The organism is Duganella sp. Dugasp78, assembly GCF_059491455.1.
The window spans coordinates 513,288-570,958 of sequence record NZ_CP168506.1 but is presented as its reverse complement, the minus strand read 5'-3'; the positions used below and the strand labels follow the sequence as shown (position 1 = coordinate 570,958).

The 57,671-nt window shown below is 63.5% G+C and carries 33 protein-coding genes (2 of these 33 cut by a window edge); 23 read left to right on the top strand and 10 right to left on the bottom strand.

Annotated features, from left to right (window positions below):
* The 3 genes from ACEN9O_RS02425 to ACEN9O_RS02415 all read right to left on the bottom strand — a co-directional run.
* On the bottom strand, positions 1–1,334 hold the start of the coding sequence (locus ACEN9O_RS02425) for a TonB-dependent receptor (protein ID WP_495616068.1). The gene continues 1,432 nt to the left of window position 1, outside the view; 1,334 of the gene's 2,766 nt are visible here — the first part of the coding sequence; the start codon lies at positions 1,332–1,334; its stop codon lies beyond the left edge, outside the window.
* Between the two features lie 340 nt (positions 1,335–1,674).
* Positions 1,675–3,315 (bottom strand): NAD(P)/FAD-dependent oxidoreductase, encoded by a 1,641-nt coding sequence (locus tag ACEN9O_RS02420; protein ID WP_495616067.1) that lies wholly within the window; start codon positions 3,313–3,315, stop codon positions 1,675–1,677.
* A 502-nt stretch (positions 3,316–3,817) separates the two neighbouring features.
* A complete protein-coding gene (locus tag ACEN9O_RS02415) occupies positions 3,818–4,129 on the bottom strand; it encodes a hypothetical protein (RefSeq protein WP_495616066.1) in 312 nt (103 codons plus the stop codon).
* A 443-nt stretch (positions 4,130–4,572) separates the two neighbouring features.
* On the opposite strand from ACEN9O_RS02415, the gene ACEN9O_RS02410 reads away from it, so the two are divergent.
* Positions 4,573–7,500: a TonB-dependent receptor domain-containing protein gene (locus tag ACEN9O_RS02410; RefSeq protein ID WP_495616065.1), complete on the top strand. Its 2,928-nt coding sequence runs from the start codon at positions 4,573–4,575 to the stop codon at positions 7,498–7,500.
* Between the two features lie 79 nt (positions 7,501–7,579).
* Here ACEN9O_RS02410 and ACEN9O_RS02405 read toward each other — a convergent pair whose 3' ends face one another.
* From ACEN9O_RS02405 to ACEN9O_RS02395, 3 genes are all read right to left on the bottom strand, one after another.
* Positions 7,580–8,701: an aspartyl/asparaginyl beta-hydroxylase domain-containing protein gene (locus ACEN9O_RS02405; protein ID WP_495616064.1), complete on the bottom strand. Its 1,122-nt coding sequence runs from the start codon at positions 8,699–8,701 to the stop codon at positions 7,580–7,582.
* Between the two features lie 3 nt (positions 8,702–8,704).
* Positions 8,705–10,012, bottom strand: coding sequence for an aspartyl/asparaginyl beta-hydroxylase domain-containing protein (locus tag ACEN9O_RS02400; protein WP_495616063.1), 1,308 nt, complete (start codon positions 10,010–10,012; stop codon positions 8,705–8,707).
* Between the two features lie 139 nt (positions 10,013–10,151).
* On the bottom strand, positions 10,152–10,877 hold the full coding sequence (locus ACEN9O_RS02395) for a 16S rRNA (uracil(1498)-N(3))-methyltransferase (protein ID WP_495616062.1): 726 nt from the start codon (positions 10,875–10,877) through the stop codon (positions 10,152–10,154).
* A 181-nt stretch (positions 10,878–11,058) separates the two neighbouring features.
* Here ACEN9O_RS02395 and tkt point away from each other — a divergent pair, with 181 nt between their 5' ends.
* On the top strand, positions 11,059–13,026 hold the full coding sequence (gene tkt / locus ACEN9O_RS02390; RefSeq protein ID WP_495616061.1) for a transketolase: 1,968 nt from the start codon (positions 11,059–11,061) through the stop codon (positions 13,024–13,026).
* A 48-nt stretch (positions 13,027–13,074) separates the two neighbouring features.
* Positions 13,075–14,085, top strand: a complete 1,011-nt coding sequence (gene gap / locus ACEN9O_RS02385) for a type I glyceraldehyde-3-phosphate dehydrogenase (RefSeq protein WP_116993371.1) — start codon at positions 13,075–13,077, stop codon at positions 14,083–14,085.
* A gap of 72 nt (positions 14,086–14,157) precedes the next feature.
* Here the strand turns inward: gap and ACEN9O_RS02380 are convergent, their stop codons facing one another.
* The 3 genes from ACEN9O_RS02380 to glnE form a co-directional block, all read right to left on the bottom strand.
* Positions 14,158–17,001 carry a TonB-dependent receptor domain-containing protein gene (locus tag ACEN9O_RS02380; RefSeq protein ID WP_495618417.1) on the bottom strand — a complete coding sequence of 948 codons (2,844 nt, stop codon included), beginning with the start codon at positions 16,999–17,001 and terminating at the stop codon, positions 14,158–14,160.
* A 267-nt stretch (positions 17,002–17,268) separates the two neighbouring features.
* Entirely contained in the window at positions 17,269–17,730 is a 462-nt protein-coding gene (locus ACEN9O_RS02375; protein WP_495616060.1) for a cache domain-containing protein, read from the bottom strand.
* Between the two features lie 120 nt (positions 17,731–17,850).
* On the bottom strand, positions 17,851–20,598 hold the full coding sequence (gene glnE / locus ACEN9O_RS02370) for a bifunctional [glutamate--ammonia ligase]-adenylyl-L-tyrosine phosphorylase/[glutamate--ammonia-ligase] adenylyltransferase (protein WP_495616059.1): 2,748 nt from the start codon (positions 20,596–20,598) through the stop codon (positions 17,851–17,853).
* A 208-nt stretch (positions 20,599–20,806) separates the two neighbouring features.
* Between glnE and ACEN9O_RS02365 the strand changes: the two genes are divergently transcribed.
* The 5 genes from ACEN9O_RS02365 (at position 20,807) to ACEN9O_RS02345 (ending at position 31,960) form a co-directional block, all read left to right on the top strand.
* Positions 20,807–24,997, top strand: a complete 4,191-nt coding sequence (locus tag ACEN9O_RS02365) for a YhdP family protein (protein WP_495616058.1) — start codon at positions 20,807–20,809, stop codon at positions 24,995–24,997.
* 11 nt (positions 24,998–25,008) lie between these two features.
* On the top strand, positions 25,009–25,806 hold the full coding sequence (locus ACEN9O_RS02360; RefSeq protein WP_495616057.1) for a carbon-nitrogen hydrolase family protein: 798 nt from the start codon (positions 25,009–25,011) through the stop codon (positions 25,804–25,806).
* Between the two features lie 53 nt (positions 25,807–25,859).
* A complete protein-coding gene (gene tldD / locus ACEN9O_RS02355) occupies positions 25,860–27,320 on the top strand; it encodes a metalloprotease TldD (protein WP_495616056.1) in 1,461 nt (486 codons plus the stop codon).
* A 359-nt stretch (positions 27,321–27,679) separates the two neighbouring features.
* On the top strand, positions 27,680–28,759 hold the full coding sequence (gene aroG / locus ACEN9O_RS02350) for a 3-deoxy-7-phosphoheptulonate synthase AroG (protein WP_495616055.1): 1,080 nt from the start codon (positions 27,680–27,682) through the stop codon (positions 28,757–28,759).
* Between the two features lie 282 nt (positions 28,760–29,041).
* Positions 29,042–31,960 (top strand): TonB-dependent receptor domain-containing protein, encoded by a 2,919-nt coding sequence (locus ACEN9O_RS02345; protein WP_495616054.1) that lies wholly within the window; start codon positions 29,042–29,044, stop codon positions 31,958–31,960.
* A gap of 81 nt (positions 31,961–32,041) precedes the next feature.
* On the opposite strand, the gene ACEN9O_RS02340 is transcribed toward ACEN9O_RS02345, so the two are convergent.
* Complete coding sequence (locus tag ACEN9O_RS02340) at positions 32,042–34,711, bottom strand: TonB-dependent receptor (RefSeq protein WP_495616053.1); 2,670 nt, start codon at positions 34,709–34,711, stop codon at positions 32,042–32,044.
* A 595-nt stretch (positions 34,712–35,306) separates the two neighbouring features.
* Between ACEN9O_RS02340 and ACEN9O_RS02335 the strand changes: the two genes are divergently transcribed.
* The 15 genes from ACEN9O_RS02335 to ACEN9O_RS02265 form a co-directional block, all read left to right on the top strand.
* Positions 35,307–36,245 (top strand): ABC transporter permease, encoded by a 939-nt coding sequence (locus ACEN9O_RS02335; RefSeq protein ID WP_495616052.1) that lies wholly within the window; start codon positions 35,307–35,309, stop codon positions 36,243–36,245.
* Positions 36,242–37,282 carry an ABC transporter permease gene (locus ACEN9O_RS02330; protein WP_495616051.1) on the top strand — a complete coding sequence of 347 codons (1,041 nt, stop codon included), beginning with the start codon at positions 36,242–36,244 and terminating at the stop codon, positions 37,280–37,282. The genes ACEN9O_RS02335 and ACEN9O_RS02330 overlap by 4 nt, the downstream gene beginning before the upstream one ends.
* On the top strand, positions 37,279–39,018 hold the full coding sequence (locus ACEN9O_RS02325) for an ABC transporter ATP-binding protein (protein ID WP_495616050.1): 1,740 nt from the start codon (positions 37,279–37,281) through the stop codon (positions 39,016–39,018). The genes ACEN9O_RS02330 and ACEN9O_RS02325 overlap by 4 nt, the downstream gene beginning before the upstream one ends.
* A 25-nt stretch (positions 39,019–39,043) precedes the next feature.
* Entirely contained in the window at positions 39,044–39,997 is a 954-nt protein-coding gene (locus ACEN9O_RS02320; protein ID WP_495616049.1) for a VTT domain-containing protein, read from the top strand.
* A gap of 220 nt (positions 39,998–40,217) precedes the next feature.
* Entirely contained in the window at positions 40,218–41,243 is a 1,026-nt protein-coding gene (locus ACEN9O_RS02315) for a glucokinase (RefSeq protein ID WP_495616048.1), read from the top strand.
* A 321-nt stretch (positions 41,244–41,564) separates the two neighbouring features.
* The gene (scpB, locus tag ACEN9O_RS02310; RefSeq protein WP_495616047.1) at positions 41,565–42,344 is read left to right on the top strand and encodes an SMC-Scp complex subunit ScpB; all 780 of its coding nucleotides are present in this window, start codon (positions 41,565–41,567) and stop codon (positions 42,342–42,344) included.
* Complete coding sequence (locus ACEN9O_RS02305) at positions 42,331–44,529, top strand: pseudouridine synthase (RefSeq protein ID WP_495616046.1); 2,199 nt, start codon at positions 42,331–42,333, stop codon at positions 44,527–44,529. The genes scpB and ACEN9O_RS02305 overlap by 14 nt, the downstream gene beginning before the upstream one ends.
* A 353-nt stretch (positions 44,530–44,882) precedes the next feature.
* The gene (gene rimP, locus ACEN9O_RS02300; protein ID WP_495618416.1) at positions 44,883–45,371 is read left to right on the top strand and encodes a ribosome maturation factor RimP; all 489 of its coding nucleotides are present in this window, start codon (positions 44,883–44,885) and stop codon (positions 45,369–45,371) included.
* The gene (gene nusA, locus ACEN9O_RS02295) at positions 45,368–46,933 is read left to right on the top strand and encodes a transcription termination factor NusA (protein WP_116993389.1); all 1,566 of its coding nucleotides are present in this window, start codon (positions 45,368–45,370) and stop codon (positions 46,931–46,933) included. The genes rimP and nusA overlap by 4 nt, the downstream gene beginning before the upstream one ends.
* Before the next feature lie 46 nt (positions 46,934–46,979).
* Complete coding sequence (gene infB / locus ACEN9O_RS02290; protein WP_495616045.1) at positions 46,980–49,853, top strand: translation initiation factor IF-2; 2,874 nt, start codon at positions 46,980–46,982, stop codon at positions 49,851–49,853.
* A 90-nt stretch (positions 49,854–49,943) separates the two neighbouring features.
* Complete coding sequence (gene rbfA / locus ACEN9O_RS02285; RefSeq protein ID WP_495616044.1) at positions 49,944–50,360, top strand: 30S ribosome-binding factor RbfA; 417 nt, start codon at positions 49,944–49,946, stop codon at positions 50,358–50,360.
* Positions 50,361–50,450: 90 nt separating this feature from the next.
* On the top strand, positions 50,451–51,374 hold the full coding sequence (truB, locus tag ACEN9O_RS02280; RefSeq protein ID WP_495616043.1) for a tRNA pseudouridine(55) synthase TruB: 924 nt from the start codon (positions 50,451–50,453) through the stop codon (positions 51,372–51,374).
* A 141-nt stretch (positions 51,375–51,515) separates the two neighbouring features.
* Positions 51,516–53,348 carry a translational GTPase TypA gene (typA, locus tag ACEN9O_RS02275; RefSeq protein WP_495616042.1) on the top strand — a complete coding sequence of 611 codons (1,833 nt, stop codon included), beginning with the start codon at positions 51,516–51,518 and terminating at the stop codon, positions 53,346–53,348.
* A 562-nt stretch (positions 53,349–53,910) separates the two neighbouring features.
* Positions 53,911–57,075 (top strand): TonB-dependent receptor, encoded by a 3,165-nt coding sequence (locus tag ACEN9O_RS02270; protein WP_495616041.1) that lies wholly within the window; start codon positions 53,911–53,913, stop codon positions 57,073–57,075.
* A 132-nt stretch (positions 57,076–57,207) separates the two neighbouring features.
* Positions 57,208–57,671 carry the start of a DUF3141 domain-containing protein gene (locus ACEN9O_RS02265; RefSeq protein ID WP_495616040.1) on the top strand. Its footprint extends 1,774 nt past the window's final position, so the window shows 464 of its 2,238 coding nt (coding positions 1–464); its start codon is at positions 57,208–57,210; its stop codon lies beyond the right edge, outside the window.

Sequence of the window (57,671 nt, the reverse complement as noted above, 5' to 3'; positions counted from 1 at the left end):
GCCACTTCGTAGTCGACCTTGCCGACGGTGCCCTTGGCGCCAACGACCACGCGGGCCTGCTTGGCGGTGTCGACGTTCTGGCGTGGGCCGAAGTCGAACACGCGCGAGGTGATCGACAGAGGCTTGCCGATCAGCGAATCGAAGCCCTGGCTGTGCAGGTAAGGCGCCGCGATCGACTGGTACACCGGATTGCTCGGGTACAGCAGCAGTGCCGCGTCCACGCCCTGCTTGGCGAACTCGCCGTCGGTTTCAAAGAAGCTGGCGCGCGCCGGCGAAGCCTGGTAGGTCTGGGTGACTTTGCTCTGCGAGTACAGCACGTCGCCAAACAGCTGGTGGTCGGCGTTCAGCTGGTAGCTCAGGTTGCTGGTGAAGTTGAACAGTTCGCGATCTGGCGTCAGGCCGACGTCCGGGCCGCTGTCGTAGTAGCAGTAAGGCGCGCCCTTGGCGCCGTTTTGCAGCGTGCCCATCTTGATGGTGCCGCACTTGTCGCCGATGGCCAGCGGATTGCCGTAGCCCGAACCGCCCGAGCTGAAGCCTGCATCCGTGCCGACGCCTGGCGTGAACGAACCCTGGATGTTGCCCAGGCCGGTCGCGGTGCCATTGTAGTAAGGCAGCTTGGTCGAGGTGGCCGCGTAGTCGCGGTCACGGCCGAACAGGGCTTTTTCTTTTTCGTAGGAGCCCGACACAACCAGGTTCAGCTTGTCGGTGTTGAAGCCGCCGGTGATCGTGGCCTTGCTGTTCTGGCCGCCGCCGCTTTGCGATGGGGAGCCGTAGCCGCCGGTGATTTCCACGCCGTCGGTCTGCTTGGAGAGGATGAAGTTGACCACGCCGGCCACCGCATCGCTGCCGTACACGCCCGATGCGCCATCCTTCAGCACTTCGACGCGCTCGATGGCGGCCAGCGGGATCACGTTGACGTTGACGGAGGCGCCGTCGCTGCCGGCGAACGCCGCCAGGCGGCGGCCGTTGACCAGCACCAGGGTGCGGGTCGAGCCCAGGCCGCGCAGCGAGATCGACGACAGGCCGCCGGTCGAGGTGCCGGCGCCGGTGGCGTTGCTGGTGCCGCCGGCCGAGGAGAAGGCCGAGATCGACTGCAGCAGTTCTTCGGTGCTGGTGGCGCCGGTGCGGGCGATGTCCGCCTTGGTTACGATTTGTACCGGCAGCGAGGTTTCAGCGTCGACACGCTTAACCGACGAACCGGTGATTTCCACGCGTTGTACGACAGGGGTGTCCTGTGCGAATACTGGCTGGGCCAGCAGGCCTGCACCGATCAGTGCAGCGCTGCCCGAAAACATCAGGCGCAGTGAACGCGAAATTACAGTTTCCATCATCATTGCTTTGAACTCCTAGCGAGGTTGCAGCTTATTACTTTGCTATTAAAAATTTCATAATGAATAATCCATCTATAAACTATTCAGGCAGTCATCAGACCACTTGAGTCCGCCAAGGTCAATTCCCGCTCTGTAACAACAGTGAAATAAACAACACTTTTCACGGCAATTTCAAAAAATAACGACTTTTTTACACAAAAATACAAAGTATTTGGTTGTTTATGGCTGTTTGGTGCTAGGAACTCGTCAAACATGCAACCATGTTCATGAGTGCAGCGATGTGATGTGTGACGACTGATGCGCCGGCCGCCACGAGGGGGGCGGCCGGGCCGGGGGAGGGGATTTAGCGCTGCTGGTCCGCGGCCATGGACAAGGCCACGGCCTCGGCCACCTTGATGCCGTCGACGCCGGCCGACAGGATGCCGCCCGCGTAGCCGGCGCCTTCGCCGGCCGGGAACAGGCCGCGGGTGTTCAGGCTTTGCAGGGTGTCGTCGCGGCGCTTGATGCGGATCGGCGACGAGGTGCGCGTCTCCAGTCCGGTCAGCACGGCGTCGTGCTTGAAGTAGCCCTTGACCTGCTTGTCGAAGGCCGGGAAGGCTTCGCGCAGCGCGGTCACGGCGAACTCCGGCAGGATGGTGGCCAGGTCGGTCAGGTGCACGCCCGGCTTGTACGACGGCACCACGCTGCCGAATTCGGTCGAGGCGCGGCCGGCCACAAAGTCCCCCATCAACTGGCCGGGCGCATTGTAGGTGCGGCCGCCCAGTTCGAAGGCCTTCTCTTCCAGGCGGCGCTGGAACTCGATGCCGGCCAGCGGATGGCCGGGGTAGTCGACTTCCGGCGAGATGCTGACCACGATGGCGCTGTTGGCATTGCGTTCGTTGCGCGAATACTGGCTCATGCCGTTGGTGACCACGCGGCCCGGTTCGGACGCGGCCGCCACCACCGTGCCGCCCGGGCACATGCAGAAGCTGTACACGGCGCGGCCGTTGGAGGCGTGGTGCACCAGCTTGTAGTCGGCGGCGCCGAGGATGGGGTGGCCGGCGTTGGGGCCGAAGCGGCAGGCGTCGATCAGCGACTGCGGGTGCTCGACGCGGAAGCCGATCGAGAACGGCTTGGCCTCGATGTAGACGCCGCGCTGGTGCAGCATCTCAAAGGTGTCGCGCGCGCTGTGGCCGACCGCCAGCACCACGTGGTTGGTGACGATCTTCTCGCCGCTCTCGAGCGTCAGGCCGCGCACCTGGCCGCCGTCCGGGCCTTGCTCGATCTCGATGTCGACCACCTTGTTTTCAAAGCGGTACTCGCCGCCCATCTGCTCGATGTTGGCGCGCATCTGCTCGACCATCTTCACCAGGCGGAAGGTGCCGATGTGCGGCTTGCTGACGTAGATGATTTCCTCCGGCGCGCCGGCCTTGACGAACTCGGTCAGCACCTTGCGGCCGTAGTGCTTGGGGTCCTTGATCTGGCTGTACAGCTTGCCGTCCGAGAAGGTGCCGGCGCCGCCTTCGCCGAACTGCACGTTCGATTCGGGATTGAGCTCGCGCTTGCGCCAGAAGCCGAAGGTGTCGACCGTGCGCTCGCGCACCTGCTTGCCGCGTTCGAGGATGATGGGACGCAGGCCCATCTGCGCCAGGATCAGCGCCGCGAACAGGCCGCAGGGGCCGGTGCCGATCACCACCGGGCGCGGATTCTGGTCGTGGCCGGCCAGCTGTTCGCCGTGGGCGACGAACTTATAGGAGGTGTCCGGCGACGGCATCAGGTGGGCGTCGTGGTGCAGGCGCTTGAGCAGCGCGGCTTCGTCCTTGACCTCGACGTCGAGCGAGTAGATCAGCACGATCGCGGTTTTCTTGCGGGCGTCGTAGCTGCGCTTGAATACCGTGTAGCCGAGCAGGGCGTCGGCGGCGATATCCAGGCGCGCCAGGATGGCGGCCGGCAGATCGGCCTCGGTGTGGTTGAGCGGGAGTTTGACTTCGTTTAATCGCAACATGGGTGGCTTCCTGAGAGGGCGCTGTCTAGGCGCCATGATAGTCGGGCCGGCGCGGCGGCGTTGTGCTCCGCTTGGGCCCGTAAAACCCCGTATTTTACCCGCAATGGCGGCCAATTGCAGCCACGCCGCGCGCGTCCGCCCCCTGAAATGCGGATAAAACGCGATACGGTAAATATAAAATGCCAGGACCGCGTTTGTGGAATATTAAGTTCAGCGGGGCGCCGACAATATTGCCTCTTTTAGTACGTTGCGTACGCACCGGCATAGGCCTGCGATGCATAGTTATATGCAAGTCCCGGAATCATCTAATAGCGTTGCTTATTCTCCCGCGCGGGTTTATCCATTAGATATTTAATATTGGAGTGGGAAGGGATATTTATAAATAATATAGAACTGGTTCGGTGTCGTCCTGGCCTGATTATTATTGCGCGCGGGGATATATAAGTCGACAATTGTTGCGGTAATGAAATTATTCACAAGTGAACAATTGGCAGGTTTGTTGTTAAAAGACGACTGCCACAAAAATGAGCAGATCTCGGTTTCTATCCACCTTCTGGTGCGTTTTTGTATCCACACTGGAACTTTGTTGCGCGCCGCAGACGGTTAAAAACGTAGCGGCGTTGGCATATTGGATGTTCTTTGTTTTGGAAAGTCGCGGTTTTGCATTGATTTTCGCCGGTTGCGGCTTGACGGCTGAAAATTTTGGTGTACACGCTCCCAGGACGTTACGGTAGGACAGGAAATGGCGAACTTCCGCTCGGTTGTTGTTTTTTTGCGTTGATTTCGTTATTTGATGGGAAATTAAAAGTGTCATTTAAGGAATACTTTAAGCTAATTCTGCGCCAGACTGAAAGCAATGTTGTACGGACGAGACAATTTTTTACGTTAATAAAAAAACATCCATCCGCAGCTTTATCCCGAGGCTTTGCCGCATCGCACCATGCCGGTGCACGGAAACTGTTGCCTTCCGCACGCTACTCCCGGCTATGTAAGGTTCATTGACAATAGCCGAGTTGCTATGTTTTTATGGACAGCGGTAAAGTTTGGCTTTATTTCATCGATGATGATGCAAGCGCCGATCTTTACCTGGGCAGAGGAAGTACAGTTGCCGGCTATTGAATGGTTTTATCCAGACTATTCATCGGTCGGTAGAGGTTAAACAAAGAAATGGGTCGTTTTAGTTGCTATCCAAAAGATGCCGTTAAACGTTCTAATAAACACACCAAGGAATTCAATATAATGATCAAGGAAACAGTATTGTCTCGCTCGATCCGCGTGGCATTCGTCAGCGGGATCGCGCTGGGTATGCATGCCGCCTCCGCGCAGCAGGCACCGGACCAGCCTTTGCAAAAAGTTGAGGTGACCGGTTCGCGCATCCCAACGCTGAACACTGAAGGCACCAGCCCGATTACCGTGCTGGGTTCGAAAGACATCAAGCTCGACGGCGTGCGCAACGTCGAAAGCCTGCTGAACAACCTGCCACAGGTGTTCGCATCGCAGTCCGGTTCCGTCTCCAACGGCGCGACCGGTACCGCTCAGGTCGACCTGCGCGGCCTGGGCGCGAACCGTACCCTGGTGCTGGTCAACGGCCACCGCCTGCCAGCCGGTACCCCAGGTTCGCCGGCTGCCGACTTGAACCAGATTCCTGCTCCCCTGATCAAACGTATCGAAGTCCTGTCCGGCGGCGCCGGCGCCGTGTACGGTGCGGACGCGGTCGCTGGTGTGGTCAACTTCATCATGAACGACCGCTTCGAAGGCGTTCAGGTCGAAGTCAACGGCAGCGGCTACAACCACAAGCAGCAGGACACCGCCGGCGTGGGCAGTCTGGTTGCCGCGCGCGCCGCAGGCAACCCTGGCCAGTACTCGGTGCCTGGCAACGTCGGCCTGGACGGCCGTTCGCGCGACGCCTCGTTGCTGATCGGTAGCAACTTCGCCGACAACAAAGGTAACGCCACCCTGTTCTTCAGCTACAAGCGCGACGACGCGCTGCTGCAAGCCGCGCGCGATTTCACCGCTTGCTCGCTGAGCGTATCGGCTGCGGGCTTCGCTTGTGGCGGTTCCAGCACCAACGCCACCGGCCGCTTCACCAACGGCGCTGACAAAGGCCCGCTGTTCCCTAACGCTGGTAAAATCTTCACCACCACCGCCGCAGGTACGCCACGTTCCTACGTGGATGCGACCGATGCCTACAATTTCGGCCCGACCAACTACCTGACCCGTCCTGACGAACGTTATGGCGTCGCTGCAAACATCCACTACGACGTCAACGAGAAGGCTCGCGTCTACGCCGATTTCTCCTTCCACGATGACCGCAGCGATGCGCAAGTGGCACCTGGCGGCATGTTCGGCGCGGTCTATACCGTCAAGAACGACAACCCATTCCTGACCCCTGAGATGAAGGCCGCGCTGGATGTATCCACTCCAGGCAGCAGTAATTCGGTAATTGTGCAGCGCCGTAACGTCGAAGGTGGCGGCCGTGATTCGGTCTTTACTAACACCTCGTATCGCATGTTGTTCGGAGTCAAAGGCGAAGTCGGCCCATGGCAGTACGACATCTTCGCGCAGACTTCCAAAGTGCGCTTCGCCGGCAGCTCGGATAATTACTTCTCCAAAGCCAAGGCAGCCAAGGCGATGGACGTGGTCAACGTGGGCGGTGTCGCTCAGTGCGCCTCGTTCGCTAATGCAACTGATCCGAAGTGCGTACCTTACAATGTCTGGAAAGTGGGCGGCGTGACTAAGGAAATGCTGGATTACATCCAGATTCCAGGTGAGCAGTTCGGTCAGACCGAACAGCAGATCCAGGGCGCCAATATTGCCGCTGATCTGGGCGAATACGGCATCAAGATCCCTGGTAACTCGCAAGGCGTTGGCGTGTCCGTTGGTCTGGAGCGTCGCGTCGAAGCCTTGGAGCTGCGTCCTGACGGTCCTTCGCGAGACTTCGATTTGGACGGCTCCGGCGGTCCTGTGAGCCCTGTCCATGGCCGTTATGTAGTCAAGGACGTGTTCGGCGAACTGCGTCTGCCTCTGCTGGAAAACAAGCCGTTTGCTGAAAACCTGGCAACCAACCTGTCGTTCCGCCACACCAAGATCGACACCGGCGTCAGTGCCAACACCTACGGCATCGGCCTGGAATGGCAGCCAGTATCGATGGTCAAGGTCCGCGGTTCGCACCAGAAGGCAGTTCGCGCGCCGAACATCAACGAACTGTTCACCCCTAGCGGTAACAACCTGTTCGACATGGACAATGATCCATGCGCAGGCGACATGACTATCAAAGGTTCTCCAACCCCGGCGCAGTGCGCAAACACCGGTGTCAGTGCTGCACGGTACGGTAACGTTCAGGCAAGCCCGTCTGGTCAATACAACTACCTGTCTGGTGGTAACACCCAGCTGAAGCCAGAGCGTTCAAAGTCGAACACCCTGGGTCTGGTGATCACTCCGATGAAAAACCTGACTCTGACCGTCGACTACTTCGACATCAAGGTGCAGGACACCATCAGCATCGTCAACCCACAAACCACGCTGACCAAGTGCCTGGACTCCGGCGATCCAGTGTTCTGCTCGCAGATTCATCGCGACTCGCAGGGTACCCTGTGGCTGCTGCCCGAGGCGAACATCGTTGGCACCAATACCAATATTGGTTCCATCAAGACTTCGGGTGTCGACCTGGGCTTCAGCTACGGCCAGCGCGTCGGCAATCTGGGCACCATGGGCCTGACCATGAACGGCACCAAGCTGAAGTCGTATGAAACCGAAGAACTGCCAGGCGAAGGCTCCTACGATTGCGCAGGCCTGTACAACGGCGCCGGCAAGTGCGGCCAGCCGCGTCCGAAATGGCGTCACAAGCTGCGTGGCAACTGGAACACTCCTTGGAGCTTCGACGTGGCTCTGACTTGGCGTTACTTCCAGGGCGTGGACATCGAAACCACCAGCGACAACACGCAGTTGCACGGCAAGCCTCAGCCTGCGGAAAGCCACTTCGCTTCGGCCAACTACTTCGACCTGGCAGGCACCTACTACTTCAACAAGAAGATCAGCCTGACCGCCGGCATGAACAATATGTTCGACCGCGATCCACCGCTGACGTCGAAGTATGGTACGGGCCAGGGTAACGGCAACACCTTCCCATCGATGTACGATGCACTGGGTCGTAAGCTGTTCATGAACGTGACCGCCAAGTTCTAATCGGCGTCATGGAGTAAAAAGCGGCGGGTCTCACGACCCGCCGCTTTTTTTTGGGGGTGCGCTGCTTGAAGTGTTGGGCTCAGGTTTCCCAGTCGCTGCCGGCGTCGATGGCACCCAGCATGGTGCTCACCAGCGTGCGTTCCTTCTCCGTCAGTTCCGGCCGCCAGGCCTCGAACAGCAGGATCACGCGCGTCTGGTCGCTGGTGTTCCAGGCCTCGTGTTCGATGCTGTCGTCGAACACCCAGGCCTTGCCTTCCTGCCAGCTGCGCGTCTCGTTGCCGACCCGCAGCGAGCAGCCGGGCGGCACGATCAGCGGCAGGTGGCAGATCAGGCGGGTGTTGAGGATGCCGGTATGCGGCGGGATGTGTGCGCCCGGCCGCATCATGGAAAACAGGATGGTGGGCGCGCGCCCCGGCACCTGCGTCATCGGCACCCCGGCCAGCGCGGCCAGCGTCTTCGGGCAGCGCGCGGCGTTCTCGGCCACCGGCTCGCCGTTGCGCCACAAATAGAAGGCGCTCCAGTCGCGGTTGTTGTGCATGCCGCCGCGGTTGAGTACCGGCAGCCGGGGATCGGGCTTGAGATAGGGTTCGAAGGCGGCGTCGTCCTGCAGCACCTGCAGCAGCTCGGCGCGGATGTCGCCGGTGGCGGCCTCGACCTGGTCCAGCCAGGGGAAGGCGGCGCGGTCGAAGAACTGGGTTTGCGGCAGGCCGGGGAAGTAGTACAGGCGCGGCTGCTGCAGGAAGATCTGCTTGCGTCCCAGCAGCAGGTCGAGCGACTGGTTGAAGCGGGCGCTGTCGGCGTCGTCGTCCAGGCCGGCCTGGCGCAGCCGCTGCATCAATTGCCCTTCGAACTGGCCCACCTGCTGCTCGCAGGCGGCGCGGGCGCGTGCCAGGTGCGCGCGCAGCGCCGGCGGCAGCTCGGCGTCGGGCGGCGAAGCCCGCAGCGCGGTGCGGTAGAAGGCCACGGCGGAGATGGTGTTGCCGTCGGCCGCCAGCAAGTCGCCCTTGATCAGCAGCAGTTGCAGGTTGTCCGGCGCGGCGTCCAGCGCATGCTCCAGGGCGGCCAGCGCCGCCTTGATGTCGCCCAGTGCCTGGCAGGCTTGCGCCAATCCGAACCAGGCTTGCGGCCCGCCCTGGCCGCTGCGGGTGAGTTGCTCAAAGTGGGTGCGTGCCGCCGCCGCGTTCGGATTGTGTGCTGTCATTGCCTAGAGGTCGAAACCGCCATCGGCGCTCTTGAAGGCGTGGATGGCGCGGGTCATTTCCGTGATCATGGCGCGTTCCGCCAGCGTCAGCTGCGGATGCCAGATGTCGAAAATCAGCACCACGCGCAGCTTGTCGCTGTCATTCCACGCCTCATGCTCGATGGTATCATCGAATACCCAGGCCTGGCCCGGTTGCCAGCTGCGCGTTTCGTTGCCGACCCGGAAGCCGCAGTCCGGCGGCACGATCAGCGGCAGGTGCGTCACCAGGCGTGCGTTGCTGACGCCGACGTGGGCCGGTATCCGCGTCTTCGGCTTGAGCAGCGAGAACATGGCGGTCGGCGTGCGGCCGGGCTGGTGCGGCTGCGGCGCGCCGCCCAGCAGCGCCATCGTTTGCGGGCACTTGGCGGCGTTCTCCGGCACCGGCTGGCCATCCTTGAGCAGGTGGAAGGCGCTCCAGCGCGGCGAGTTGTTCAGTTCGGCGAACTGGTTGTGCGGCACGTCGTCCGGATAGGTCAGGTAGGGCGCGAAACCATCCTCCGTTTGCAGCACTTGCAGGAATTCATCGCGGATGGTGTCGGTGCCGGCCTCGATCGCGTCCAGCCACGGGAACTCGCCGCGCGGCAGGAAGGCTTGCGGCAGCAGGCCGGGATAGTGGTAGCGCATCGACTTCGATTCGTAGCGGCGCTTGCGGCCCACCAGCAGGTCGATCGATTCGCGGAAGCGGCTCAGGTCTTCACCCGCGTGCTGCTGGTATTGCTGTTCGAGGAAGTGGTCGAGGAAGCGGCCATAGTCGGCCTGGTAGCGCTCGACATATTGCCTTGCGTGCTCGACCGCGTTGCGCATGCCGGGGTCCAGCCGTTCGACCGGCGGCGCCACCGAGGCCACCGCGCCGTACACCGACGCCGACTGGTGGGTCTTGCCCTGGCGTTCCAGCAGGTTGGCGCGCAGGATCAGGGCCACCATGTCGGACGGGTCGGCCACCAGGGCGTTGTGGATGGCGGTCTCTTCGGCCGTCTCGTCCTTCTGCCCCTGGCAGGCCAGCGCCAGGCTGACCCAGTTTTGCGGATCGTCGGGATAGGCGCGCACCAGGCGCTCGAAGGCGCGGCGCGCGGTGGCGTGGTCGCCGTAGCGGAAGGCGCGCTTGCCCAGCGAGGTCAGCGCCAGCGGATGGGCCGGCTGCAGTTCCAGGATGCGCGACCACATGCGGCCGGCTTCTTCTTCCTGGCCGGCCTGGGTGGCCTTGATCGCTGCCGCCTCCAGGATGGCGACTTCAGGCTGCGCCGGAGGCGGATTGGGCTTGGAGGTAATCATTTCTAGTCATCGACGGGTTTGCAGGGAAGCTTTGTTGCCTGCAAAGAAATTATAGACCGCCGATAACACGTCCAGCCGCAAAGGACGCATGAAACCAGATCAACTGTTGGGGGCGCGCATCACTTTGCGCCGCATGTTGCTACATGCCGCCCCACATCCCGCTCAGGATGGCGGCGGCCGACAGGCCGGCGGTCTCCGTGCGCAGGATGCGCGGGCCCATGGCCAGGGGCAGGGCGCCGTGCTGGATCGCAAGGCTTTCCTCTGCGTCGCTGAGGCCGCCCTCGGGGCCGATCACCAGCGTCACCGCCTGCGGGCTCTGGTGGCGCGCCCAGTCGCTCAGCGACAGGTCGGCGCGCGGCGTCAGGATGATGCGGCGGTGCATGTCCTGCTGGGTGATCCATTGCTTGTAGTCCTGCAGCGGCGCCAGCTGGGCCAGGCGGTTGCGGCCGCTCTGCTCGGAGGCCGACTCGATGATGCCCTGCCAGTGCGCCATCTTCTTCTCGGCCCGTTCGGCCGACAGCCGCACCACGCAGCGTTGCGCCGCCAGCGGTTGCACGCCGGACACGCCCAGCTCGATGGCCTTTTCGATGATCCAGTCCATCTTGCTGGCCTCGGGCAGGGCCTGGGCCAGCGTGATGCAGAACGGCAGCTCGATCTCGCGCGGCTGGTGCGCCTTGACCTCGACGCTGACCTGGCGCTTGCCGATCTCGCTCAGCGTGGCGCTGTATTCGCCGCCGTCGCCGTTGAACAGCGTGACCAGCTCGCCCGGCGCCAGCCGCAGCACCTGGATGTGGTGGGCGACCGCCTCGGGCAGGCTGACGAGCTGGCCGATGGCCAAGGGCTGGGGGATGTAAAAGCGGGGCATGCGCGGATCCGGTCGGTTTGAGTTCCGCAATTTTAAATGGTGGACGCCTCGGTCTGGTAAAATAATGGGTTCAGCAAGAGAGCAGCACTAGACAGCAGCAACGACAGCAGCATCCCATTGCCACCAGTTTCCATACTTTCGTGATAGACCAACGATGACTTCTACGCTCCCCACCACCCCAATGGCTAACGCGATTCGCGCGCTGGCAATGGACGCCGTCCAGAAGGCCAATTCCGGCCACCCAGGCATGCCGATGGGCATGGCCGAGATCGCTGTTGCGCTGTGGAGTGGCCATTACAGCCACAACCCGGCCAACCCGAAATGGGTGAACCGCGACCGCTTCCTGCTGTCCAACGGCCACGGCTCGATGCTGCACTACGCGCTGCTGCACCTGTCCGGCTACGCGGTGAGCATGGACGACATCAAGTCCTTCCGCCAGATGCATTCGAAAACCCCGGGCCACCCGGAAGTCGACGTCACCCCGGGCGTGGAAACCACCACCGGTCCGCTGGGCCAGGGCATCGCCAACGCGGTCGGCATGGCGCTGTCCGAGTACCTGCTGGCCGCCGAGTTCAACAAGCCTGGCTTTGACATCGTCAACCACTACACCTACGCCTTTGTCGGCGACGGCTGCCTGATGGAAGGCATCTCGCACGAGGTGTGCGCGCTGGCCGGCACCCTGGGCCTGAACAAGCTGATCGCGCTGTACGACGACAACGGCATCTCGATCGACGGCAAGGTCGAAGGCTGGTTCACCGACGACACCCCGGCCCGCTTCGAAGCCTACGGCTGGAACGTGATCCGCGCCGTCGACGGCCACGATGTCGCCGCCGTCTCGGCCGCCATCGCCGCCGCCAAGACTTCCAGCAAGCCGACCCTGATCTGCTGCAAGACCATCATCGGCAAGGGCTCGCCCAACCTGCAAGGCGGCGACAAGGTGCACGGCGCCGCGCTGGGCGACAAGGAAATCGCGGCAGTGCGCGAATACATCGGCTGGAGCGCCGCGCCGTTCGAGATCCCTGCCGACGTCTACGCCGCGTGGGACGCCAAGGCCGCCGGCGCCAAGCTGGAAGCCGACTGGGCCGCGAACTTCGCCGCCTACGCCAAGCAATTCCCGGCCGAAGCCGCTGAACTGAGCCGCCGCATGGCCGGCGACCTGCCAGCCGCGTTCGACGCCACCCTGGCCGCCGGCATCGCCGCCTGCGTCGAGAAGAAGGAAAACATCGCCACCCGCAAGGCCAGCCAGAACGCCATCCAGGCACTGGCGCCGGTGCTGCCGGAATTCCTGGGCGGCTCGGCCGACCTGACCGGCTCCAACCTGACCAACTGGAAAGAGTGCGTGGCGCTGCGTTCCGGCAAACCAGGCAACCACATCAACTACGGCGTGCGCGAGTTCGGCATGTCGGCCATCATGAACGGCATCACGCTGCACGGCGGCTACATCCCGTTCGGCGCCACCTTCCTGACCTTCTCGGACTACAGCCGCAACGCGCTGCGCATGGCCGCGCTGATGAAGCTGCGCTCGATCTTCGTGTTCACCCACGACTCGATCGGCCTGGGCGAAGACGGCCCGACCCACCAGTCGGTCGAGCACATCTCGTCGATGCGCCTGATCCCCAACCTGGACAACTGGCGTCCGTGCGACACCGTCGAATCGATCGTGGCATGGGGCGAGGCGGTCAAGCGCAAGAGCGGTCCGTCGACCCTGATCTTCTCGCGCCAGAACCTGCCGTACCAGGAGCGTTCGGCCCAGCAGATCGCCGACGTCGCCCGCGGCGGCTACGTGCTGAGCGAAGTGGCCGGCGCCAAGGTCACCTTGATCGCCACCGGTTCCGAAGTCGAGCTGGCCGTGGCCGCCGCTGCCGCGCTGGCCTCGGAAGGCATCGCGGCACGCGTGGTGTCGATGCCGTCGACCGATGTATTTGACCGTCAGGACGCCGCCTACAAGGCCAGCGTGTTGACCAAAGGCTTGCCACGTGTGGCAATCGAAGCCGGCGTGACCGATTTCTGGTACAAATACGTCGGTCTGGAAGGCGCGGTGGTCGGCATCGATACCTTCGGTGAATCGGCCCCGGCAGGCGTGCTGTTCAAGCACTTCGGCTTCACGGTGGAAAACGTCGTGGCGAAAGTCACATCTGTCATTGCATAATCTATAATTGCTTGTTGCATTACCTATTTTTCTAATCAGGAGCATAGTATGACGATCAAAGTTGCAATCAATGGCTACGGCCGCATCGGCCGCAATGTGCTGCGCGCTTTCTACGAAGGCGGCAAGAAACAAGACATCCAGATCGTTGCGATCAACGACCTGGGCGATGCCAAGTCGAACGCCCACCTGACCCGCTACGACACCGCCCACGGCAAGTTCCCGGGCACCGTGACGGTGGACGGCGACAACATGATCGTGAACGGCGATGTGATCCGCGTGTTCGCGCAGCGCAACCCTGCGGAAATCCCATGGGGCGAGCTGGGCGTGGACGTGGTGCTGGAGTGCACCGGCTTCTTCACCACCAAAGAGAAGGCTTCGGCCCACCTGAAGGGCGGCGCCAAGAAAGTCATCATCTCGGCACCGGGCGGCAAGGACGTCGACGCCACCATCGTGTACGGCGTCAACCAGCACGTGCTGAAAGCCACCGACACCGTGATCTCGAACGCGTCGTGCACCACCAACTGCCTGGCCCCGCTGGTCAAGCCACTGAACGACGCCATCGGCGTGGAAACCGGCCTGATGACCACCGTGCACGCCTACACCAACGACCAGGTGCTGAGCGACGTGATGCACGAAGACCTGCGCCGCGCCCGTTCCGCCACCATGAGCATGATCCCGACCAAGACCGGCGCCGCCGCCGCGGTCGGCCTGGTGCTGCCTGAGCTGAACGGCAAGCTGGACGGTTTCGCGATCCGCGTGCCGACCATCAACGTGTCGCTGGTCGACCTGTCCTTCATCGCCAAGCGCGACACCACCGTGGACGAAGTCAACGCGTTGATGAAGGCCGCGGCCGAAGGCGCGCTGAAAGAAGTGCTGACCTACCAGACCGAACCGCTGGTATCGATCGACTTCAACCACAATCCTGCCTCGTCGAACTTCGACTCGACCCTGACCAAAGTGTCGGGCCGCCTGGTCAAGGTATCGTCGTGGTACGACAATGAGTGGGGCTTCTCGAACCGCATGCTGGACACCACCGTGGCACTGATGACCGCCAAGTAATCCGGTCCGCCGATAAAAAAGCCTCCCGATGCATGTGTCGGGAGGCTTTTTTTTTCGCCCGATTCTGTCGCGCTACAAGGTGATGCGCAAGCCCAGGTAATAGCGCCGGCCGATCGCGTCGTAGGTCGAGGTGTCGGTCTCGGTGCCGGTCTGGTTGCCGGGCAGGCCGGTGATGATGGGCGGCGCCTTGGCGTTGAAGGCGTTGTCGATGCCCAGGTACAGCTGCAGGTATTTCTTCACGTCATACGTGAACTGGAAGTCGTTGTAGGTGCGCGAACCCACACCCACCGTGCCCGGCGGAATGCTCAGGCTTTTCAGGAACTGGTCGTCCAGCGACACCGGGCCGGTGTAGGTGGCGGTCCAGTTGACGCCGGCTGGGCCCCATTTGTAGGCGAGGTTGAGGCCGGCCCGGTTGCGTGGCGCATTGGTGTTGGTCGCCGTGACTTCGCCGACGTCGCTGTTCTTCTCCGCCTCCGGCGTGGCCTTTTGCCACAGCTGGCGCAGCCAGGTCCAGGCCAGGCGCGCGCTCAGGTTGCCTGGCCCGACCTTGTCCGACCACGAGGCCGTGACGTCGACGCCCTCGGTGCCGAAGCCGCCGCTGTTGGTGGAGGCGATGTTGCTGTACTGGATGGAGCCGGAGCTGAGGTTGCCCACTGCGGCCGGCCGCCGCGTGATGAAGTTGCAAAACATCTGGTTGTTCTGGTTATAGCATTGATCCAGCGCATATTGGCGGTCGGTGTTGACGATGGCGTCGGCGATCTTGATGGTGAAGTAATCCAGCGTGAAGGTGAAGCGGCGCAACATGGGCACCGAGCGCGGCGTCACCACCAGGCCGATCGTGGTGGAGCGGCCTTTTTCCGCCTTGAGATTGGGATTGCCGCTGTCATAACCGCTGATGCCCTGCTGGTCGGCCTGATTTAACGTGAACACGCCGCCATGTGCCGCCATATTGGCGGCAACTCCCGGCGCGTTGCGGCAATTGACAGCCAGGGCGCTGGTTCCGGAGGACGCCACGCCTTCGCAGGGATCGACCAGTCCGGTGGGGAAATCCTGGCTGGGCGCCTGGAACAGCTCGTTGATATTGGGCGCCCGTGTCGATTGCGCGCGCGTGCCGCGCAGCTTGAAGTCGGAGGTCACGCCCCATTCCAGGCCGGCGTTCCAGCTGTTGGTGCTGCCGACGGTGGAATAGTCGCCGTGGCGGACCGTGCCGAGGAAGCTGAGCTCGCGGGCAAACGGCCGCTCCTTGAGCAAGGGTACCCTGGTCTCGACAAACACCTCGCGCACCAGAAAATTGCCGAAGGTGGGGGGCAGGGCGTTGCCGGCGTTCAGGCCGGACTGGGTCAGCGGGTCGGGAATCGCGCTGGAATCCTCGCTGCGCCATTCGAAGCCGGCGGCGATGCCGATGCGGCCGGCGGCCAGGCCGGGCACCTCGCCGGTGACCGAGCCGCCCGCCAGCTTCTGCGTGATCGCGGTTTCCAGCGAGCCGGGCGCGGTCACGTATTTGAGCGCGGCCGGGGTAATGCTGTTGTAGCCGAAGATGTTGATCGGTACACAACCCTCGGCCGTCGCGTGCACGTCGCTGCACACCGGCGCGCCGTCGGGGCCGGGAATTGCCTCCAGTGCATTGCGCAAGCTCATCACATTGACCTGGCCGGTGGAGTTTTGCGCCTCCTTGGTCTTTCCGTAGGCCAGGTAGGCTTCATAACTCCAGTCCCGTATCGTGCCCTTCAGGCCGGTCGCCAGGCGGAAAGTGTCGCGGTCCACGGTCGAATGGCGCGGGCCGAACTCGGACAGGCGGCGCGTGAAGAAGTAATCCGGCACGCCATCGCCATCGGTGTCGCTGATGCGGTCGTATAAATACTGCGGCACCAGCGGATTCTTGACCAGCACGCCGTTGACGAGGGAGGCGGCCGGCACCTGGCCGCTGGGTTTGTATACCTGGTCCGAACCCAGGGCGAAGGGTTCGATGTTGGTATCGACCTTGGTCGAGGCATAGGTGCCCTCGAAAAATGCGCTGTGGCTGTCGTTGAAGGCCCAGTTGCCGTTGGTGGCGAACAGGTAGCGCTCGGTCGGCACGGCGATCAGGCGGTAGGCCGAACGGTTGAAACCGGTGGCGCCGGCACCGCTGCCGGGCGCGCCATTTTGATTCCACGGGATAATATTGTTATTTGTATCATAGGTGAAATCCTCGCTGTCGCCGAAGAAATGGCCTTGCGGCGCGTAGCCGGAAAAGTTGGGCCGCTTGGCCTTGAAGGCCAGTTCCGGGTGGCCCTGGGTGATGGCCGAAGTCTGATCGACGGCCGAGGCCGGACGGTCGCGCGAGTAGACCGTGCCCTGTTTCGAGTAGCCGAAATGGCCCATGATATTGCTGGCGCCGTCGGCGCTGGTGGTGCCGAAAGTCAGCGCCAGTTTCTTTTTAAAGTCGTCGCCCTCGTTGCTGCGGCCGGTTTGCGCGTCCAGCAGCACCCCGTTAAAGTTTTTCTTCAAGATAATATTCACCACGCCGGCCACAGCGTCGGATCCATAAGTGGCGGAGGCGCCGCCGGTTAATAATTCCACGCGGTCGATAAAATCCGTGGGAATAGTGTTGAGGTCGACCGCAGTATCTCCAGGCACGCCGGAAACAAAACGACGGCCGTTAATTAATACCAGGGTGCGGGAATCGCCAAGGTTTCTTAAATTAACCGTGGAGACACCGCCGCTTGACGTCAGGAAATTGGAATTGGCCCGGCTGAGGGTCGGCGTACCCATCGTCGGGTTTTTCTGCAATAAGTCCTGGAGATTGGTGGCACCGGACGCGGCAATATCCACCGAGTTTAATATCTGCAATGGCGATGGCGATTCCGCCACCGGCGAAGCAATACGGGAGCCGGTTATCAACACCTTCTGAACTGGCTCGGCAGTTTCCTGGCTCATGGCGGTTTGCGTGCCGAATGCCAGACCGCCGATGCATAGCAGGCGTATTGAGCGGGCGATTGTGGTTTCGTTATTCATTATCCGACTCCTAGGGTGTGCCGCGGTTATTTTGGATGTCACCGCTTATAGACTGACTAGGCTGCCGAAGAGTTCCCCCAACCGTAAGCTCATTTCTGGCGTTTACATGCCAATATTTGGCATGTCTCAAGAATGAGGGCGAAAAAAAACCGGGACATCGTCCCGGTTGTTGCGTGGCGCGCTGGTTTTTTATTTGTAGATGCCGGAGCCGACCAGCATGTCGTCGACTTTTTCAATGTAGCCGGATTTGGCTTCCACCGCTTTTGTGACCGGATTCGGCCATTTGAAATCCACCCAGCCCTTACCCTTGGATTTGGCGGTGTCGACCATTTCTTTAATCATTGGCTTTCCTTCGTTATCCTTGAGGGTAATCAAAGGTTTGCCAACCATTTTAGGATTATTACCGTGGGCTAATGCCACGCCATTTAAATCGTACACATAAATATACAGGTCGCGGTCATGGAAAGTCGTATTGGCCGGATCGGAGATTGCGGCGAAAGCTTTTTCCTTGCCATCGGATTTAATCAGGGCAACCGCTTTCTTTACCATGGCAACCGCTTCGTCGGGCGTTCCCTTGTCGGCGGCCAAGGCGGTCGATGACATTGCAAACATGCTCAAGCTTAATGCCGCGGCACCGAATAATGCTCTCATATCATTTCTCCTTTGAATAAAACTGCGATGGCGCTGGGCGCTCTGGTGTGATGGATTTCAATATTACTGTAGTTGACGAGTTTAAATCACAACGACAGGAATTTCACAAAGTTTTCGTTGTTATATGGCAACGTTTCCTTCAAAGATGGTACGCCATAATTCCTGAACCTGCGCCGCGTGGCCGGCCACCAATTGCGGATCGACGCGCGCCAGGTCCTGACCTTGCAGGCGTAATTGGTGTTGTAATTTGCGCAACTGTCGATAGGCGTCGCCGACCCGCGCCGCCAGGCCGGCATCGATCAAACCCAGTTCGCCGCACATTTTCAAAAGCGCAATATTGCCGTAATTGGCGGTCAGTTGCGGGTAGGTCGCCGCGTGCTGCAGGACCAGGAACTGGACGATGAATTCGATGTCGATCATGCCGCCCGGATCCTGTTTCAGGTCGAACAGCTCGCTGTGGTTCGGCTTGGCGTCAACCATGCGTTTCCGCATTGCAATAACTTCCTGCTTCAGCGGGCCGTCGGCCGGACGCTCCTTGCGCAGCACCGCCTCGCGGATTTCCTCGAAGCGCGCGCCGATCGCCGCGTCGCCGGCGCAAAAGCGGGCGCGGGTCAGCGCCTGGTGCTCCCACACCCAGGCCGAGCCGCTCTGGTATTTCTCGAACGCCGACACGCTCGACACCAGCATGCCGCTGGCGCCGTCCGGGCGCAGCGCGGTATCGATGTCGAACAGGATGCCGGCCGAGGTGTGCGATGTCATCCAGGTAATAAATCGTTGCGCCAGCTTGGCGTACTGGGCCGGCGCTTCCTGGTCGGCGTCGTCGTACAGGAAAATCACGTCCAGGTCGGACACATAGCCCAGCTCCTTGCCGCCCAGCTTGCCGTAGGCGATCACCGCGAACTGCGGCACCTCGCGGTGGCGCGTGGCCACCGTCTTCCAGATCGTCTTGATGGCGGCGGCGACGATGGTGTCAGCCAGCGCCGACAGGTGGTCGGCCAGCTTTTCCACCGTCAGGTCGCCGGCCAGGTCCTGCGCCAGCAGGTGGAACAGCTGGGCGTGGTGGATTTCGCGCAGGATGTCCATCTGCCGCTCGGTGTCGCCCGGCGCCGAGGCCAGCTGGGTTTCCAGGTCGGCCGCCAGCGCCACCGGATCGAACACGGCGTTGCGGACCCGGTCGTCCAGCAGCTCGTCGAGCAGGATGGGGTGCTGGCTGAGGAATTGCGCGGCCCAGCCGCTGGCGTGCACCATGCGGATCACCCGCGCCAGCGTGTGCGGATACTCGGTCAGCAGCGACAGGTAGGCCGAACGGCGGGCGATCGCCTCCAGGAAATCCAGCAGCCGGCCCAGCGTGGCCTGCTGGTTGCCGCCGCTGGATTCCTGCGAGCAGAGGACGATCAGCGGCAGCGCCGCGTTGACCAGTCCCAGCAGGCGGTTGCGGCTGGCTTCCGGCAGCGATTGCAAACGCGGCGCCTGCCAGGTCGAGATCAGGCGCTTGGCCGCGCCCTCGGGATCGTCGAAACCCAGCGCCGTGAAGCGCGACACCATGGCCTCGCGGTTGTCGGGATCGGCGCACTCGTTGCTGGATTGCGGATTGATGTCGTTGTCGCTGCCGCTGGTCTTGTCCGAGAACATTTCATCGAACTGGCCGGCGACGAACTGGCGGTGCGCCTCCAGCTGGGTCAGCAGGGTGGCGGTGTCGGCCAGGCCCATCATCTGCGCCACCAGCAGGCGGTCGGCGTCGTTGGCCGGCAGGGTGTGGGTCTGGGCGTCGTCCAGGTATTGCAGGCGATGCTCCAGATTGCGCAGGAAGGTGTAGGAAGCCAGCAGTTGATAGACGATGGCGTGGCTTAGCAGGCCCTTCTCGGCGATGATGCGCAGCGTGGTGCGGGTCGAACGGTCGCGCAGGGCGGCGTCGCGGCCGCCCCGTATCAGCTGGAACACCTGCGCCAGGAACTCGATCTCGCGGATGCCGCCGCGGCCCAGCTTGACATTGTTGCTGCGGTCCGGGTGCAGCCGCTCCTGGCGGTTCACCTCGGCGCGGATCTGCGCATGCATATTGCGGATGGCGTCGATCACGCCGAAGTCCAGGTAGCGGCGGAACACAAAGGGCCGCACGATGGCGTCCAGCGCGGCGATGTCCTCGGCGCGGCCGGTCACGGCGCGCGCCTTGACCCAGGCGTAGCGCTCCCACTCGCGCCCCTGGACGATCAGGTATTGCTCCACCATGCTCAGGCTGGCGGCCAGCGGGCCGGAGCCGCCATTCGGCCGCAAAGCCATATCGACCCGGAACGTGTAGCCATCTTCCGTTATCTCCGCCAGCGCGGCGATCAGCTTCTTGCCCAGCCGGATGAAGAACTCGTGGTTGGACAGGCTGCGCTGACCCGGCCCGGCGACGCTGTCGCCGTCTTCCGGGTAGACGAAGATCAGGTCGATGTCGGACGAAACGTTCAGCTCGCCGCCGCCTTGCTTGCCCATGCCCAGCACGATCAGCTCCTGCGGCTGGCCGGAATCGCGGCCGATCGGCGTACCGTGCGCCGCCACCATTTCCGCGTAAATCTCGCGCATGTGCTGCTGGATGGCGAAATCGGCGAAGCGCGTCATGGCTTCCACCACCTCGGCCAGGTTGGCCTTGCCCTCGAGGTCGCGGCGAATCAGCCCGCACACCAGCAGGTTGCGCAGGCGGCGCATGGCACGCGGCAGCGGCAGCGGCGGGGCGCCTTCCGGCACGTTGGCGGATTCTTTTGCTAAATAATCAGCAAGATTGATCTGGGCAAGCGATAATTGCGCTAAATCATCAGCCTTGGCGGCGCGGTCGGGAGCGGCGGCCAGCCAGCGCTGGTAAAAACGTGACGCGGTTGGTGCAATCATTGGCAACGTGTTTCCTGAGACAGTGGTAACGGCGGTTAATCGTAACAGCTTGGTGTAACAGCTTGTAAAGCACGTAAAACCGGTGCGGGCCCGCCCTGAGTGGCGCTGGCTTGCACAGGCGATGCGGTAGAATTGCTGCGCAGGCATAAAAGCTTGAAACCGAGTTTAGCGATTTATTTGACGCATGGCCTGATTTATTAGCTTATTGATGCAAAAACCAGAAGAGGAGACTGTGACAGGCGAGGGGCCTTTGGCTGCGCGCTGGCACCGGCTGCGTGCCGCCTATCGCATCTGCAATCTGGCCAGCCACCACGTGCTGGGCTTCACGCTGAAGCTGTTCCTGCTGCTGTACTTCGCCTTCGCCCTGCTGTTCCTGACGTTGCGCTACATCGTGCTGCCGAATATCGACCATTACAAGGGCGATATCGAGCGCCTGGCCAGCGGCGCCGTCGGCAATCCCGTCACCATCTCGCGCGTCTACGCCTCCTGGACCGGCCTGCGTCCCAACCTGTTCCTGGGCGACGTGGTGCTGCACGACCAGCAGGGCAAGCCGGCGCTGGCGCTGCCAAGCGTGTCGGCCACGCTGTCGTGGTGGAGTGTGCTGGCCGGCGCCGTGCGCTTCGAATCGCTGGAACTGGTGCGTCCCGCGCTCGACGTGCGGCGCGAAGCCGACGGCCGCCTGGTGGTGGCCGGCATCTACATCGACCCGCACAAGCCGAACGACGGCAAGGGCGCCGACTGGCTGCTGTCGCAGCGCGAGATCGTCATCCGCGAAGGCCGCCTGCAATGGACCGACCTGCAGCGCAGCGCGCCGCCGCTGGCGCTGGACGGCGTCAACATCCTGCTGCGCAACCAGTGGCTGCATCACCAGCTGGCGCTGAAGGCGACGCCGCCGGCCACGCTGGCCGCGCCGCTCGACCTGCGCGCCGACTTCAGCCATCCGGCCTTCGGCGCGCGCGTGTCCAACCTGTCGATGTGGAAGGGCGAGCTCTACTTCGACGTGCGCGGCACCGACCTGCTGGCCTGGAAGCCCTGGCTGGACTTCCCGTTCCAGCTCAACAGCGGCGGCGGCTCGCTGCGTGCCTGGCTGGGCATCGACCAGTCGCGCGTGACCGGCCTGACCGCCGACGTCGGCCTGCGCGATGTTTCCGCCGTGCTGGGCAAGGACTTGCCGCTGCTGGACCTGCGCGAGCTGAGCGGCCGCATCGCCGCCCGCGAGGAAATCCCGGCCAACGCGCCGCTGGTCAGAAAGGGCGCGACCCGGCCGCGCTTCGGCGCGCTGGGCCACAACATTGAGCTGACCAACCTGACGCTGACCACCAGCGACGGCCTGGTGATGGCGCCGACCTCGCTGTCCGAACACTACACGGTCGCCGGCGGCGCCAAGCCGGAGCGCTATGAAATCCGCGCCCGCCAGCTGGACCTGCAAACCATGGCCGGCCTGGCCGAGCGCCTGCCGCTGACCGAGCGCCAGCGCAAGCTGCTGGCGGACTTCGCACCGCGCGGCCTGCTGCAGAATTTTTCCGCCGAATGGCAGGGCACGTTTCCGGCGCTGCAATCGTACCGCGTCAAGGGCGACCTGGTCGGCCTGGGCCTGAAGCCGCAGCCGCCGCGCCCGGCGCAACCGAAAACCGCCAGGTCGCCGGCCACCGCCGCCATGCCCGCCATCCCCGGCTTCGACAACCTGACCGGCGCCATCGACGCCACCGAAAAGGGCGGCAGCTTCAGCCTGGCCTCGACCCAGCTGGTGCTGCAAATGCCGGACTACTTCAGCGACCCGGCCATGCCGTTCGACCACCTGAACCTGAAGGCGCGCTGGTCGTTCGAACCCGATAAACAGCTGCTGGTCCAGCTCGACAGCATGGACTTCCTGCAGCAGGGCCTGAGCGGCACGCTGCAGGGCACGCACAAGATGCCGCTGGCCGGCAAGGGCGCCGGCAATATCGACCTGACCGGCACCTTGAACGGCTTCCAGATCAACCGCATCGACAACTACCTGCCGCTGCAGACCCCGCACGACCTGCGCGCCTGGCTGACCGGCGCGCTGGAAGGCGGCCTCGCCAGCGACGTCACGCTGCGCCTGCGCGGCGACCTGGCCCACTTCCCGTTCCAGAGCGACGCCGGCAAGGCGCGCGGCGAGTTCCGCGTGGCCGGCAAGCTGACCGAGGGCAAGCTCAATTATTCCCCCGACCACTTCCTGCGCGACGGCAGGGAGCCGGGCAAGGACGGCAAGCCGCTGCCGCTGTGGCCGCAAGCCGAACACATCAAGGGCAGCTTCGTGTTCGACCGCGCCCGCATGGAGATCCGCGGCGATACGGCCACCACCGCCGGCGTCGCCCTGTCCGGCGTGAAGGCGGTGATCCCGGACCTGACCATCCACGATTCGATGCTGGAGATCGACGGCAACGCCGCCGGGCCGATGCAGGAGTTCCTCCGCTACGTGACCATCAGCCCGGTGCTGGAATGGATCTCGCACTTCACCGATGAAACCCAGGCCAGCGGCAACGCCAAGCTGGCGCTGAGCCTGCGCCTGCCGCTGTCGCACCTGATCGACGCCCGCGTGCAGGGCGCGCTGCAACTGGCCAACAACGACATCACGCTGATGAACGACCTGCCGCCGGTGCTGGGATCGCAGGGCAAGATCGAGTTCAACGAGCATGGCGTCAACCTCAACCAGCTGTCGGGCAACTTCCTCGGCGGACCGGTCGGCATCACCGGCGGCAGCCAGAAGGACAACGCCATCGTCGTCAAGCTGGCCGGCGCGATGACGGCCGAAGGCTTCCGCAAGACCTATCCGATGCCGGCCATGCAGCGCCTGGCCAGCCACTTCTCGGGCGGCACGCGCTACACCGGCACGGTCACGGCGCGCGATCGCCAGGTGGTGGTGGCGGTGGACTCTACCCTGAACGGGCTGGGGATCGAACTGCCGGCGCCGGTCAGGAAGGCCGCGCCGGACGCGTTGCCGGTGCACTTCGTGCTCAGCAGCGCGCTGACGCCGGACGCCGCCGGCGCCGTGCATGACGACATGCGCATCGCCCTGGGCGGCAATATCAGCGCGCGCTACCAGCGCCAGAGGCTCGGCAAGGCGCCGTGGAAGCTGGTGCGCGGCGGCATCGGCGTCAATCAGCCGGCGCCTGAGCCCGACAGCGGCATGGCCTTCAACATCAGCCTGCGCGCGCTGAACGTGGATTCCTGGCTGGACTTCGGCACGGAGATCGCCGGCAAGGCCGAGCCGTCCACCGGCGGGCCCGACGCCGCCGATGTGGCCCAGTACGTGATGCCGGACACCATCGCCGCGCGCGCCAGCGAGCTGGTGATCGGCGACCGCAAGCTGGAGAACGTGGTGGTCGGCGTCAGCCGCCAGAAAACGGTATGGCAGGCCAGCGTTGATTCCAGCCAGGCCAACGGCTATGTGACCTGGAGCGAACCGTCCACCGGCCAGGGCCTGGGCAAGGTGACGGCGCGCCTGTCGTCGCTGGTGATCCAGGACTCGGCCTCGAAGGATGTGCAGGATCTGCTGGACGGCAAGAGCGCTGCCGCCACCATCCCGGCGCTGGACGTGATCGTCGACCGCTTCGAACTGTTCAACAAGCAGCTGGGCCGGCTCGAACTGCAGGCGAGCAATGCGCAGCTGCCGAACGCGCGCGAATGGCGGGTCGGCAAGCTGTCGCTGGCCAACCCGGACGGCGAGCTCAAGGGCACCGGCAAGTGGGTCACCAAGGATGGCGTCCACAACACCAGCCTGAACTTCAATCTCGACATCGCCGACGCCGGCAAGCTGCTGGACCGCTTCGGCTTTGTCGGCACGCTGCGCAACGGCAAGGGCACGCTCAACGGCGACATCGCCTGGAAGGGCCTGCCGTATTCGCTGGACCTGCCCAGCCTGTCCGGCGACATCAAGCTGAACGTGGAAAAAGGCCAGTTCCTGAAGCAGGACCCGGGCGCCGCCAAGCTGCTCGGCGTGCTCAGCCTGCAAGCCTTGCCGCGCATGCTCAAGCTCGATTTCCACGACGTCTTCTCGGAAGGCCTGGCGTTCGACGGCATCACCGCCAACGCCGCCATCAACCACGGCATCGCCAAGACCGACAACCTGAAAATGCACGGCGTGGCCGCCACCGTGCTGATGGACGGCACCGCCGACATCGCCAACGAAACCACCAACCTGCATGTGGTGGTGATACCGGAAGTGAACCTGGGCACGGCGCCGCTGGTGTACGCGCTGGCCGTCAACCCGGTGATCGGCCTGGGCAGTTTCCTGGCGCAGCTGTTCCTCAGTGCGCCGGTGATGAAGGCCTTGACCTATCATATGCAGGTCACCGGGCCGTGGAAGGCGCCGGTGGTGACCAAGCTCGACGCATCCAAAGTGGAACCGCCGCCCGCCGCCAAGGGCAGCAATTGAATGGGACAGCCATGAACACAGTCGCCGCAGTACAAATGATTTCCTCGCCGTCCGTGACGGAAAATATCGCCACCGCGCGCCGCCTGGTCAAGCAGGCCGCCGAGGCCGGCGCCACCCTGGTGCTGCTGCCGGAATACTGGGCCATCATGGGCCTGCAGGACAGCGACAAGGTCGCCGTGGCCGAGCCGCTGGGCCAGGGGCCGATCCAGGACTTCATGTCCGCGCTGGCGCGCGAGCTGGAGATCTGGCTGATCGGCGGCACCCTGCCGCTGGCGTCCGACGACGCGGACAAGGTCGTCAACACCACGCTGGTCTACAACCCGCAGGGCGAGCACGTGGGCCGCTACGACAAGATCCACCTGTTCGGCTTCACCAAGGGCACGGAGTCGTACAACGAATCGAAGACCATCGTGCCGGGCAAGCACGTCGGCGTGTTCGAGGCGCCGTTCGGCAAGGTCGGCATGTCGGTCTGCTACGACCTGCGCTTCCCCGAGCTGTACCGCGCCATGGGGCCGGTGTCGCTGATCGTGGTGCCGGCCGCGTTCACCTACACCACCGGCCACGCGCACTGGGAAATCCTGCTGCGCGCGCGCGCCATCGAGAACCAGTGCTACGTGCTGGCGGCGGCGCAGGGCGGCACCCATCCGAACGGCCGCCGCACCTGGGGCCACAGCATGCTGATCGACCCGTGGGGCACGGTCAAGGCGGTGCTGGCCGAGGGCGAGGGCGTGGTCCACGGCGACATCGATCTGATGTTCATGGACAGCGTGCGCGAGAGCCTGCCGGCGCTGAAACACAGGACGATGTAAACGGCGGATGTGAACTCCGCTACAATTGCACCACACCATTAGAAGACACCATCATGAAGCCATTTGAACCGAACCTGTCCACCCTTGCCGTAGCGCGCGACATCCTGCTGACGCCGTTCGGGCTGGACGAAGCCAAGCTGCTCAAGACACTGGGCTCGATGTTCACCCACAAGGTCGACTACGCCGACCTGTACTTCCAGTTCACCAAGAATGAGGGCTGGAGCCTGGAAGAGGGCATCGTCAAGACCGGCAGTTTCTCGATCGACCAGGGCGTCGGCGTGCGCGCCGTGTCGGGCGACAAGACCGCCTTCGCCTACTCGGACGACATTTCGGAAGCGGCCCTGATGGACGCGGCCGCGGCCACGCGCACCATCGCCCGCGCCGGCGCCGGCAAGATCAAGGTGGCCGGCGCCATGACGCCGACCGGCGGCCGCTCGCTGTACCTGCCCAACGATCCGCTGGCCTCGCTGGACGCGACCGCCAAGGTCAAGCTGCTGGAGCGCGTGGAAAAGATGGCGCGCGCCAGGGACCCGCGCGTGGTGCAGGTGATGGCCAGCCTGGCCGGCGAATACGACGTGGTGCTGGTGGTGCGCAGCGATGGCGTGCTGGCGGCCGACATCCGTCCGCTGGTGCGCGTCTCGCTGACGGTGATCGTCGAGCAGAACGGCCGCCGCGAGATGGGCTCGTCCGGCGGCGGCGGCCGCTACGACTACGGCTACTTCAGCGACGCCCTGCTGGAACAATACGCGGCCGACGCCGTCGACTCGGCGGTGGTCAACCTGGACGCGCGTCCGGCGCCGGCCGGCCCGATGACGGTCGTGCTGGGACCGGGCTGGCCCGGCATCCTGCTGCACGAGGCGATCGGCCACGGCCTGGAGGGCGACTTCAACCGCAAGGGCTCGTCGACCTTCGCCGGCATGATCGGCGAGCGCGTCGCCGCCAAGGGCGTGACGGTGGTGGACGACGGCACGCTGGCCGACCGCCGCGGCTCGCTCAACATCGACGACGAAGGCAACCCGACCCAGTGCACCACGCTGATCGAGGACGGCATCCTGAAAGGCTACATCCAGGACACCATGAACGCGCGCCTGATGAAGATGCCGGTGACCGGCAACGCCCGCCGCGAATCGTTCGCCCACCTGCCGATGCCGCGCATGACCAACACCTACATGCTGGGCGGCGACAAGGACCCGGCGGAAATCCTGGCCTCGGTCAAGAACGGCCTGTACGCGGTCAACTTCGGCGGCGGCCAGGTCGACATCACCAACGGCAAGTTCGTGTTCTCGGCCAGCGAGGCCTACATGATCGAGGACGGCAAGGTGACCTACCCGGTCAAGGGCGCCACCCTGATCGGCAACGGCCCGGAAGTGCTGAACCGCGTCTCCATGATCGGCAACGACATGCGCCTCGATCCGGGCGTGGGCGTGTGCGGCAAGGAAGGCCAGAGCGTGCCGGTGGGCGTCGGCCAGCCGACCCTGCGCATCGACGGCGTGACCGTCGGCGGCACCGCCTAAAACCCCGGGGGTCAAGTCTGACATTCGGACACGAACTCTGCCGTAACGGTGTGTTACGGCAGAGTTCGTGTCCGAATGTCAGACTTGACCCCCTTATAAGCTTATAGCCATAAACTACTTGCCAATCCGCGAACAATAGCGTTATAGTCGTTTAAACACTCACGGAAACCCGTACATGACCCGCTTCTTCTTTACCGGCCATTTTTACTTTAGCAATTCCAACCCAAAGGCGGTGGAGTAGCGGCCGGTGCACGTAGAAGCAAAGACGAGTTCCAGCAAATTCCTAAAAACCGCCTCCCGAGGCGGTTTTTTTTTACCCGTACTTTTTACTTTTTTGTTTTGATCAACTGGAGAACAGCATGCCCCGTACCGATGATTTGCGCATCCGCGAAATGAAGGAATTGACGCCGCCGTCCCACCTGATTCGCGAGTTTGCGTGCACGGAACAGGCCGAGCAAACCGCGGCCGACGCCCGCATCGCGCTGCACCGCATCCTGCACGGCCAGGACGACCGCCTGATGGTGGTGATCGGCCCGTGCTCGATCCACGATCCGAAGGCGGCGATGGAATACGCGCGCCGCCTGGTGGCGCTGCGCCGCGAACTGGCGGGCGACCTCGAGATCGTCATGCGGGTCTACTTCGAAAAGCCGCGCACCACGGTCGGCTGGAAGGGCATGATCAACGACCCGTACATGGACAGCAGCTTCCGCATCAACGACGGCCTGCGCATGGCGCGCGAGCTGCTGCGCGACATCAACGAGCTGGGCCTGCCGGCCGGCACCGAGTACCTGGACGTGATCAGCCCGCAATACATCGCCGACCTGATCAGCTGGGGCGCGATCGGCGCCCGCACCACCGAATCGCAGGTGCACCGCGAGCTGGCCTCCGGCCTGTCGTGCCCGGTCGGCTTCAAGAACGGCACCGACGGCAACGTCAAGATCGCGGTCGAGGCGATCAAGGCGGCCTCGCAGCCGCACCATTTCCTGTCGGTGACCAAGGGCGGCCACTCGGCCATCGTGTCCACCAACGGCAACGAGGACTGCCACATCATCCTGCGCGGCGGCAAGACGCCGAACTACGACGCCGCCAGCGTCGACGAGGCCTGCAAGGCGATCGCGGCCCAAGGCCTGGCCGCGCGCCTGATGATCGACGCCTCGCACGCCAATAGCTCGAAGAAGCCGGAGAACCAGGTGCCGGTGTGCGCCGACATCGGCCGCCAGGTGGCGGGCGGCGACAACCGCATCGTCGGCGTGATGATCGAATCGCATCTGGTGGCGGGCCGCCAGGATCTGGTGCCGGGCAAGGAGCTGACCTACGGCCAGTCCGTCACCGACGGCTGCATCGACTGGGACAGCAGCGTGCAGGTGCTGCACGAGCTGGCCGCTGCCGTGCGCCAGCGCCGCCTGGCCACGCAGGCGGCCGAGGCCGCCTCGAAGTAAAAACGATGTAAGAAATCCTGCGCGCAACACAAAGGGCCCCAATGGCGATATGGGGCCCTTTGTTTTTGGACCTGGCGACCAACACTGTTGTAAGAACACCGAACACGCGGCGCGCCCGATTGACGCGCAAATTCCGGCCATGTTTTGATATCAATTGTCGGCCCCGTCGTTGACTTCCTTCCCCCGTTAAATCACCCAGCTGTTTTTTTGTGCGCGTCCCGTTGCCATCCCGGCCGCAGGCGTTGGACAGGTATGTCCGAAAATAATCGAGGGAGGTAAGTCATGATTCAGGAAACTATGTTGTCGCGCTCGTTGCGGACGATGTGCTCCGGCGGCGCCCTGGCCGGCGTGGGGCTGCTGGCCTTGCCGGCGATGGCGCAGCAGCAGGCCGACGCCCCAACTGCGTCGCCGATGCAGCGGGTCGAGATCACCGGCTCGGCCATCAAGCGCATCGCGCAGGAGGGCTCGCTGCCGGTGCAGGTGCTGACCCGTGCCGACATCCAGCAGAGCGGCGCCGCCTCCGCGACCGACCTGATCCAGATGCTGCCGTCGATGCAGGGCTTCGTGCCGGCGTCCAGTTCGGTCAACGGCGGCGGCGCCGGCGTCACCACGGCGGCGCTGCACTCGCTGCCGTCGAAGTACACGCTGGTGCTGCTGGACGGCCAGCGCATGGCGCCCAGCCTGCTCGGCACCGGGCAGGGCGGTGGCTACGCGGTCAACATCGAGAGCATCCCGCTGGAGGCGGTGGAACGGGTCGAGATCCTCGGCGACGGCGCGTCCGCGCTGTACGGTTCGGACGCGATTGCCGGCGTGGTCAATTTCATCTTGAAAAAGAACCTGTCCAAGGGCGAGGCTTACGGCACCTACGGCCAGCCGCGCAAGTCGGGCGGCCGCTGGGCCAGCGCCGGCCTGACCAAGGGCTGGGGCAACCTCGACACCGACAGGTTCAACGTCCTGTTCTCGTACAGCCACGACGAGCAGCAGCGCCTGACCGCCCTGCAGCGCAGCTTCTCGGCGCCGGGCGCGTTCTTCAGGTTCAGCAGCGGCGGCCAGCAGTACTACTTCGACCAGCGCACCGGCAACACCGAGCCGGCCAACATCACCTTCAACGCGCGCCCGCGCGGCTCGGCCGCCACGGTCGAGACCAGCGGCGTGGCGATCAATCCCTACCTGGCCGCCAACGGCAATTGCGGCAGCGCGCTGGCCGGCCCGCTGGGCACGCAGTGCCGCTTCAACTATGCCGCCACCGTCGAGGACGTGCCCGGTTCGCGGCGCGACAGCGGCCTGCTCAAGGGCAGCTGGCAGATCAACGACGACACCAAGCTGTGGAGCGAACTGGTGCTGTCGAGCTATTCGATGACCGCGCAGTACGCGCCGTCCGCGCAACCGATGGGCGTCAACGCCGTCGACCGCTTCCCGCAGCTGTACGCGCGCTACGTCCAGCCCTACCTGGACGCCCACAACCTGGAGAACCCGACCGCCGACGCCACGCTGGGCTACCGCTCGGTGCTGATCGGCGGTCGCACCGACGAGTACGTCACCGATGCGCACCACTTCGCCATCGGCATCGACGGCAGCGCCTACGCCTGGGCCTACAACGCCAGCCTGATCCTGTCCGAGAACAAGATCAAGGACAGGGCGGCCGGCGGCTACTCGGACTTCGACCAGCTCAACGCGCTGGTGGCCTCCGGCGCCTACGACCCGGTGATGGGCACCGGCGCCGACCGGCTGCGCGGCGCACTGGTCAACGGCACCACCTTCTCGACCAACACCTCCAAGCTGAACACGCTGCACGCGGGCGCGCAGCACGACCTGTTCAGTCTGCCGGGGGGCAGCTCCATCGTCTCGCTGGGCGGCGACTATTCGAAAACCCATTACCAGATCGCCTACCATCCGACCATCCTGGCCAACTCCGGCTACGCCAGCCAGCCGGCCTCGGCCGACTACCCGGTGGGCGGCAACTACGGCCAGGTGCCGTTCGACGCCCGCCGCGACAACTGGGGCGTGTTCGGCGAGCTGCTGCTGCCGCTGCACAAGACCTTCGAGGCCACCCTCTCCGGCCGCTACGACAGCTACGACAAGACCCACAGCGATGTCATCTTCGCCCAGCTGGCCGACGCCAGCGGCCTGCGTCCGCGGCTGCCATCGGGCGAGGTCGGCAACTCGTTCAGTGCCGGCACCTACAAGGTCAGCGCGCGCTGGACCCCGGTCGAGACGCTGCTGCTGCGCGCCGCCTACGGCACTGGCTTCAAGACGCCCAACATCAGCGACATCGCCGGCGCGCCGACCTTCAACGGCAGCACCGCCGGCAGCTACGCCTGTCCCTTCCCGGGATCGACGGGCTGCCTGGTGGGGCAGGCGCAGTACGACCTGCTGATCGGCCCCAACGGCGCCAGCGGCAGCGCCGGGCTGCAACCGGAAAAGTCCCGGCAGTGGACACTGGGTGGCCGCGTCGAGGCCTTGCGCGGCCTGTCGCTGGGGCTGGACTTGTGGAATGTGCGGATCCGCAACCAGGTGCTGTCGGCCGGTGTGCCGGAGCAGGTGGGCTTCGCCAATCCGCAGCAGTACCTGCGCCTGTTCGTCAACCCCTATCCCGATCCGGCCGGCTACACCACCATCGGCTACCTGCAGGCGCCGATCAACGGCGGCGAGGCCAACTACCGCGGCGTCGACTGGGACTTCAGCTACCGCAACAGGTCGCCGGTCGGCGACTGGAAGGCGGCCTGGACCGGCACCTATATGATCAAGCAGAACTACACCACCATTGCCGGCGGCGACATCAACTCCGACCTCGGCCGCTTCGGCCCGGACAACGCGGTGGTGTTCCGCGTGCAGAGCCACCTGACGCTGAGCCTGACCAACGGCAAGCTGACCAACACGCTGGCGGCGCACTACAAGTCGGGCTACCACGACCAGGCCTACCCCTTGGACACGGCGATCTTCGCCGTCAACCCGGACGGCGGCGTGGGCGATTCGCTGGCCTTCGGCGGCTTGTGGACGCCGTCGTACACCACCGTCGACTGGCAGGGGAAATATGAGTTCGGCCGCTTCACGCTGACCGCCGGCATCAAGAACCTGTGCGACCGCAAGCCGCCGCTGACCTTGCAGAACGCCGGCGGCGGCAACCAGCTCGGCTACGACGGCCGCTACACCGACCCGGCCGGTCGCGCGTTCTACCTGAGCGGCAATTACAAGTTCTGAGCGCGCAAAGAAAAGTGGCGATGCGCCGGCCGGGACCGGGGCATCGCCACTGGGGCTGGTGTAAGGCTAGCTCAGCCTAGCTTAGAAGGTGTAGCTGGCGCGGGCGTACAGTGCGCGGCCGACCGGATCCGTGTAGCGTGGATCGTAACCCTTCTGGAACAGCGTACCCTGGTTCGAGAACGGCGGTTCCTTGTCCAGCAGGTTCTTCACGCCGGCGGTCAGGCTCACACCCTTGAAGCCGGTGTAGGTGCCCGACAGGTTCCACAGCTGGTACGACGGCACCTTGTTCAGGAACTGCGTCGCGATGTCCAGGTTCTGGTCGATGTAGCCGGACTTGTACGACTGCGCCAGCGTCGCGCTCCAGGTGCCCAAACGCCAGTTCAGCGCGGCGTTGTGCTTCCAGCGGAACACCGGATTGTTGGCAGCGTAGCGGCCGACGTTCTGGGTGAACGGACCGTCGCGCTCGTCCTGGTATTCATACTTGTGGACATAGGTGCCGTCCACGGTCAGCGTGAAGTTGCCATAGCCGGTGGTGCCGGAGCGCAGCGTCAGGCTCATGTCGACGCCGTCGGTGTTGACCTTGCCCAGGTTTTCCTTCAAGTCCAGGATCGCGTACGGCGAGCCGTCCGGGTTGCGCAGGAAGCGCGCCTGGTACTTGGCGTAGTCGCCGTAGATGGCTTCTTCCGGCAGCGCGTTGATCTTGTCCTTGAGGCGGATGTTCCAGTAGTCCAGGGCCAGCGTCGCCTGCTGAACCGGCTCGATCACGATGCCCATCGAGAAGGTCTTGGATTTTTCCGGGCTCAGGCTGGCATTGCCGCCCTGCAGCTTGAACTGTTGCAGGTCGCAGTCGCGCAGCGGGTTGGCGATCGGGTTGGTCGACAGCACGCCGCCTGGGCACAGGATAGGATCGTTGTACGAGTTGTTGGTGTCGTTCTTCGAACGCGGCGCGTTTTTCTCGAACAGCGTCGGTGCGCGGAAGCCGGTCGAGGCCGAACCGCGCAGCAGCACTTGCTTGGTCGGCTGGTAGCGCACGCCCAGTTTCGGGTTGGTGGTGCTGCCGACGTCGCTGTAGTTGTCGTAGCGGGCCGCGAACTGCACTTCCAGGTCCTTGATCAGCGGCATGTTCAACTCGCCGAAGATGGCCTTGATGGTGCGCTCGCCCGAGGTCGACTGCGAACCCGACAGACCCGAGCTGGCGGCCTGGCCGGCGATGTCGCGGTTGACGAAGAAGTCCGCCTCTTCGCGGCGCAGCTCGGCGCCCACGGCCACCGCCATCTTGCCGCCGCCCATCTCCATCAGCTCGCGGCTGGCCTTGGCGTCGATGCCGGTGTTGCGGGTTTTGCCGCTCTGGACCTGGCCGCGCAGCGCGGTGCTGTCGAGGTAGGTCTTGCCGGCCGCGTCCTGCAGGCCGAACGGGTTCAGCGTGCCGTTGAAGACGCCTGCTGCGAAACTGTCGTCGCGCACATAGCCGCCGGTGAAGTATTCGGCCGAGCGGCTCTCGGACAGCGTGAAGCCGGCCTTGTAGTCCCAGTCCTTGTACAGGCCTTCGGCGGCGATGCTCAGACGGTCGGCTGCGCCCTTGGAATTGATGGTGCGCTGACCGGCTTCGGTCGGACGCCAGTTAACCGACAGCGGGTCGCCCGACAGGCCAGGCATGGCCGGCACGCCGCCCGAATTGCCCGGATAGTATTTGCTCGACTTCGGCAGGATCAGGCCGGTCTGCGGCGGCGGCGCGGTGTGCGAGATCACATCGTTTTCCGCGTGCAGGTACTCGATCGAGGCCTGGTGGTCGTTGTTGATCTTGAAGGTGGCCTTGCCGAAGAAGGCGGTCTGCTTTTGCTCCGGCAGATCGTCGATCAGGCGGGTGTAGTCCTCGCGGCAGGTGCCGTTGCTGGCGCGCGGCACCGACAGCGGCGCGTCGCAGCCCTTGGCGAAGCCGGGGTTGCCGGTGGCGCCCGAGGTCGGATCGAAGTAGTTACCCGGATAGGTGGTGCCGGAGGTCAGGTTCAGGCCGCGCGACGGAATGATGCCGGTCTTGGAGAAATCGCGCTGCTGCGAAGTCAGGATGTCGAGCTTGTGGTAGTCGAACACGCCGAACACGTTGAAGCCGTCGGCGTCCAGGTCGCCGTAGCCGGTCGACAGGTTGATGCGGCGCTCGTCGGCGCCGGGCTTGCGTGGCGCCACGCCTTCGGCCGTGATGGTGGTGGTCTTGACCGAGCGCTTGGTGATGAAGTTGATCACGCCGCCGATGGCGTCGGTACCGTAGATCGCCGAGGCGCCGTCGCGCAGCACTTCGACGCGCTCCAGGGCCGACACCGGAATGATGTTCAGGTCGACGCTGGCGCCGTCATACGGGTGGTTGGCGATGCGGCGGCCGTTCAGCAGCACCAGGGTTTTGTCGCCGCCCAGGCCGCGCAAGTCGGCGCTGGCCTGGCCGCCGGTCGGCAGGCCGCTGCTGTTGCCGCCGACCACGTTGCCGGAGCTGAAGCTCGAGCTGTTCGACGGAATGCGGTCCAGCACTTCCTGGGCCGTGGTCAAGCCTTGCTTGACGAAGTCGTCGGATTTGAACACGGTCAAGGGGTTGGCCGTTTCCGAGACCAGGCGCTTGATCGACGAACCCGTCACTTCAACGCGCTGCACGGGCTGGTCGGTGCTTTGGGCTTGCGCCAGCGGAGCGATCAGGCCCAGGCCCAGCAAACCGCCGGTGCACACCAGACGCACGGATCGCGCCAATACTGTTTCAACCATCATTATTTCTCTCTCCCATTTGAAATCAATGCATCAAGTAACTACGTTTTGAGGTCTTGTGCAGAGAACCAGATGTTCTTTGCCTCTTCATCAGAGCATCTGCCTGTCTTTACTGTCAACGAGCAAACGTTTATCAATGAATAAAGTTGTCGTGTCCGGGGGGCGAGGGGTGTCGCGCTAAAATTGGGCAGGAAAACGCTCTAATTCGGTGCGAAACGCTTCTCAGTACATAAAACATTGTTTGAATGCTAAAAAGAAGGGAAAGTATGGTGTGGGCGTATCGGGTATGCAACACGCTGGTGCGCGGAAGGCGACGATAAGTACCGGGCGGCTGAATACACGACGTTACATTAATGCGACAGTCGGGGCGGGCGGCAATGCAAAAAGCCCCGTCTGAGACAAAAGACCAGGCTGCAAGGCAAGGGCAGGCCCGCCGGGATCCGCGCTGGATGGCGCGGCTGCTGGAAGTGCAGGCGGCGATGTCGGCCTAGTCGCGCCACCGCGGCATGCTGGCGCAATCGACCGTACTGGGGTATAAGAAGCATCCCATCCTGCATCAGGAATGGAAGTACATCGATATCGACCGCAAGGACCAGCAATGATTGCCTATATTGTGCGCCGCCTGTGGCAGATGCTGCCGACCATGCTGGGCGTGGTGCTGCTGGTGTTCGTGCTGTTCAACTGGGTGGGCGGCGATCCGGCCTTCATCCTGGCCGGCAAGATGGCCGACGCCGGGAGCATCGCCAACATCCGCCACCAGCTGGGCGTGGACCAGCCGTCCTACGTGCAGCTGTGGATCTTCATCAGGCAGATCGCCACCTTCGATTTCGGCTTGAGCTGGGCGACCGGCGAGCCGGTGTCCCACATCATCGCCACGCGGCTGGGGCCGTCATTGACGGTGCTGCTGCCGCTGACGCTGCTGGAGACCTTGCTGGGCATCGCGCTGGCGCTGACGGTGGCTTTCGTGCGCGGCTCGCTGACCGACCGCGTGGTGATGATCGCCTGCACCGTAGGCATGTCGATCAGCATCCTGGTCTACATCATCGTGTTCCAGTACGGGCTGGCTTACAAGCTGGGGCTGTTCCCGGTGCAGGGCTGGGGCGAGCGCTTCTGGGAGAACCTGCTGCGCTACGCCACCTTGCCCATCCTGATCGGGCTGGCCGTCTCGATCGCGCCGACCTTGCGCCTGTACCGCAGCTTCGTGCTGGACGAGGTGGGCCAGGACTACGTGCGCACCGCGCGCGCCAAGGGCCTGGGCGAGCGCCGCGTGATGTGGGTGCACGTGCTGCGCAACGCCGCCATCCCCATCATCACGCATGTGATGTCCAACCTGCCGGCGTTGCTGATCGGCGCCTTCCTGCTGGAGCGCTTCTTCGGCATTCCCGGCATCGGGCGCGAGGTGATCCTGGCGGTCGAGCGCAGCGACTTCCCGGTGATCAAGGCGATCACCGTCTACGTGGCGGCGGCCACCATGCTGTTCAACCTGCTGACGGACCTGATGTACCAGGCGGTCGATCCGCGGGTGCAGCTGGCATGACGGCCGTCGTGCATCACGTCTCGCCCGGGTTGTGGCGCCTGGCCTGGCGGCGTCTGCGCGCGGACCGCGTGGCCATGGTGTCGCTGGCCGTGGTGGCGGCCTTCCTGTTGATGCTGGTGCTGTCCGCCAGCGGGCTGATCGTGGCGGACTGGGAGGATGAGGTCGGCGTGAACTATGCGCCGCCTTCTTTTGTCGACGCCGCGCAGTCCGCGAGCGGCGCGCCGGCCGCGCCGCCGCAGGCCTTGCCGGACAATCCCTTCGATCCGCTGGCCGACGATATCCGCGCCTTGCGCGCGCAACTGCGCGGCGCGTGGGCCGGTAATGCGGCAGCGGCCCATGCTGGCGCTGGCCGTCTGGCGGCGCTGCCGTTCGGCGGCGACAAATGGGGCCACGACATCATCAAGAAAACCATCAAGGGCGGCGAGACCTCGATCGTGGTCGGCCTGGTGGCGGCCTTGCTGGCGGTCAGCCTGGGCACGCTGTTCGGCGCCTTGTCCGGTTACTTCGGCGGCGTGGTGGACGACTTGTTCAACTGGTTCTACAGCATTTTCACCGCCATCCCCTCGGTGCTGATGATACTGGCCGTGGCCGCCGTGCTGCAGCAGAAGGGCGTGCTGACCATCGTGCTGATCCTCGGCCTGACCGGCTGGACCGGCCCCTATCGTTTGATACGCGCCGAGTACATCAAGCACAAGGCGCGCGAGTACGTGCTGGCCGCCGACGCCATCGGCGCCTCGCACTGGCGCAAGATGTTCACGCACATCTTCCCCAACGTCAGCCACGTGGCGCTGGTGCAGATGTCGATCCTGGTGGTGGGCTTCATCAAGGCCGAGGTCATCCTCAGCTTCCTCGGCTTCGGCGTGCCGGTCGGCGTGGTCTCGTGGGGCAGCATGCTCAACGAGGCGCAGAACGAATTGATACTCGGCCGCTGGTGGCAGCTGACCGCCGCCGCCATCGCCATGGCATTGCTGGTGACGGCCTTCTCGCTGTTCACCGACGCGCTGCGCGACGCCCTCGACCCCAAGGTGAAACGATGAGCGCTCAATATCCCGATAACAAGCTGTTGGAGATCGCCGACCTGCGCATCGCCTTCCGCGCCGACCGCCACACCACGGTGGAGGCGGTCAAGGGCGTGTCGTTCCAGGTGCCGCGCAACGCCACCGTTGCGCTGGTGGGCGAATCGGGCAGCGGCAAGTCGGTCAGCTCGCTCGCCGTGATGGGCCTGCTGCCGCCGGACACCACCGTCATCGATCCGGCCAGCCGCATCCGCTTTGACGGCCGCGACCTGCTGGCCATGTCCGCCGGCGAGCGCCGCGCCCTGTGCGGCAAGGACATCGCGATGATCTTCCAGGAGCCGATGTCGTCGCTGAACCCGGTCTTCACGGCCGGCGCGCAGATCGGCGAAGTGCTGCGCCTGCACATGGGCATGAGCGCGGCCCAGGCGCGCCGCCGCACGCTGGAGCTGCTGGACGAAGTCGGCATCCCCGACCCGGCTGTCAAGATCGACGCCTATCCCAGCCAGCTATCCGGCGGCCAGCAGCAGCGCGTGATGATCGCCATGGCCATCGCCTGCGAACCGAAGCTGCTGATCGCCGACGAGCCGACCACGGCGCTGGATGTCACGATCCAGAAGCAGATCATGGAACTGATCGCGCGCCTGCAAAAGCGCCACGCGATGGCGGTGCTGTTCATCACCCACGACCTGGGGCTGGTGGCCGAGATCGCCGACCATGTCATCGTCATGCGCCACGGCGAAGTGCGCGAAGCCGGACCGGCGCAGCAGGTGTTCAGCCAGCCGCGCGACGGCTATACCAAGGCGCTGCTGCACTGCCGGCCGTCGCTGGACGCGCGGCCGTGGCGCCTGCCGGTGATCGCCGACTACCTGGCCGGCGTCGAGCACCAGCGCTATGCCGGCGGTGACATCGCCGAAGGGCAGGGTGTGACGCCACTGCATCCGCTGGAACGGCAGCGCGGCACCCGGCCGGACGACCAGCCGCTGCTGGTGGTGGACAAGCTGAGCAAGAGCTTCCAGCTGCGCCAGGGCTGGTTCGGCAAGCGCGAGTTCCAGGCGGTGAAGGACGTGTCGTTCACGCTGGCGCGCGGCAAGACGCTGGGCATCGTGGGGGAGTCGGGCTCCGGCAAGACCACCGTCGGCCTGACCTTGCTGCGGCTGCACCAGGCCAGCGGCGGCAGCGTCCTGTTCGATGGCCGCGACCTGCTGGCGATGACGGCGCGCGAGTTCCAGGCCTACAAGCGCCGCATCCAGATCATCTTCCAGAACCCGTACGCCTCGCTGAACCCGCGCTTCACGGTGGGGCAGATCCTGCTGGAGCCGATGCGCATCCACCGCATCGGCGCCGACGACCGCGAGCGCACCGCCATCGCCCATGGGCTGCTGGAAAAGGTCGGATTGCCGGCCACGGCCTTCCAGCGTTATCCGCACGAGTTTTCCGGCGGCCAGCGGCAGCGCATCGCCATCGCGCGCTGCCTGACGATGAAGCCGGAGATCCTGGTGTGCGACGAATCGGTGTCCGCGCTGGACGTCTCGGTGCAGGCGCAGGTGCTCAATCTGTTGCAGGATTTACAGGACGAATTCGGACTATCCTATTTGTTCATCTCGCACGACCTGTCGGTGGTGAAATACATGGCCGACCAGGTGATGGTGATGCAGCGGGGCGCGGTGGTCGAGCTGGCGGACTCGGACGAGCTGTACCGGAACCCCGCGCACCCCTACACCCGCGCGCTGTTGGCGGCGATACCGAGGCACGGTTAAGCGTTTTTTAAGATAAGATATCCGTATGGCGAATTTAATCCTTTTATTGCAAGAGTACGGCGTGCTGATCGTGTTCGGGATCGTGCTGGTCGAGCAGATCGGCCTGCCGATTCCCGCGTTTCCGCTGTTGATCGTGGCCGGCGCCTTGTCGGTGGACGGCGACAGCAACTGGCTGGCCGTGCTGCTGGTGAGCGTGATCGCCTGCCTGATCAGCGACTATTTCTGGTTCCGCGCCGGCCGCTACTACGGCAAGCGCATCCTGCGCCTGCTGTGCAAGATTTCGCTGTCCCCCGATTACTGCGTCAGCCAGACCGAAGACAATTTCAACCGCTGGGGCCCGAAGGCACTGGTGGTGGCCAAGTTCATTCCCGGTTTTAATACGATCGCGCCGCCGCTGGCCGGCGCCATGGGCACCAGCAACGGCGCCTTCCTTGGTTTCAGCATCGCCGGCGCCATCGTCTGGAGCGGCACCGGCATCGCCATCGGCGCCGGCTTCCACACCCAGATCGACCAGGTGCTGGACATCCTGAGCACCATGGGCACCACGGCGCTGATCGTGCTGGGTGTGCTGCTGGTGCTGTTCATCGCCTTCAAATATGTCGAGCGCAAGCGTTTCCGCCAGTCGGTCGAGATCGACCGCATCACGATCGACGAGCTGAAGACATTGCTGGAGCAGGGCAAGGCGCCGGTGCTGGTCGACGCCCGCAGCGTGACGGCGCAGATGCTGGAGCCGGCCGTGCCGGGCGCGCTGCTGTTCAACGGCGGCGAACCGATTCCGGAGCTGGCCGCGCTGGACCGGAACCAGCACATCATCGTCTACTGCAGCTGCCCGAACGACGTCACCGCCGCCCATGTGGCGAAGGAACTGATCCGCCACGGCTACACCCGCGCCAAGCCGCTGCACGGCGGCCTCGACGCATGGAACGCCGCCTTCGGCACACCCCGCGAAGTGGACGAGGGCAATACGGCCTCGGTCTAAGCCTGAAACCGCCCATTTTTGGCGGTTTTTTTTAGGCCCGGATGGAAGCGCTACCACGATTGGCGGGTGCCTCAGAAATCGTAGTCATACTACCCAAATAAAATTTTGCGTTGTAATTTCATGTGGCAAAGCTGCTTAATGTGTACTAAAACTACAAACTTCGCTTGCCTCGCGGAGTGAAAATACCTTAAGCTTAGGCCTCAACTATTTTCGATCTATCATGACAGCTCAGTCCCTTCAAACGCCCCCCTTCCTGACCACTGCTTTCCCTGGTGGCCCGCGTCTGCTGGCGGACATCGGCGGTACCAACGCGCGCTTTGCGCTGGAGACCGCTCCGGGCAAGATTGAGGCGATCGAAGTATTGGCTTGCGCCGCGTATCCAACCTTGGCCGCCGCCCTGGTTGCCTATCTGGCCTCGCCGACCGTTGCCCAGGCCGGCGTCACCGGCATCCGGAATGGCGCGATTGCAATCGCCAACCCGGTCACCGGCGACATGGTGCGCATGACCAACCACCACTGGGAATTCTCGATCGAGGGCCTGCGCCGCGAAGTCAACTTCGACGCCCTGGTGGTCGTCAACGATTTCACCGCGCTGGCGAGCTCGCTGCCGCAGCTGTCGGCCACCCAGAAGCACCAGGTTGGCGGCGGCACCGGCATCGCCGGCACCCCGCTGGGCCTGATCGGCGCCGGTACCGGCCTCGGCGTTTCCGGCCTGATCCCCGGCAAGGATGGCTGGACCGCCCTGCTGAGCGAAGGCGGTCACGTCACCTTCTCGCCGGCCAACGCCATCGAAGTGGCCATCCTGCAATATGCATGGAAGGAATTCGACCACGTTTCCGCCGAACGCCTGATGTCCGGCGCCGGCATCGAACTGATCTACCGCGCGCTGGCCGACCACACCGACATGCCGGCCGAAAAGCTGAGCGCCGCCGAGATCTCGCGCCGCGCGCTGGCCGGCGAATGCACGCTGTGCGACGAAGTCATCGAGGCGTTCTGCTGCATGCTGGGCACCATCGCCGGCAACATCGCGATCACGCTGGGCGCGCAGGGCGGCATCTATATAGGCGGCGGCATCGTTCCGCGTCTGGGCGAGCGTTTCGACCGCTCCGGCTTCCGCGCCCGCTTCGAAGCCAAGGGCCGTTTCTGCAAATACCTGGCTGAAGTGCCGACCTGGGTCATCACCGCCGAATACCCCGCCTTTGTAGGTGTTTCCGCAATCTTGTCTGAAAGACTTGCTGCGGTGTAAGCCAAGTTACATTTCGATGACGGCGAAATGCGCTTTTTGCCGTTTTATCAGGTACAATTCGGCTTGTTGGATGAAATGTCTTGGCTCGGTCACGTGTGTTTTCGCCCGAAAGCCGCGCTTCCCGGCCACGTTTCACGTAGAATGCAAGGGCCTCGGCCATTGCCGGCATGTCCCTCTCTCCCGCCTGGCGCACATCGGCCCAGGCGTCGGAAAAACAGCTTCAGCGAGTTATACCAGCAGGCGGCATCGTAGATGCCGGCCATTGCCTCACTGAATGTGATTGAATTCTTTCTTGCATGAAAATGCAACCACAAGATTGCTATGGATACAGCAGAGGCTAAAAGAGTCCTCGAAACCGCTTTGCTATGCGCTCGTGAGCCATTGTCGATCCACAGTCTGAAGAAGCTGTTTGTCGAGGTGGATGACCAGGACCGGCCGCGCGGACCCGGAGTCGGTTCCGATACGATCAAGGAACTGCTCGAAGAATTGAGGCTGGACTGGGCCGGCAAGGGTGTTGAAGTGATCAGCCTGTCGACCGGCTGGCGCTTCCAGAGCCGCCCGGAGATGAAGTTATACCTCGACCGCATGAACCCGGAAAGGCCGCCCAAGTACTCGCGGGCGACGCTGGAAACGCTGGCGATCATCGCCTACCGGCAACCGGTGACGCGGGGCGATATTGAGGAGATACGCGGCGTAGCCGTCAACTCGCAGACGATCAAGATGCTGGAAGACCGTGGTTGGGTGGACGCCATCGGTTATCGCGACGTTGTCGGCCGCCCGGCTTTGCTGGGCACCACCAAGCAGTTTTTAGATGATTTGGGCTTGAATTCGCTGTCCCAGCTGCCTCCTTTGCAGCAAATCAGCGATATGCAGGGCGGCGGGCCGGATATGGCGGCGCTGGAAGCGGCCTTGCAGGAAAACTTTGACAAGGCGGCACACGATGCCGCGCAACAAACAGATGGTACGGATAGCGAGTTGCCAGTGGCCGAAGCAGAAGCCGCGACTAGCCCGGAAGCCGGCCACGAAGCACAAACACAATCCGCGCCCGATGTAACGGTTGACGCTGAGCACAACCAAGAAACGAATAATGAACAATCCTAATTCCCCAGAGACAGTCAACGACGTAGCGCCGGCCGAAGTGGCCGCCAAGCCTAAGCGTCGCACCAAAGCCCAGATCGAGGCCGATACGGCAGCCGCCGCGTCCGGCGACGCGCCAGTGGTCGCCAAGCCCAAGGCCAAGGCCGTGGCCCCTCGCAAGCCCAAGGCGGAAACCGAAGTCGCCGCCGCCGACGCGCCGGCTCCAGTGAAAAAGCCGCGCGCCAAGCCGGCCGCCAAGCCGGCTGAAGCTGTCGAAGCCGCCGCGCCAGCCGCGGCCGAAGCGCCGGCCAAGGCTCCGCGCGCCAAAAAGCCGGCCGCCGCACCGGCGGTGGACGCCGCTCCGGCCGCGCCAGTTGCTGTTTCCACCCCGGCAGTCGAAGCGCAAGCCGCTCCTGCTGAAGGTGAGCGCCCGGCGCGCGGCCCACGTGGTCCGCGTGGCCCACGCCAGATGCGCGAGCAGCGCGCCGTGCGTGAAGCCCTGATGCCGCGTCCTGAACCGGTGGTGGCTGCCGAAGGCGAAGCCGCTCCGGCAGTCGATGGCGCAGCGCCAGCCGAAGGCGGCAAGCCACGCCACGAGCGCGGCCCGCGTCCGGACGGTCAGCGCAACGGCAAGAACGGCAAAGGCCGGAACGGCAAGCCGCAACGCGGCGCCCAGAACGCCGGCGGCGCCAAGCCCAACGATGCGGATGCCGCCTTCTCCTACGTCACCTCGGACGCCTTCGACAGCGACGAGCCGGCCAAGGGCCGCCACGCCGCACCGAAAGTGGTGCGTCGCGACCTGACCTCGGACGACGACGCGCCTAAGCTGCACAAGGTCCTGGCCGAAGCCGGCCTGGGCTCGCGCCGCGACATGGAAGACCTGATCGTGGCCGGCCGCGTGTCGGTCAATGGCGAGCCGGCCCACATCGGCCAGCGCATCCTGCCGGCCGATGCCGTGCGCATCAACGGCAAGCTGATCCAGCGCCGCGTCAGCAAGAAGCCGCCGCGCGTGCTGGTCTACCACAAGCCAGCCGGCGAAATCGTCTCGATGGACGATCCGGAAGGCCGTCCATCCGTGTTCGACCGTCTGCCGACCATGAAGGCCGGCAAATGGCTGGCCGTCGGCCGCCTGGACTTCAACACCGAAGGCCTGCTGCTGTTCACCACCTCCGGCGATCTGGCCAACCGTCTGATGCACCCGCGCTACCACATCGACCGCGAGTACGCGGTGCGTACGCTGGGCGTGCTGGAAGAGGGCATGCGCCAGAAACTGCTGGCCGGCGTCGAGCTGGAAGACGGCCTGGCGCAATTCTCCAAGATCGCCGACGGCGGTGGCGAGGGCATCAACAAATGGTACCGCGTGATCATCGGCGAAGGCCGCAACCGCGAAGTGCGCCGCATGTTCGAGGCGATCGGCCTGACCGTGTCGCGCCTGATCCGTACCCGCTATGGTGCCATGACCTTGCCAAGCAGCCTGAAGCGCGGCCGCTGGGAAGAGATGGAAGAGAACACCGTGCGCGATCTGATGAGCGCCTACGGTGTCGAGAAAAAGGGCGGCGATGCGCCAGCGCCGCGCGGCAAAGGCCCGCAGCAAGCCAAGCCGGCTCAGAACAAGGGCCCTGAGAAGCGTCCGCAGCGCGGCCGCGACGCCGAGCGCGACGACCGCGATTTCGACGACGACGAGGACGATCACGACGAACCGAACTTCAACCGCGCCGACGTCAGCAATGACAACGCCATGCCGTTCGCCAAGGTCCCACGCGGCAATGGCCGTGGCCAGGGCGGTTTCGGCGGCGGCCAGGGGCGTCCGGGTGGCAACGGCCAGGGTCGTCCGGGCGGCCAGGGTAGCGGTCGCCCAGGCGGCAACGGCCAGGGCCGTCCGGCCGGTGCGCAGACGTCCAGCCGTCCAGGCGGCCGTCCACAAGGCATCGGCGGTTACGCCGGCGGCCGTCCGCTGGGCGAAGGCCCGGCGCGTCCGCAGGGCCAGGGTGGCCGTCCGCAGGGGCAGGGTCGTCCGCAGGGTCAGGGCGGCCAGGGTGGTCAAGGCCAGGGCAATGGTCAAGCGGCCAAGGGGCCTAGCCGCGGTCCGCGCCAGCCGGACCCGCTGCAAACCACTTTTGGTTTTGGTAACGCCAGCGCGCCGCGCCGCAACCAGCCACCGCGTGGCGGCGCCATCGATCATGGCATGCCGCGCCGCCGCAAGGGCTGATTGCGTCTTTCACCCCGCACGGCAATGACGCCGCGGGGTCTGACCCCGTACGGGGTCAGACCCCTCTGTCGCAGTGCGGGGTAAAGCAGCGCATCGCCGCTGTTTCCGGGGTTTGTAGCCTTTTATGAACTGTTGTAAGCCCGCCTTTCCGCCTCGTGCGGCATTGCAGCGCAGATCATATAAGGTTATAATAACCAGCCTAGTAAAAGTTCTTCGCGGGGTACTTCCCTGAGAACGCTTTCATCTGGCTGGTATTACAAGAAGATGGGCAGATGCCCATTTTTTTTTTGGTGAACCGTTTTGAACGGCCTGTTTTTAATAAGTTGGAAACAGGCCTTGATTTGGAGAATTTCTTGCAGCTGCCGGATTTAATTGAAAAGACCGTCGCCGGTCTGGGCTATGAGCTGGTTGATGTCGAACGGGCCGAGCGCGGAGTGCTGCGCGTCTTTATCGATTTCACTGCCGCCGATGCCGAGGAAAAAGGCCCGATCACCGTAGAGGATTGCGCTACGGTCAGCCACCAGTTGTCGCACGTGCTGACGGTCGAGAACGTGAATTACGAGCGTCTCGAAATCTCGTCGCCAGGGCTGGATCGCCCGGTGCGCAAGCTGGAAGATTTCGTGCGTTTTGCCGGTTGCGAAGCTATCGTCAAGCTGCGCACCGCAATGCCGGGTACGAACAACCGGAAATCGTTCCAGGGCATTCTGCAAGACCCCCAGGGCGATAATTTGTCGTTGGAATTTGAAAGTAATGATGGTCCGGCGCTGTTGGAGTTTACGCTCGCCGATGTGGATAAGGCACGCTTGGTGCCACAGGTGGTTTTTAAGGGACGCAAAGCATGAGTCGCGAAGTTTTGTTATTGGTAGACGCGCTGGCGCGTGAGAAAAACGTCGATAAAGATGTGGTTTTCGGCGCGTTGGAATTCGCGTTGGCGCAAGCCACGAAGAAACGCTATGAAGGTGAAGTGGATATTCGCGTTTCGATCGACCGCGAGTCGGGCGAGTTCGAGTCCTTCCGCCGCTGGCACGTCGTGCCCGACGAGGCTGGCCTGCAACTGCCGGACCAGGAAATCCTGCACTTCGAAGCCAAGGAACAGATTCCGGACATCGAAGTGGACGACCACATCGAAGAGCCGATCGAATCCGTCGAATTCGGCCGCCGCTTTGCGCAAGACACCAAACAAGTCGTGCTGCAGCGCGTGCGTGACGCCGAGCGCGAACAGATCCTGGTGGACTTCCTGGAGCGCGGCGACTCGCTCGTCACCGGCACCATCAAGCGCATGGAACGCGGCGACGCGATCGTCGAGTCGGGCAAGATCGAAGCCCGCCTGCCACGCGACCAGATGATCCCGAAGGAAAACCTGCGCATCGGCGACCGCGTGCGCGCCTTCATCCTGCGCATCGACCGCAATATGCGCGGCCCGCAAGTGATCCTGTCGCGCACCGCTCCGGACTTCATCATGAAGCTGTTCGAGCTGGAAGTGCCGGAAATCGAGCAGGGCATGCTGGAAATTAAATCGGCGGCGCGCGACGCCGGCGTCCGCGCCAAGATCGCCGTCTACACGGCCGACAAGCGCATCGACCCGATCGGCACCTGCGTCGGCATGCGCGGTTCGCGCGTGCAGGCCGTGACCGGCGAGCTGGGCGGCGAACGCGTCGACATCGTGCTGTGGTCCGAAGATCCGGCGCAGTTCGTCATCGGCGCGCTGGCTCCGGCCAACGTCTCGTCGATCATGGTCGACGAAGAGAAGCACGCGATGGACGTCGTGGTCGACGAAGAGAACCTGGCGATCGCCATCGGCCGCTCCGGCCAGAACGTGCGCCTCGCTTCCGACCTGACCGGCTGGAAGATCAACATCATGACGGCCGAGGAATCGGCCGACAAGGCAGCCCAGGAAACCGCGGCAGTGCGCGCACTGTTCATGGAAAAACTGGACGTCGACCAGGAAGTCGCCGACATCCTGGTGGAAGAGGGCTTTGCCAGCCTGGAAGAAATCGCTTACGTGCCGATCTCCGAAATGCTGGAAATCGAATCGTTCGACGAAGATACCGTCAACGAACTGCGCACCCGCGCCCGTGACGCCCTGGTCACCGAAGCGATCGCTTCGGAAGAAGGCCTGGAAGGCATGGACGAGGCGCTGGTCGGTCTGGAAGGCATGGACCGCGTCACCGCCGGCAAGCTGGGCCTGGCTGGTATCAAGACTGTAGAAGCATTTGCTGCACTGGCCTACGACGAATTCGGCGCCATCCTGGCCCTGTCCGCCGACCGTGCACGAGAACTGATTAAGAGTGAATTTGAAGATGTGACCGACGATGAGATGAAGTTGGTTGACTCAAAGTACGACGATCGTGCCAAAGGCTTGCAAGCCAAGGCATGGAGTCTTGCCGAATCCGCAAAGGCTTAATTTGAGTATCTTTATCATCTCCGCGACACATAGAAAAGAGGACTGAATGGCGAGTAACAACGTAGCCCAATTTGCCACCGAACTGAAGATGCCTGCAGATTTGCTGCTGACGCAGCTGCGTTCTGCCGGCGTCGAAAAAAGTTCGACGTCAGATCCATTGTCGAAAGATGATAAGGATAAGCTGCTTGATCACTTGCGCCGTACCCACGGTGCATCGGCTGATACCGAAAAGAAGAAGATCACGCTGACGCGCAAAGAAACCACTGAAATCAAGCAGGCCGATGCCAACGGCAAGGCCCGCACGATTCAGGTCGCTGTGAAGAAGGTGCGCACCTTCGTCCAGCGCGACGAGCCGGTCGCCGCCGCGCCGGTGGCGCCTGCCGCCCCGGTGGTCGACGCCGCCGAGGTCGCACGTCGTGAAGAAGACGCCCGTAAGCAAGCGGAACTGATCGCACGTCAGGAAGCGGAACTGCGCGAGAAGCAGGAGCGCCTGGCCAAGCTGGAATCGGAGAAGGAAGCGCAGGCCAAAGCCACCGCCGCCGCCGAAGCCGCCGCCGCCAAGGAAGCCGACGCCGAAGCGAAGAAAGCCGCCACCAAGGCCGCTGCCGCCGCGACCGCCGCCGCTGCCGGCGCTGCGCCAGCCGCGACCGACGCCGCTGCCGAAGAGAAGAAAAAAGCCGCTGCCGAGGAAGCCAAGAAGAAGGCCGCCGCCGCCGCCAAGGAAGCCGCCGACAAAGCGGCCGCCACCGAGCTGGCACGCAAGGCCGTGGCTGATGAAGTAGCCCAGATCAAGGCCATGATGAACGCGCCGCGTCGCGCCATCAAAGCCCCTGAACCAGCGCCTGCGCCGGTCAAGGCCAAGGTTGCCGAAGGCACGCTGCACAAGCCTGCCACCGGCGCCGTCGCCAAACCGGGCGACAAGCCTGGCGACAAGAAGCCTGTCACCGCGGACAAGAAGTCGATCAAGTCGGCCAATGTCTCGTCGACCTGGCAGGACGACGCCAAGAAACGCGGCGCCCCTGGCGGCACCGCCGGCAAGGGCCGTGGCAACACCGGCTCGACCGGCGGCCGCGATGGCTGGCGCAGTGGTGGCAAGGGTGGCGGCCGTCGTGGCTCGCACTCCGATGACCGCGAAACCAATTTCCAGGCGCCGACCGAAGCCGTCGTCAAAGACGTCTACGTGCCGGAAACCATCACCGTGGCCGAACTGGCGCACAAGATGTCCGTCAAGGCTTCCGAAGTCATCAAGCAACTGATGAAGCTGGGCCAGATGTGCACCATCAACCAGGTGCTGGACCAGGAAACCGCGATGATTCTGGTCGAGGAAATGGGCCACAAGGCCTTCGCCGCCGAGATGGACGATCCGGAAGCACTGCTGGCCGACCAGGGTGAGCACGCTCACTTTGAATCGGTGCCGCGCGCGCCGGTGGTCACCGTCATGGGTCACGTCGACCACGGTAAGACCTCGCTGCTGGATTACATCCGCCGCGCCAAAGTGGCGTCGGGCGAAGCCGGCGGCATTACCCAGCACATCGGCGCGTACCACGTGGACACCCCGCGCGGCACCATCACCTTCCTGGATACGCCGGGTCACGAAGCCTTTACGGCCATGCGTGCCCGCGGTGCGAAAGCCACCGACATCGTCATCCTGGTGGTGGCAGCCGACGACGGCGTGATGCCGCAAACGAAGGAAGCGATCGCCCACGCGAAAGCGGCCGGCGTGCCTCTGGTTGTGGCGATCAACAAGATCGACAAACCGGGCGGCAACGTTGACCGTGTGACGCAGGAACTGGTTGCGGAACAAGTGGTGCCGGAAGAATACGGTGGCGAATCGCCATTCGTGCCGGTATCGGCCAAGACCGGCCAGGGCATCGACGCCCTGCTGGAACAGGTGCTGCTGCAAGCCGAAGTGCTGGAGCTGAAAGCCCCGATCGACGCGCCTGCGCGTGGCCTGGTGGTCGAGGGACGTCTGGACAAGGGCAAGGGCCCGGTCGCGACCATCCTGGTGCAGTCCGGTACCCTGAAGCGCGGCGACGTGATCCTGGCGGGTTCGTCCTTCGGCCGCGTCCGCGCGATGCTGGACGAAAACGGCAAGCCGATCAGCGAAGCCGGTCCGTCGATCCCGGTCGAAATCCAGGGCCTGACCGAAGTGCCGCAAGCCGGCGAGGAAGTCATGGTCATGGCCGACGAGCGCAAGGCCCGCGAGATCGGCCTGTTCCGTCAAGGTAAGTTCCGCGACGTCAAGCTGGCCAAGCAGCAGGCCGCGAAGCTGGAAAACATGTTCGACCAGATGGCCGAAGGCGAAGTGAAGAACCTGCCGCTGATCATCAAGACCGACGTGCAGGGTTCGCAGGAAGCGCTGGTTGGCTCGCTGCAGAAACTGTCGACCTCCGAAGTGCGCGTACAGGTTGTGCACGCAGCGGTCGGCGGCATCACCGAATCGGACGTCAACCTGGCGGTGGCCTCGAAAGCGGTCATCATCGGCTTCAACGCCCGTGCCGATGCACAGGCGCGCAAGCTGGCCGAGTCGAACGGCGTGGACATCCGCTACTACAACATCATTTACGATGCGATCGACGAGATCAAATCGGCGTTGTCGGGCATGCTGGCACCGGAGAAGCGCGAAACCGTTATCGGTCAGGTCGAGATTCGCCAGGTCATCCTGGTCTCGAAAGTCGGCGCCATCGCCGGTTGCCTGGTCACCGATGGCGTGGTCAAGCGTTCGTCCTCGGTACGCCTGCTGCGCAACAACATCGTGGTGTGGACCGGCGAGATCGACTCGCTCAAACGCTTCAAGGACGACGCCAAGGAAGTACGCGCCGGTCTGGAGTGCGGTCTGTCGCTGAAGAACTACAACGATATCCAGGTGGGCGACTCCCTGGAAGTGTTCGAAGTTCAGGAAATCGCTCGTACGCTGTAATCAGTTGCGATTAGAGTAGTTTTAACCGGGTGGACGGGAGCATACTTGCTACCGTCCACTTGGCGTTTATGGAAAGCAGTACCGTATATCATGGCTAAACATAGTAAAAACATTCCCCAGCGCGGTCAGCGCGTGGCGGACCAGATCCAGCGCGACCTGTCCGAAATCATCGCCTTCGAACTGAAGGACCCGCGCGTCGGCATGATCACCATCACCGAAGTGCAGGTGACCCCGGATTACGCGCACGCCAAGATCTTCTTCACCATGCTCAAAGATAGCAAGGAGCAGGTCAAGCAGACCGTCGACGGCCTCTCCGCCGCGGCCGGCTATATGCGCGGCCAGCTGGGCAAGCGCCTGCACATCCACACGCTGCCGGCGCTGCACTTCGTGCACGACACCTCGACCGCGCGCGGCATGGAACTGTCGGCGCTGATCGACCAGGCCAACAGCACCCGCTCGCTGGACGACGACCAGGCGCCGACCGAAGAGAAGAAGGACGCGGAGTAATCCAGCGTTCTATGGATTCCCGCCTGCGCGGGAATGACGCCGCCCGTCGTTCCCGCGCAGGCGGGAACCCATACTGAGCATCCCCTACCTATGAAGCAAAACCATCCTAAAAAAGTCCGCGACCTGATCGACGGCGTGCTGCTGCTCGACAAGCCGGTTGGCTTTTCCAGCAACGATGCACTGATCAAGGCCAAGCGCGTGCTCAACGCCAAGAAGGCCGGCCACACCGGCACTCTCGATCCGTTCGCCACCGGCCTGCTGCCGCTGTGCTTTGGCGAGGCCACCAAGTTCTCGCAGGACTTGCTGGAAGCGGACAAGACCTACGAAACCACGGTCCACCTGGGCCAGACCACCGACACCGGCGACACCGAGGGCGAAGTGGTCGACAGCCGCGAGGTCAACGTCACGCTGGAGCAGATCCACGCCGTGCTGGAAAAATTCCGCGGCCCGATCGCGCAAGTGCCGCCGATGTACTCGGCCTTGAAGCGCGACGGCAAGCCGCTGTACGAGTACGCCCGCGCCGGCATCACGCTCGAGCGCGAGGCGCGCAACGTTGTCATCCACAAGCTGGAGCTGGTGTCCTACGAGGCGCCGTTCCTGAAGCTGGTGGTCACGTGCAGCAAGGGCACCTACATCCGCGTGCTGGGCCAGGACATCGGCGAGGCGCTCGGCTGCGGCGCCCACCTGAACGCGCTGCGCCGCACCCAGGTCGGCCCGCTGACCATGGAAGGCATGCTGACGCTGGAACAGCTGACCGCACATCCTGCACCGCTCAGCCTGCTCGCGCCGGTCGACGCCTTGCTGTCCAGTTTTCCGGCCGTGCAGTTGACCGCCGAGCTGGCCAAGCGCTTCCTCAACGGCCAGCGCCTGGCGCTGGGCAAGGAGCCCGTGACCGTCCCCGCCGAGGAGGGCAGGGTGCGCGTCTACCTGGACGACAAGCTGCTCGGCACCGCCCAGCTGGGCGAGTACAGCATCCTGGCGCCGGAGCGTTTGATCGCCTTTGTCCAGCCCTAAGCCCCAATAAAGCAACTCTTTGAAAATATTCAGGATTTCAGAGGGAGTTGCACCGCAACATGCTATACTACGCGGTTCCAGAAATTGGCCACTCCCGTACGTCATGTACGCACCCGCAGTTTTTCAGCAAATATAACGACCATGTCTACTACAAAACGCGCAATTCGTAATATCGCCATCATCGCCCACGTTGACCACGGTAAAACTACCCTGGTGGATCAACTGCTGCGTCAGTCCGGCACCTTCCGTGAAAACCAAGCGGTCGACACCCGTGTCATGGACTCGAACGACCTCGAAAAGGAGCGCGGCATTACGATTTTGTCGAAGAACTGCGCCGTTGAATACGAAGGCACCCACATCAACATCGTCGACACCCCAGGCCACGCCGACTTCGGCGGCGAAGTCGAGCGCGTGCTGTCGATGGTGGACTCGGTTCTGCTGCTGGTCGATGCCCAGGAAGGCCCGATGCCACAGACCCGCTTCGTGACCCGCAAGGCGCTGGCGCTGGGCCTGAAGCCTATCGTCGTGGTCAACAAGGTCGACCGTCCTGGCGCGCGCGCCGACTGGGCGATCAACCAGACCTTCGAACTGTTCGACAAGCTGGGCGCGACCGATGAGCAGCTGGACTTCCCTATCGTCTACGCCTCGGGCCTGAACGGCTACGCCGGCCTGACCGAAGACGTGCGCTCGGGCGACATGAAGCCGCTGTTCGACGCCATCCTGGAACACGTGCCAGTACGCGACGACAATCCGGACGGCCCGCTGCAGATGCAAATCACCTCGCTGGACTACTCGTCCTACGTCGGCAAGATCGGCATTGGCCGCGTCAACCGCGGCACCGTCAAGGTCGGCCAGGACGTTCTGGTCATCAATGGCCCAGGCGCCACCCCGATCAAAGGCCGCATCAATCAGGTGCTGAACTTCAAGGGCCTGGAGCGCGTGCTGGTCGACTCGGCTGTCGCCGGCGACATCTGCCTGATCAACGGTATCGATGAGATCGGCATCGGTTCGACCCTGTGCGCGGTGGACACCCCGGAACCGCTGCCGATGCTGACCGTCGACGAGCCTACCCTGACCATGAACTTCATGGTCAACAACTCGCCACTGGCCGGCCGTGAAGGCAAGTTCGTCACCTCGCGCCAGCTGCGCGACCGTCTGGACAAGGAACTGAAAGCCAACGTCGCACTGCGCGTTGCACCGACCGAGGACGACACCACGTTCGAAGTGTCGGGCCGCGGCGAGCTGCACCTGACCATCCTGATCGAAAACATGCGTCGCGAAGGTTTCGAGATGGCCGTGTCGCGTCCGCGCGTGGTGTTCAAGATGGTCGATGGCGTGCGCCACGAGCCGTTCGAACAGCTGAGCGTTGACGTCGAAGAAGCCAACCAGGGCGGCGTGATGGAAGAGCTGGGCCGCCGTCGTGGCGACCTGCAGAACATGGAATCGGACGGCAAAGGCCGTGTGCGTCTGGAATACCGTATTCCTGCGCGCGGCCTGATCGGCTTCCAGGGCGAGTTCATGACCCTGACCCGCGGCACCGGCCTGATGAGCCACGTGTTCGACGCCTACGGTCCTGTCGACAACTCCAAGGGTGAACTGGGCGGCCGTCGCAACGGCGTGCTGATCTCGCAGGACGACGGCGCCGCCGTGGCCTACGCGATCTGGAAACTGCAGGATCGCGGCCGTATGTTCGTGGTCCACAACGACCCGGTGTACGAAGGCATGATCATCGGCATCCACTCGCGCGACAACGACCTGGTCGTCAACCCGATCAAGGGCAAGCAGCTGACCAACGTGCGTTCGTCGGGTACCGACGAAGCCGTGCGCCTGGTGCCGCCTATCCAGATGTCGCTGGAATACGCCGTGGAATTCATCGACGACGACGAACTGGTGGAAGTCACCCCGAAATCGATCCGTCTGCGCAAGCGCTTCCTGAAGGAACACGAGCGTAAGAAGGCATCGCGCGAAGCGTAATCCCGCGTCGAAGCAGCATCCGCCAAAAAGCCGCCCAGTGCAAACTGGGCGGCTTTTTGTCATTCCAACACCATGTTTCAGGCGATTTTCAGGAACGGGCTTCCTGCGTAAAATTCAGTGCAATGCAAAATCGTTACATCTTTATACGGTTAGAAAAGTAATTAACTTAATATAGTTTTGCAAAATCGCGAAATTTTCACGCACCGCCAGGGTGAGTTTTGCACCAAGATGGTGCGTTTAGTTATGACTTAAAAATAAATGTTGTTTTGTTGATGAAACTCAGAATGCGCAATTGACATCATTTTAGGCCGCGTGGTCTTATCGATGCTTGAGCTTGCCTTGCCAACCGCAAGCGGGCTTCAACGGGGGCGCCAAACAGGCGTTTCCGTGACAGGAAAAAAGTTGGGGCAACTATAAAACATAGCTGGTGGCGGTCGGACGTGCTCACCCACGTACCGGCCGTCAACCAAGCTTTTTTTCACATCGGAAATCGGGAATTCACATGCTCAGAAAAACAGTCATTGCTCGTGCGTTAACCATTGCCTTTGGCACGGCGGTGGTCATGACCGGCGTGGTCCAGCCGGCCATGGCGCAGTCGAATGCTTCGGGGATTATCTTTGGTACGGTGGAATCGCCAGCGGGCACTTCCATCAACATGATCAACACCGAGACCGGCCTGAAGCGCAGCATCAGCGCCGACACCAGCGGCCGCTACTCGGCCACCAACATGCCGGCCGGCCACTATCGCGTCGAACTGGTCCGCGACGGCAAAGTCGCCCAGACCACGGAAATCGACGTGCTGGCAGGCCAGGGTACCAATGCCTCGTTCGGCGCGACGGTGCAGGCGGTGCAGGTGACCGGCCGCCGCAACCGCATCGACGTCTCCAACACCAACAACGGCGCGGTATTCACCGCCAAGGACCTGGCCAAGCTGCCGGTCCAGCAAACCCTGAACTCGATCGTGCTGCTGGCGCCGAACACCACCAAGGGTGACTCGGCCTACGGCAACACCGCTTCCTTCGGCGGCAGCGGCCAGTCGGAGAATGCGTTCTACCTGAACGGCTTCCCGATCACCAACTCGCTGTCGCAGCTGGGCGCGATGGAACTGCCATTCGGCGCCATCCAGCAGGCGTCGGTGATGACCGGCGGCTTCGGCGCGGAGTATGGCCGCTCCATCGGCGGCGTGCTGAGCGTGACGTCGAAGAGCGGTACCAACACCTGGGAAGCGGGCGCCACCTACAGCGTCCAGCCCAACGGCCTGCGCGCCCATCGCCAGAACCTGTACTACCCTGTCACCGGCGACAAGAACAACCAGGATGATCCGGTCAAGAAAACGAAAGGCACCGACGGCACGCTGGACAATCGTTACGATACCCGCAGCATCACCTCGAACCAGTACGGCGCCTACGTCGGCGGCCCGATCATCAAGGACAAGCTGTTCATGTTCCTGGCGGGCGACCAGACCATCACCAAGGATTCGTACATCGGCGTCACCTCGGTCGAGAACCTGACCACTATCGGCCAGCGAGGCTTCAACTCCAACCGCACGTGGGATAACCGCTGGTTAGGCAAGCTGGACTGGAACATCAACGATAACCATCGCCTGGAGTTCACCAGCGCCGGCAACAACAACAACACCCGCTACCAGAAATACGGCTTCGCGCTGAACCCGAACAATCCGAACGCCGCAGCGATGCTGGATGGTACCCCGACCAGCAATTTGTACAGCTCGGTCACCGGCAAAAACCTTGGCCCCACCGACCCGGCTTATTCGACTCAAACGCCAGGCGCCGTGCTGAACATGCTGAAGTACACCGGCCAGATCACCGATGACCTGACCATCAACGGCCTGTACGGCAAGATGAAAACCGATCGCGGCAGCAGCTATGAAATTGGCGGAGCTTACGCCGGCAGCTCGGCCGGCCTGCCACCGAGCATCGGCGTCACGCCTGCGCTCAATCAGTGGTCGCGTGATGGAAAACCAGTGATCGACCCTAGCCTGTATCGCAACTACAACGTGTTCAACGGCAGCCGCGCTGGTCCTGGCTCGGATGAAGTGAAGTCCGGCCGTCTGGATCTCGAGTACAAACTCGGCACCCACCTGCTGCGCGCCGGTATCGACTCGAGCAAGATGGAAACCATGGGCGCGGGCTATTCGACCAGCGGCGGCTCCTCGTGGACCTACCGCTTCGTCGGTATCGGCAAAGCCAACACGCCGGTGCCGCTGTCGGGTTCCCGTCCTGGCGTGGTCGCCAACTTCGGTGGTTCCGGCGTGGATGGCTACTATGCCCGCCAGAGCATCTTCAGCTCGATCACCGATGCCTCGGCCACCCAGTCCGCCCAGTACCTCGAGGACAAATGGCAAGTCACGCCGAAGCTGCTGGTCACCGCCGGCATCCGTAGCGACGCCTACAGCAACACCAACGGCGACGGCGAGAAGTTCATCGATATGAAGAACGAAATCGCGCCGCGTCTGGCCGCCGCGTGGGATGTGAACGGCGACGCCTCGCTGGTGATCAAGGGGAGCGCCGGCCGTTACTTCCTGCAATTGCCGACCGGCGTGGCCGCCCGTGCCGCCAGCCGCTCGACGCTGACCACCCAGGACTTCACATACACCGGCATCAGCCCAACCACCGGCGCACCGCTGGGCCTGAATCCTATCAACGTGCCAGTTTCGGTGGACGGTGAATACGGTACGCTGAAGAACCCGCGCGCAGTGGTTGCCGCCGATCTGAAGCCGAACTACCAGGATGAAATCACTCTGGGCTTCGAGAAAGCCTTCAGCCCGGACCTGAACTTCGGCGTCAAGGGGACCTACCGCAAACTGGGCGCCGGCATCGACGACAGCTGCGACACCCGTCCGTTGTATGCCTTTGCGCTGGCCCACGGCATTGAAGTGCACAACACGCTGTTCATGAACTGCTTCATCTACAATCCGGGCAAGGACGTGACGGTATGGGTCGATGGCCACGATGTGAACGGCAATCCGCTCGTGACCGGCAAGGGCCAGTTCGCGCACTTCACGGCCGCCGAGATTGGCGAGCCGAACGCAGAGCGGACCTATGCCGCGCTGGACTTCTTCGTCGAGCATCCGCTGCGCAATGGCTGGTACGGCAAGCTGTTCTACACGCTGTCGCGTAGCCGCGGCAACATGGAAGGCCAGACCCGTTCCGACACCGGCCAGAAGGACGTCGGCACCTCGGCCGCGTGGGATTTCCCAGAGTTCGCTCCGGGTAACAACGGCCTGCTGCCTAACGACCGCAAGCACCAGTTGAAGGCGTACGGCTTCTACCAGGTCACGCCTGAGTGGTCGGTCGGCGGCAATCTGCTGATCCAGTCCGGTCGCCCGGTCGTTTGCCTGGGCACCAACGATGCCGCGGACCAAGGCACCGATCCAGCCTACCCGGACGGCATCAACTACGGTGGTCCTGGCTACGGCGCCGAGTACTTCAACTGCGGCGGCATTCCACGGCCACGCGGTTCGATGGGCCGCCTGCCTTGGGAAAAGCGTCTGGACCTGAACCTGGTCTATGCGCCAGCCTACGTCAAGGGCCTGGCGGTGAAGGTGGAAGTGTTCAATGCACTGAACGCCAACAAACCGCTGTCGCAGCTGTCAGCCTACGACGATGGCGACAGCACGGTGATCGATCCGCGTTACCACCAGTACGACACCTTCCAGACCCCGCGTTCGGCCAAGTTCACTGTGGAATACAACCACAAGTTCTAAGCCCGGCGTGATCGTCTGACCTGAACCGCAGCCTCGGCTGCGGTTTTTTTATGGGCGTGTGTTTCGTTTGCGTTTTCGTTACCGCTAGGGTACTTTGATGCATGGCAGCATACAACGCATGGAGGAAGTCCCGTGAGCGACGACAAGACGACCCCGTGGCCGCAATGGCCCGGCAATCCCTTCGCGCTGGCCCAGCAGGCGACCGACTACTGGGTCGATGCCTGCCAGCGCGGTGTGCTGTTCATGGACGTGCTGCGCCAGCGCGGCGACGAGCGCAACCATCGCGACGAGCAGGCCGCGCCCCATGTGCTGAGCTTTGAATTCACCTCCATTGTCGACGGCCGCCACCTGGCGCGGCCGGTCAACTACGGCCTGCTGTACATCACGCCGCCGGACGGCGTCGCGCCCGACCCGCACAAGCGGCCCTTCATCGTGTTCGATCCGCGCGCCGGCCACGGCCCCGGCATCGGCGGCATGAAGCAGGACAGCGAAATCGGCGTGGTGCTCAAGGCCGGCCATCCGTGCTACTTCGTCGGCTTCCTGCCGGAGCCGGTGCCGGGCCAGACCATCGAGGACGTGTGCCGCGCCGAGGCGCA

Coding starts and splice junctions, on each gene's coding strand:
- ACEN9O_RS02330 (WP_495616051.1), top strand. CDS start 36,242: ATGACGGCCGTCGTGCATCACGTCTCGCCCGGGTTGTGGCGCCTGGCC.
- ACEN9O_RS02405 (WP_495616064.1), bottom strand. CDS start 8,701: ATGACAGCACACAATCCGAACGCGGCGGCGGCACGCACCCACTTTGAG.
- ACEN9O_RS02420 (WP_495616067.1), bottom strand. CDS start 3,315: ATGTTGCGATTAAACGAAGTCAAACTCCCGCTCAACCACACCGAGGCC.
- ACEN9O_RS02365 (WP_495616058.1), top strand. CDS start 20,807: ATGCAAAAACCAGAAGAGGAGACTGTGACAGGCGAGGGGCCTTTGGCT.
- ACEN9O_RS02325 (WP_495616050.1), top strand. CDS start 37,279: ATGAGCGCTCAATATCCCGATAACAAGCTGTTGGAGATCGCCGACCTG.
- truB (WP_495616043.1), top strand. CDS start 50,451: ATGAAGCAAAACCATCCTAAAAAAGTCCGCGACCTGATCGACGGCGTG.
- ACEN9O_RS02400 (WP_495616063.1), bottom strand. CDS start 10,012: ATGATTACCTCCAAGCCCAATCCGCCTCCGGCGCAGCCTGAAGTCGCC.
- ACEN9O_RS02270 (WP_495616041.1), top strand. CDS start 53,911: ATGACCGGCGTGGTCCAGCCGGCCATGGCGCAGTCGAATGCTTCGGGG.
- aroG (WP_495616055.1), top strand. CDS start 27,680: ATGCCCCGTACCGATGATTTGCGCATCCGCGAAATGAAGGAATTGACG.
- ACEN9O_RS02395 (WP_495616062.1), bottom strand. CDS start 10,877: ATGCCCCGCTTTTACATCCCCCAGCCCTTGGCCATCGGCCAGCTCGTC.
- scpB (WP_495616047.1), top strand. CDS start 41,565: ATGGATACAGCAGAGGCTAAAAGAGTCCTCGAAACCGCTTTGCTATGC.
- nusA (WP_116993389.1), top strand. CDS start 45,368: ATGAGTCGCGAAGTTTTGTTATTGGTAGACGCGCTGGCGCGTGAGAAA.
- ACEN9O_RS02345 (WP_495616054.1), top strand. CDS start 29,042: ATGATTCAGGAAACTATGTTGTCGCGCTCGTTGCGGACGATGTGCTCC.
- ACEN9O_RS02335 (WP_495616052.1), top strand. CDS start 35,307: ATGATTGCCTATATTGTGCGCCGCCTGTGGCAGATGCTGCCGACCATG.
- tkt (WP_495616061.1), top strand. CDS start 11,059: ATGGCTAACGCGATTCGCGCGCTGGCAATGGACGCCGTCCAGAAGGCC.
- ACEN9O_RS02415 (WP_495616066.1), bottom strand. CDS start 4,129: ATGACACTTTTAATTTCCCATCAAATAACGAAATCAACGCAAAAAAAC.
- ACEN9O_RS02315 (WP_495616048.1), top strand. CDS start 40,218: ATGACAGCTCAGTCCCTTCAAACGCCCCCCTTCCTGACCACTGCTTTC.
- ACEN9O_RS02305 (WP_495616046.1), top strand. CDS start 42,331: ATGAACAATCCTAATTCCCCAGAGACAGTCAACGACGTAGCGCCGGCC.
- ACEN9O_RS02340 (WP_495616053.1), bottom strand. CDS start 34,711: ATGATGGTTGAAACAGTATTGGCGCGATCCGTGCGTCTGGTGTGCACC.
- typA (WP_495616042.1), top strand. CDS start 51,516: ATGTCTACTACAAAACGCGCAATTCGTAATATCGCCATCATCGCCCAC.
- gap (WP_116993371.1), top strand. CDS start 13,075: ATGACGATCAAAGTTGCAATCAATGGCTACGGCCGCATCGGCCGCAAT.
- infB (WP_495616045.1), top strand. CDS start 46,980: ATGGCGAGTAACAACGTAGCCCAATTTGCCACCGAACTGAAGATGCCT.
- glnE (WP_495616059.1), bottom strand. CDS start 20,598: ATGATTGCACCAACCGCGTCACGTTTTTACCAGCGCTGGCTGGCCGCC.
- tldD (WP_495616056.1), top strand. CDS start 25,860: ATGAAGCCATTTGAACCGAACCTGTCCACCCTTGCCGTAGCGCGCGAC.
- ACEN9O_RS02360 (WP_495616057.1), top strand. CDS start 25,009: ATGAACACAGTCGCCGCAGTACAAATGATTTCCTCGCCGTCCGTGACG.
- ACEN9O_RS02375 (WP_495616060.1), bottom strand. CDS start 17,730: ATGAGAGCATTATTCGGTGCCGCGGCATTAAGCTTGAGCATGTTTGCA.
- ACEN9O_RS02380 (WP_495618417.1), bottom strand. CDS start 17,001: ATGAGCCAGGAAACTGCCGAGCCAGTTCAGAAGGTGTTGATAACCGGC.
- rbfA (WP_495616044.1), top strand. CDS start 49,944: ATGGCTAAACATAGTAAAAACATTCCCCAGCGCGGTCAGCGCGTGGCG.
- ACEN9O_RS02320 (WP_495616049.1), top strand. CDS start 39,044: ATGGCGAATTTAATCCTTTTATTGCAAGAGTACGGCGTGCTGATCGTG.